Source organism: Savagea faecisuis, from assembly GCF_042675605.1.
Classification (GTDB): Bacteria; Bacillota; Bacilli; order Bacillales_A; family Planococcaceae; genus Savagea; species Savagea faecisuis.
In genome coordinates this window covers 1-57,671 of sequence record NZ_JBHTJF010000022.1, presented here as the reverse complement: position 1 = coordinate 57,671, position 57,671 = coordinate 1, and the positions used below count along the sequence as shown (strand labels likewise).

Here is a 57,671-nt window from a genome sequence, read left to right as displayed (position 1 = left end):
CTTCTGTATACAATGTTTTGTAATATTGAATCGCACCTTCTTGTACGAGTTGCATAATTCCTTTATGGAACTGTTTTGATTTCATAACGTTTTTCGCGGACACTTTCACGAATAACTCTGGCGTAAATTGTGGCAGTGGCGCAAATTCATAATTGCCTTTTCCACCGATAATCGTATCGCCGATCTGGAAGTTTCCTGTATCGTACAATCCGATAATATCACCAGGTAAAGCAGTATCGACCGTTTCACGATCATCCGCTAAAAACTGTGTCGTTTGTGCTAATTTAATATTTTTATTTAAGCGAGGTACGTGTACGCTCATCCCTCGTTCGAACTGTCCTGAAACGATGCGGACGAAAGCGATACGATCGCGGTGGCGCGGGTCCATATTCGCTTGAATTTTAAAGATGAACCCAGAGAAGTCATCGTCCATCGGATCTTTCATCTCTTCTGATTTTAATTCACGTGGCTGCGGTGGTGGCGCAAACTGTAAAAAGGTTTCTAAAAAGGTTTGCACGCCGAAGTTCGCAAGCGCACTTCCGAAAAATACAGGCGTTAACTCACCTTTTGCGACGCGTTCTGGATCAAATTCGTTACCCGCTTCATTTAATAGCATGACATCTTCCATCGCTTGTTCATAATAACTCGTATCCATGAACGCATCATGAACTTCCGGCTCACCGTCTTCATTTAAAGCGATGAAGCGTTCATTTTCTTCCGCACGTGCTCGTTCTATGCGGTTATTGTAGCGATCGATGACACCTGCAAATTCTTTCCCCATTCCAATCGGCCAATTCATCGCATACGATTCAATTTCTAACACTTCTTCTAAGTTTTCCATCAATTCAAGTGGCTCTAGTCCTTGGCGATCCATTTTGTTCATAAATGTGAAAATCGGAATACCGCGCATGCGACATACTTGGAACAATTTAATCGTTTGTGGCTCGATTCCTTTTGCTGAGTCGACCATCATCACGGCAGCATCGACTGCCATAAGTGTACGATACGTATCTTCCGAGAAATCTTCGTGACCTGGCGTATCTAAAATATTTACACGTTTACCGTCATAATCAAACTGCATGACGGAAGATGTGACGGAAATTCCACGTTGTTTTTCAATTTCCATCCAGTCACTCGTCGCAAATTTCCCAGTCTTTTTTCCTTTTACCGTTCCCGCATCGCGAATCGCTCCACCGAAATAAAGCAGTTTTTCTGTCATCGTCGTTTTCCCTGCATCAGGGTGAGAAATAATCGCAAATGTGCGTCTTGATTCAATATCTTTTTTATTCATCCATATACTCCTTCTATTTAAAAAACACCTTGAATGCACTTTTTGCCCTCAAGGTGACAAATCGTTTATTTTGTAAAATGTTTGTTCGCTTCGTCCAACGCAATAGCGGCATCGGAATGTGGTAATTTTTCATTGCCGACGACTTGGAAATCTTCATGTCCTTTACCCGCGAAAATGATAATGTCATTCGGATTCGCTTCTCGTACGATATGGCGCACCGCTTCTTCACGGTCTCCGATCGTCGCATAACGATCATGTGTCATCCCTTTTTCAAGTTCAGTTAAAATCGTCTCTTCCCCTTCAAAACGCGGATCGTCCGTCGTCAATACGACGTAGTCTGCAAGGGACGCCTTCTCCGCCATGACGGGACGTTTCGCACGGTCGCGATTGCCGCCAGTGCCGATTAAAAATAATAAACGTTGCGAAGCTTCTTTATAAGGTAAAATCGCTTCAATCGCTTTTTCAATCGCATCAGGTGAATGCGCGTAGTCGACGTATAATGTGATCGGTAAATCCGTCTCCACTTTTTCCATGCGCCCTTTAATCGCAGTCACACCTTGAATTTTTTCGATAATAGCTGGCCACTCATATCCTCGACTATGGACTGCGAGCATCGCCGCCACGACATTTAATACGTTGAAATCTCCAACGAGTTGCGTCTTCACTTCAAATGTCTCTTTCGGTGTCGTAAGTTCAAAAATCGTATGTGTCGGATCCATTTCAATAATGCGCGCTCGGTACATCGCGCCCTCCGTAAAGCCATATGACCAAACAGGATAAGGAGTCATTTGACGGTAGCGCTCAGACCAAGCATCATCCGCATTTAAAATAACATACTTTTCCTTCGTTACATCTTGCCCGAGTTGCGCAAATAATAAACCTTTTGCATATCCGTAATGTTCCATCGTTCCATGAAAATCGAGGTGATCATGCGATAAATTAGTGAAAATGGCCGTATCGAACACGACTCCTGCAAGTCGTCCTTCAATGAGTCCGTGAGAGGACACTTCCATCGTCGTCGTTTCGATGCCACGATTTTTCGCTAATTGCAGTAATTTTTGCGTTTCTAAAACATTGGGCGTCGTATTGTCAGTATCGATTAATTCATCTTCGACTTGAAAACCGATCGTCCCCATCGCTGCGCTTTTCTCACCGAGTTTTTGAAGCAGTTGATGAATGATATTCGCAATCGTCGTTTTGCCATTTGTACCTGTCACACCGATCATATGCATCGCTTTCGAGGGCATTTCATAAAAGAAAGGTGCGAGACGTTGCAACGTTTCTTTCGTATTTTTCACATAGATGACAGGAGCTTCCACGTCAATTTCTTTTTCCGCGATGATGAGGGAAGCTCCACTCTGTACCGCTTGTTTGGCATATTGATGGCCATCCACTGTAAAGCCATCGATACAAATGAACGCTGCGTCGGCAGCTACTTTTCTTGAATCGATTTCGAGCGCTTCGACCGATTGAGGCAGTTCACCAACGATTTTATCGTACTCGAATATATTTAGCATCGTCATCGTGTTCATCGTTATCTCTCCTCAGTTGATCATTTCTGTTTGAACGTATGCGCTTAGTAACTCAAATGTCGCACGTAATGAATCGACATTCGTTCGTTCATTCGCATGGCTCGATTCAATGCCTGGACCGAACAATGCGTGACGCACATCATGCCCTGCACGAATCGCCGCAGAAGCGTCCGACCCGTAATACGGATAAATGTCTAAACGGTACGGAATGTTTCCGTCGACACATAATTTTTTCAAAAAGCGAGTGAGTCCGTAGTGGTACGGTCCGCTAGAGTCTTTCGTACAAATCGAAACCGTATATTCATCCGAAGCTTGTCCGTCTCCTAATGCGCCCATATCGACCGCAATATATTCAACCGTTTCTTCTGGAATGTTTGAATTCCCACCGTAGCCGATTTCTTCATTGTTTGAAATGTAAATATGTGTCGTTTGAGGCAATGTGATTTTTCGTTCTGTCACTTGTTTAACGAGCGCAAGCAGTAACGAAACACTCGCCTTATCGTCGAGATGACGCGATTTTACGAAGCCGTTATCCGTCAGTTGAAAACGCGGATCGAATGAGACGAAATCGCCTACTTCGATACCGAGCTCTCGCGTTTCTTCCGCATTCGTCGTGCGCGCGTCGATCCGAACTTCGATATGTTGCTCATCGCGCGGCAACGTGCCAGAATTCCGGTAAACGTGAACGCTCGCTTCATGCATTAAAATTGTACCGGTATACGTTTTTGACTCTGTATGAATCGTACAATATTCCCCTTCTACGGCATTCCAATTGAATCCTCCTACCATCGCTAATTTCAAACGACCGTCACTTTTTATTTCTTTCACCATCGCGCCTAGTGTATCGACATGCGCCGTTAATAAACGGTGGCGCGTATCGTCTTGACCTCGTAATGTTGCGATGAGTGCTCCTTTGTTCGTACGTTTCGTTTCAACGCCAAATGTTTCGAATTGACGTTCAATCTCCTCCATGACCGCTTCCGTATATCCAGAAGGGCTCGGTATTTCGACTAAACGTTGTAATGTTTGAAGTGTCCACTGTTGATCAAATTGCATCGTCACATCAAACTCTCCTTTCTTCACTATCTTCTTATTATAAGCTCATTTTTTCGAGTCGTCACTTCTATTTTAAAACAGAACGGACGAGCGGAAGTTTTCCTTTATAAGGCGGGTACGCAATTTTCGGTGCGATTGTCGTACTTTTTCGCATCATCGATTTCGCATGTGTAAACGTCTCGATATTGGCATATCCGTGGTAACGTCCCATCCCGGATGGTCCGACACCTCCGAACGGTAAATGAATATTGCCGACATGCGACAATGTATCATTAATACAACCGCCTCCAAATTGTGTATACGTCGTAAAGTAACGAATCGCTCGTTCATCTTCACTAAACATGTACGCGGCGAGGGGTTTTTCACGCAAGCTAATAAGATGTACCGCCTCCTCTAACGTTTCATACGTTAAAATCGGCAAAATCGGACCGAACAATTCATCTCGCATGAGCGCATCACGTTGCGTGACATTCGTTACGATCGTCGGTGCGATGTATAAGTCCTCGCGGTCGACAGCTCCTCCTACAAATAATTCACCTTTCGTTTCACGGAGTAAAGAGACGAGTCGTTCCCAATGGTGCGGTTGCGCAATTCGCCCGTAGTCTTCACTTTTCTGTGGATCTTTCCCATAAAAGCGGACGAGCACTTTTTCCAGTGCCTTCGTCAGCGCCTCCGCTTTTGACTCATGAACGAGCACATAGTCGGGTGCGACACACGTTTGCCCGACATTCGTAAATTTCCCCCAAATGATGCGTTCTGCTGCGATATCGATTTTCGCTGTTTCGTCGACGATGACTGGGCTTTTTCCACCGAGTTCTAACGTGACCGGCACGAGTCGTTCTGCCGCGGCTTTCATGACAATTTTCCCTACTTTTTGACTGCCTGTGAAAAAGATTTTATCGAAGTCGGCATGAATGAGCGCATCCGTTTCTTTTACAGCCCCTTGGACGACGCGTACATATTGAAGCGGATAAATTGATTCGAGTAATTGCTCCACGACTTTCGCTGTTTCTGGCGCTTGTTCAGAAGGTTTCACAATCGTCGTATTCCCTCCTGCAATCGATCCAATGAGCGGTTCCATCACGAGTTGGAACGGATAGTTAAACGGGCCGATAATTAAAACGACACCGTACGGATCTCGAACAATCGAACTCGTCGCCTTTTGTAAATAAAGCGGCGTTTTCACCGTTTCAACTTCGAGCCATTCATCTAAATGTTTAATCGTGTAATCGATACTCGCCAAAACAAAACCAATTTCTGTCACATACGATTCAAAGGCCGACTTCCCTAAGTCTTTTTCGAGCGCTTCTAAAATGAGTTCTTCTCGTTGTTGAATCGCCTCTTTTAATTGGATTAACATCTTTTTCCGAAACTCGATCGGGTACGTTAATCCTCGCTCAAAATAGTGACGTTGTTCTGCAATATACGTTTGTACGTCCATCGTCATTCCCCTCTCTTTTCTTTCTCTTCAGTGTATCACTTCTATGCGTCATTCGTCGAAAGGAAACATTGACATTTTTGCACTTCTCGCCTATACTTTTTGAATGTTTTCTTTTCAAGAAAGGAGAAAAAATGGTGCGCTCATTTCAAACGAAACGACTTCTTCTATCTTCGATTCATCCGAGTGATGCGATTCATTTGCTTCCGATTTGGGCAGATCGAGATGTCGTTCAATTTATGAATATCGAACCGATGCATTCCATCGATGAAGCGACAAAGATGATTACGCTTCTTACCGAACTAACGCATGAACGAAAAGCAGCCCGCTACACGATTTTTAGAAAAGATATGCAAGTAGCGATCGGTTCCGCTGGTTTCAATGTGATCCAAGATGGCGAAGCGGAAATCGGATATGAGATTGGAAAAACTCATTGGGGTTTAGGCTTCGGAACAGAAGTGTTACACGCTTTGGAAGAAATGGCGTCGCTCTATTTTAACCTCCATTACTTATACGCATTCGTCGATTTAAAAAACGAACGGTCCATCCATCTTTTAACGAAACTCGGATATGAAAAACAATCGACCGAGCAAAACGGCTTGCAAAAATATACAAAAAAGATCGAAGCATGACGCTTCGATCTTTTTTAATCCCATTGTTCTCGTTGCATATCTTCTTGAATGAGCTGCAATTGAAAAGCATCGATGACGAACAGTTCATACGGATGCTGTTCTTGAAATCGTTCCGCCGCTCGTTTTGTAAATTTTGGAGAACCTTCATTCTCTTCATCATACACGAATAAAATCCCGTCCGAATTTTCGAATAAAAACTCATCTTTCTTTTGAAATTGCCACGGTCCTGCATACGGTCGATTCGTTAAATATGTGGAAAAGTCCGCCTTCAACACCATCTCTTCAAACTTCGCTTTATTCGTTTCATTCCAACGTTCTTCCTGTCCTTGAAACGGGAGGAGTACCGCATATTTTAAATGCGTATACTCTTCCTTCAACTCACGAACGACATCACACGTCCAAGCTTCGACACCGAGTTGGCCGCTCACGATGACCCATTCTAACCCTTCATCGAGTTGGGCTAACAACTGTTGACGCAATGCTTCTTTAATGATTGGAACCCCTGGATGCGTTTCGTTAAAAATTCCGAGTTCATGCGGACGATATCCGGTGACGACGAGTCGTTTAACCAAGTATGTCTTTCATCTCCGCAATTGCCGCTTTTGCTGTATTTGCAATCGTCATATCGTCCATCGGTGGGTTATGAAGCCCAGCGCGCACGTCGCGATACATTTGTTGAAGCGGGTTTGACATTTGTAAACTGCGTGCACCGACTAAACGCATCGCACGATCTACGACAGAAAGCGCACCGTTTGTCACCGTATATTTCGCAACGGCCATTTCAGTCGTCACATTTTCTTTACGTGCATCATCATCTAAAATATCTGCTACTCCGTACAATAAATGACGCATTTGCATCAGTTCAATATCCATTTGCCCGATATGTTGTTGGACATTCGGTAACTCGCAAATCGGTGTATTAATGCTATTCGGTTGATACGTCACAGCGAAACGAAGCGCTTCATCACGCGCCGCTTGTGCGATACCTAAGTAACATGCTGGAATGTGGAGTGACCACGGATTCAATGCATCGTTACGGCTTTTCGGATCGCGCTCTACGTAGTAAGCATCCGACACTTCGACGTTTTCTAACAATAAGTCATGGCTTTCTGAAGCACGCATACCGAGCATATCCCACGTTTCAATGACCGTTACACCTTCCGCCGCTTTCGGTACGAGGAATGTGCCGATCTGTTGCTCTTCTTCAACCCATGCAGAAACGAGGAAATATGTGAGGACAGGAGACATCGTCGTAAACGATTTACGTCCGTCAATTTTCCATCCATTATCCGTACGCACTGCTACTGTTCCAGGCTTTCCACCACGTGTCGGGCTTCCTGTCGCCGCCTCACTCAATGCGCGGTTAATGAGAGCACCGTTTCGAATTTCATCTGCTAAAAACTGCGTCATTTCATCGTTCCACAATTTTTTATCGAAAATCTCACCTGAAATTCCTTGATGCCAACCAATCGACAAAGCTGTTGCGCTATCCATCGCGCCGATCGTCTCTTGAAACGATACGAAATCACGCATCGTCATGTCATTCTCACCGAGTGCTTTCTCCATCGGAAGACGTGTATAGCCCATTTCCACTAATTGTGCTACGTTACGTTTCGGGAATGAAGAATTGCGGTCGTTTTCTGCACGATGTTCTTTAAATGCTTCTGTCTGTGCTTCTAAACGTTCCACCCACTCGCGTTGAAATTCATTCGTCATCATCATTTTCTTTGACATTTCGCCACCTCAATTCATATAATCGTTTCCTACAATACCATAATTATTGAAGCATCATGTAGTATTTTCATCATAAAATTCATCTTTCATTCTTAATTTTTTCACTAAAATGTAACAATGTAAGCTTTTCAACATTTTTCTTCTTTTGTTTTCATTTAGGTGTTTACTTTTAAATAAAGCTGTGTTAATATATAAATTGTGCTTCAGATGAAGCCATCCCAGAACTTTGATTCCGTAGCTCAGCTGGGAGAGCGCTACCTTGACAGGGTAGAGGTCGCTGGTTCGAGCCCAGTCGGAATCATACTTTAAAAAGAGCCTTAAACGTTGATATAATAGCGTTTAAGGTTTTTTTATTCGATATCAAAAAGGTAGTTTATAGATATTAAAAGGAAAATTTTATCATCGTGTGCATTTCGTGTGTAGATCAGCCGATAAATTTTGCGTTTCCCGATAAGTTTTTAATTGTTTTTATGAAATTTTTTATAATTAAGTTATAATTTAAATATAATTTTATTCATTCGAGTGACTTCTTTCCCCGCTGCCATTTGCAGGGCTGGATGAGCTCGCACAACACCCTTTCCCCGCTACCGTTTGCAGGGCTGGGGTGTTTTTTATAAAGAAAGAATCCTTAAATATGAGAATATTTTTAAAACATGAATGCCTATACTCATAAGAACAGTATAGGCATTCTTTAACTTTAGATTTTCACTTCTCTCATATTACATCGTTTTATTCTTGCCGGAAGTTTGAAACGTTCTATCTTGAACAAGACCCAAGTTCAGCTTAAACGAAACAACCAGTCCCCGGTAAAATACCGAAAGCTGGTTGCTTAATACTTTAAGGGGAATTCCCCTATGTTTTATTTTGTTTTTTTACCGAACAAAAAGTAAGCAGCCGGTCCGACGAATTTTCCGAATGTGACGACTGGTGTCCAAATTAATTTATTCCCAACTTTAAATTCTTTCTGCTTCGCAACATCTTGAACCGCGTATAACGTAATCGCTGTTTCCGCTGCTTTCACTACATTGTTCATCATCGTATTTTGTTTTTTATGTTTCGCCATTTTATATCCTCCTCTTTCTTCCTTATTCATCATTTCCACCATTCCTTCTATTTTAAACAATGAAAGTCCAAATAACTGAAAAAATCCACTTATTTTTAGTTAAATTAATGCGTAGCACTCCTTCATTTACTACTTATATGATATTTTTTAAAAAATTTACAGAACATTCATATTGTTATAGAATTTCAGATATTTTTATGATATGATTTTAAAATATTATTGTTTAGGGGGAATTACATGAAGAAACAGTGGTGGCTTGGCGTTATGTTCGGTGCACTTATGCTCGTACTTGCAGCATGTAGTGGCGGATCAGATAATGAAGAAAAGCCGAAAGAAGAAGGACAAGATTCAGAAGAAAGCGCAGAAGGCGGAGAACTCGTCATCGGGAACTTGCTCGACGTCAACACGTTAGACCCAGCCGGTTCAAACGACGTCCCTTCAGCAGCGGCGCAAGCGAGCATTTATGAAACACTCGTGTACCGCGATGAAGAAACATCTGAAATTACAGGTGGACTTGCGACAGAGTGGGAACAAGTCGATGAATTAACGTGGCGCTTTACAATTCGTGATGGAGTTACATTCCATGACGGAGAAAAATTAGATGCCGCAGCGATTAAAGCGAACTTAGACCGCGTGCGCGATCCTGAAGTCGCAGCATCAGCAGCATTTTTATTCGAAATGATCACAGAAGTAACAACACCGGAAGATATGGTCGTTGAAATGAAAACAGACGCACCATTCGCTCCATTATTATCGAACTTATCACACGGAGCTGCAGGTATCGTGAGCCCGAAAAGCATCGAGGAAGATTATGCCGCGATGAAAGAAGGCAAAATGGCAGGTTCTGTCGTTTCAAACAACCCAGTCGGTACAGGTCCATTCAAATTTAGTAAGTGGAAAACAGGAGACTACGTAAAATTAGAGCGTTATGACGAATACTGGGGAGAGAAAGCGAAAATTGACTCTGTTAAATTCGCCGTCATCCCAGAAGCAGCAACACGTGAAGCAGAACTTCAAAACGGCGGAATCGACATTAGCATTCCAATTCCACCGACAGACGTCGCTTCATTAAACAACAGTGATTACGCAAGCGTGTTAGAACAAACGTCGACACGTATTACGTACCTCGGATTCAACGTAGAAAAAGAACCGTTCGACAATGTGAAAGTACGTCAAGCAATCACATATATGCTCGATCAACAAGAAATTATTGACGGAGTGTACGAAGGTTTCGGCGTTCGTGCAACAGGTGGTTTATCACCAGACATTTTCGGTTTCGATAAAGATTTAACAGCGATTGACAAAGATGTCGATAAAGCGAAAGAATTAATGAAAGAAGCTGGACTTGAAGACGGCTTCAAAACGACGTTATGGACGTACACAGACCCACAAAACGTGGAAGTTGCAGTCCTTTTACAATCAACGTTAAAAGAAATTAACATCGATGTTGAAATCGAACAGATGGAATTCGGTGCATATTTAGAAAAAACAGCGAACGGCGAGCACGATATGTTCATGCTCGGATGGAGTAACCCGACAGGAGATGCGGACTACGGATTGTATTCACTCTTCCACTCTTCATACTTCGGAGATCCAGGAAACCGTTCATTCTACAAAAACGAAGAAGTCGATAAGTACTTAGATGAAGGTCGCGACAATGCGGACCCTGAAGTTCGTCTCGCTGCTTACAAAAAAGCACAAGAACTGATCCGTGAAGATGCTCCAGTCGTCTTCATCCAACACCCTCAGCACTTAGTCGGCATCAGCAATAAAGTAAAAGGTTTCGAAATTGACGGAACTGCACTTTACAACTTACGCAACGTCACAATCGAAAAATAATACAAAAATATCCAGCCCTTTTATAGAGCTGGATATTTTTTATGCGGATAATCGCTGTAATAATTGCGCGACTGTTCGACTTTGTTCCGCTTGTAATAAACGGTTCGCCAATTGTGCTGATGTCGATAATTGTTTGAAATGTTCAATCCAATTTAAACGCTCTGTGCGCTTCTGTTTCGCTTCGAAGACGAGATGTAAGTAAATCGGCTTCTCAATAAGTCGCGCCTCATACAACTCATCGGCAACTTCATGTACTTCTTCCCCTAAAGCATACGTGAAATCGTAACGCGCTATTACTTTTTGCCAGACGTTTTCATCTTTTTCCCCGCGATCATCATATTCTTCTGTCACTTTAAATGATTTTTCTCTCTCATCTCTCGCCTTAATTCGCTCTGTTTTCCTCAAACGATATGGCGAATTTGTCGGATATAGACCGTGAATTCTCACTACAATTCCCCCTTTTTCCCAATTCCTTTTCACTTTACATCGACTGAACAGAAACTTTCTTTAGTCGTTTAGACTTATTTTATCATTTTTATTTCTCTTTATTCATTATCTCAAAATAACAACCACGAACAGTTTTTGTTCGTGGTTGTTTTATTTGTCGCGATAACAATGTGGACATGGCTTATAAATCATCGGATAAAGTTCTACATAATCTTCATCGGTCATTTCCATGTTGTTTGGGTGTATAAAATTCACTTTACATTCTGGTTGAATCGCATCTTGACGATGGACAACTTTACGATTCCCTGTATTCACAATAAATGTAGCCACATGCATTCCCTCCCTTTCCTTATAGGTTAAAGCGAGAATAAGAAATTTGCAAATTTTTCACACTTTTTACTATTTCGATATAATCATAACCTTTTAATTGATGAAAAATGGTGTTGACAATTATTTTTTTCGTTGCTAAGGTTGTAGCTGTGATTGAAACTAAATAACAGTTCCTCGTTAGGTGAGGCTCCTGTATGAAGATATGCTACTGCCCAGAAACGTCCAAAGACGCCAACGGGTCAGCAGGAACGATCGAGTTAAGGTCGTTTTTAATGTAGCTGTAACTTTACTATGTCATACAGTGCTAAAGCTCTATGAAGGAGGCGTTTTAAATATTCCTATTTTTAATAAATGACGACGCATTCGCTCGTTTATTAACGTATGCTTTTTTTAGGACACCCTTCTTCGGACGAGGGGTGTCCTTTTTCGATTCAAAAATGATCAATGGAGGTGGTGGAATGGACATTCCGAGTTGTAGGTTTAGGTTCAGAGTATTCAAAGTATTCAGGTTTTTAACTAGGAGCAATATCCATTTTGCCCCCTTCATTGCGGTGGATATTGCGTAAGGAGGTTTACGCAATGGTGAAAAAACAATTTAAACTCGAAACGACAGGAAGCTTAATGGATCGCGCTTATTTAACGCTCCAAGAAAGCTTTACCGTCGAACAAGCGGTGCAATACGTCCGCGACAACGTAGAAAATAAAACGAATATTCATTACTTATATGTGACGGATCAAGACGGGATGTTAAAAGGTGTCATGTCATTACGTGAACTTTTAAGCGCGAGTGGCGAACTCCCATTGAATTCTGTTATGACGACGAATGTCAAATCGTTACCGACGGATCTCGACCAAGAGAAAGCAGCGAAAATTTTCCAAAAATGCGATTTCGTTTCAATGCCTGTCGTGAACGAGTTTCGTCAAGTTGTCGGTGTCGTTCACGTCGAAGATATTTTAGATGTTATGGAACAAGAAGCGACGGAAGACTTCCACAAAATGGCACCCGTCTCTTCTTTAGAAGTGAGCTTAAAAGATGCGAAAGTGACAACTTTATATCGCAAACGTATCGTTTGGCTCGTCGTACTCGTCTTTATGAACGTCTTTTCAGGTGCTGGAATCGCCCATTTCGAGGATGTTATCGAAGCAAATATTGCACTCGTCTTCTTCCTTCCTCTCCTCGTAGATAGTGGCGGTAACGCAGGTAGTCAGGCGTCGACACTCGTCATTCGTGCGATGGCAGTTGGACAAGTTCGCATGACCGATTGGTTGAAAATGTTCACGAAAGAAATTTCAGTTTCTATTTTACTCGGTGTGACGATGGCAGCAGCAGTTGCAGGCGTTGGTATGTTCCGCGGTGGACCTGAAATTGCATTAGTCATCGCATTAACGATGGTCGCAGTCGTCATCGTCGGCAGCTTAATCGGAATGAGCTTACCGTTCATCTTCCGCAAATTAAACTTAGACCCAGCAACAGCTAGTGCTCCACTCATCACGTCAATTGCAGATATCGTCGGAGTACTCATTTACTTCTCAATCGCAAGCACATTATTATCTCTATAAAAAAAGATTCGGACTTATCGTTTACCCTCTTATAAATAAGTCAGTGTACGAAGGGCTTTCATGCGCTTCGTACACTTTTTCTTCATTTTGACAGATTCTCTTTTGAATTATACAATATTTTGGGCGCAACTCGCGCTACAATTTGAGTCTCTATAGACTGATTTATAGGAGGTATGTCGACGATGTGGTTCATCTTTGCGGTTCTCACAGCATTCGCTTGGGGCGCAGCTAATTTATATTATAAGAAAGGTTCTGACCCTGGAGACCCGACGAGTCACTTAAAAATCGTCGTCATGATCGGTTTTGTCATGGGGATTCATGCCGTTTCTTATATGCTCATTAAAGGCATTACATTCGATGTATGGAATATGGTGTTATATTTCCCTGTATCGTTCATGTATATTTTATCGATGACATTAGGTTTTGTCGGCTTGCGTTATATCGAGCTATCGATCGCCGCTCCCGTTCAAAACTCGGCTGGGGCTATTACAGCGATTTTATTAATGATATTTTTCCCAACATCTATTTCAGCACTTGAAATTTTCGGTATCGTCATCGTAACAGCGGGGGTCATTATGCTCGCTCGTTACGAACAAACGCATGATCACGAAATTATGTTACAGAGCGGGGAAACATTTGACCCTAAATATAAACTCGGATTTTTAGCGATCACTTTCCCGATTTTATACGCTTTAATCGACGGAGTCGGCTCGTTTTTAGACGGTGTTTACTTAGATAAAAAACAATGGATGAGTGAAGATAATGCATTGCTCGCTTACGAATTCACCTTCCTCATTTGTGCGATTCTCGTCTATTTATATTTGAAGTTCATTAAAAAAGAAGACTTCAAAATCTTCAAGCAAAAAGACCGTGGAATTGCCGCTTTACTTGAAACAGCTGGACAATTTTTCTACGTGTTCGCGATGGCAGGTAATGCGATGATTGCAGCGCCACTCATCGCATCAAGCGGTATTTTCTCCGTCTTATTATCGCGTATTTTCTTAAAAGAAGTATTATCGAAAAAACAGTATGCGCTTATCGCTGCTGTGATGATCGGTATTATCGCACTCGGAATTGCCGAAGAATTATAATAGGAAAGCACTCACCCTACATACGGATGAGTGCTTCTTTTATTTCACATATTGCAAAATTTGTTTAAATTCAGCCGTTCCTGCTCGTTGCAACAACTCGTATAAAATCGTTTCCACCCCGACGATTTTCACTCCTTCATGACGCAACATGCTCATCGCACGCTCTTTATCTTCTGCATAGCGTGACGACACAGCATCTTCGACAACCGCGACATCATACCCTTCGCGTTTCAAAGAGAGCGCAGTTTGGTATACACAAATATGCGACTCAATGCCAGCAAGTACAAATTGTTTGCGGCCTAATTGTTCCACCGCTTGTCGAATCCCTTCATTCAACATCCCGTTAAACTCGATTTTTTCATACGTTGGTACACCTTCTAAATGCTGACGCAACTGCTCTTTCGTCGGACCGAGCCCTTTCGGATATTGCTCCATGCAAATGATCGGAATATCGAGTGTGCGCATTCCTTGAATGAGTTGCTCTTGCTTTTGTAACATACGCTCACTATTTTGAACGATGTCTGCCAATTTCCCTTGTACGTCGATCAACATAAATGCCGTTCGTTCTACTGTAAACATTTCTTCCCCTCCTGTAACTTTTTTATACGGTTTCCGTATATACTATTATAACGAAAGGTGTGAGGCAATTGGAAAACATATACGCTCATTTAACAGGAAAACTTTCCCCTTCCTATACGAAAGTGCTGAAAGTAAATGCAGTTCTTGAATTCATCGTAGAAATTCTTGTCGTCGGAATTTTATTAGGCGTGAGTTATTATTTTGATTGGTTCAACTGGATTAATATCGTTTTATACGTCATCGGCGCACTCATCATTCTCGATAATGTATGGGATTTTTTCTTTCAATCTAAATTTACCGTCGTCAATTGGGCATATGAAGTCGATGAACAATACGTTCAATTAAAACGCGGTCGTCTCTTCGAACATTATGAAATGATTCCGATGACGAAAGTACAATTCGTCGCGACGAATCAAGGACCTATTTTGCGCAAATACGGATTATACACATTGCGCATCGGCACGATGGGCTCAGAACATACAATTCCAGGTCTCCCCGAAGATGAAGCATTACGTTTACGAGAGGAAATTGCCCACTACGCTAAAGTGAAGGAAGTGGAAGTGTAATGGAAAATAGACGCTTTCATTTTTTATCAGTCATTCTTCAAATTGCTTCCTTTTTTAAAAGTTGGTTTTTCCCGCTCCTTCTTATTTTTGTTTTCAACTTTAACAATGATGCGTTATTGTGGACAATCGCTCGCTACGTGGCGCTATTTTTCATCGTTTGGAGCATCATTGAAGCGATATTAACGTGGCGGACGACGACGTATCGTTTTGAAGAAGAACAAGTCGTCTTAAAACATGGCATTTTTTCGAAAACGAGACAAACGATCGATTATGATCGGATTCAAAACATTCAACGAAAAACGTCCGCGCTTCATAAAATACTCGGTTTAACGACATTGACGCTCGAAACAGGCGCAACCGGTGACGATGCTTCCATTGAACTCGATGCGATTCGTCCTGAAGAAGCGACAGAAATCGAGCGCAAATTACACGCTAAACGAAAACAAGTTCCATTCGGTCCTCAACTACCTAGCGCACAGTGGGATATGCGATTAAGTGAGGCAAGCGAACCGGCTATCGAATTCACTTCGAAAGAACAGCGTACACTTCATTTCGAACCGACAGAGCGCGATACCGTTCGAGCGACATTCGCATCGCTCAGCTTTTTCGCCCTCATCCCAATTTTAGCGACATTATTTTTTAAAACGATCGACTTATTCAAATTAGAAGATCAAGCGAGTCGTTGGGTCGATTTATTCAGTGGGAATTGGTTACTCATTACTGCAGCTTCTATCGCTCTTTTACTTATTTCACTTGTATTCGGACTCATTATTACGTACTTCCGTTTCGGACGCTTTATGATTGAATCAGACGATGAACGCGTCTATATTCAACGAGGTATTTTCTCGGAACAATCGTTCACGATGAAAAAGAAAAATGTACAAGGGATTCAAATCGAACAAACATTTTTAAAACGATTGCTTAAACTTTCCCAAATTAAATTAATTAGTGTCGGTAAAATAGGAGACATCGAACAAGAAGCAAATTCCCTTTACCCTTTCTTGCCCGTAAAAAAATCAGCATCATTACTAGCTGATATTTTACCCCAATTTGCCATTCAACCGACATTAGAAAAATTACCGAAAAGCTCTCTTTGGATGAAACTGATCCGCTTGCCGATTTTTGCAATTATCGTGTTTATCATCATCCACTTTTGGGGTAAAAGCTACTGGTGGGGAGCGCTCGCGCTATTCCTTACGTACGCAGGACGCCTACTTGAATATATATTTACACGATACCAAATCGACGGTGAACATATCATATTAAAAACAGGTGCTTGGACGACCGAAACATTTATAACGAAACGAGACTTAATTATCGAAATTGAAGTGAAACGTTCCGCTTTTCAAAAAATGTTCGGACTTTGCACCGTCGTCATGACGAACCGTTCAAAACCGATTCACGTTCATACGATTCAAGATGTTCCGACAGACTTTGCGGAAACATTTATCCATTGGTATGCAAACCGTCAAGTAGAAACTCTTGAAAGTTGACATTGATGGTATTCTTTGGTATATTATTAGATGTGCTTCAATGCACAAGCCCTCGTTAGGTGAGGCTCCTGTATGAAGATAAGCTACTGCCCAGAAACGTCTAAAGACGCCAACGGGTCAGCAGGAACGATCGAGCTAAGGTCGTTTTTAATGTAGCTGGTTTTCGCCTATGTCATACAGTGCTAAAGCTCTACGAAGGAGGTTATGGAATCTGTTTTCTGATTCGCTTTTTTAGCGATTCAGTCACTATGTCATGTAACATCCTTCTTCGGAGGGATGTTTTTTGTTTTTTAGAAAGGAGGTTATGCAAGATGACGCATTACGAAATGATTTTCAAATTATTTTTCGCCCTCATACTCGGTTTCTTCATCGGACTCGATCGACAGCTCAAACATAAACCACTCGGCATGAAAACGTCGATGATTATTAGCGTCGCGAGCTGTCTCATTACGATTGTATCGATTCAATCCTTTTTGACTTATGCAACACCTACTTTCCGCAATATGGATCCGATGCGCCTCACTGCTCAAATTGTGAGTGGAGTCGGCTTTTTAGGTGCTGGTGTTATTTTGCGTCGCACGAATGATGTCATTTCAGGATTGACGAGTGCCGCACTCATTTGGTCTGCTTCCGGACTCGGAATTGCAGTAGGCGTTGGCCTTTACTTAGAAGCGACATTCGCTGTTATTTTATTCATTTTATCCGTAAACGTCTTACCGTTCATCGTGAAACGATTCGGCCCGAAACGATTGCGTGAACGTGAAATTGCGGTACAAATCATTATGAATCCTAATTCAAAGATGACTGAATTACTACAATCAATCGAAGGAAAAACGACGAGTTTAGCAGGCAATATGAGCAAAGATTTAACAGTCCGAAAAATGCGGATTCAAGATATCGAAAACGGTCAACAAAAAATTAATCTCGTGCTCTCCGCACCTGAAGATGAATATACGACCGAAATTTACTACATGTTTAAAAAAATCGATGACGTCATCGGTGTGAAAATCGAACGTTTATAGGAGGTATTCCAATGAATTTAACAATTAAAAACTGGGAGGAGTATACATATTACTTAACCATTTATTTAAAAGAAAGCCCTTCACAATTTCTCGTCGACTTTGAGCAATTGCCATTACACTATCAATTAAAGTACTTTAAAGAACTAACGAGAGAACGTCGCCAGCTTTTTTACGGAATTGTCTCGAGCGATCTCGTCTCTCAAATTTTCGGGAAACTATCGATTGAGCATCAAGCGATCATCGTCGAAGAACTCGATAAAGAATTACGTTCTAAAATGTTCAAACAACTGCGAACAGACGAATTCGTCACATTGCTTGAACAAGTGAGCCCAGAAGAGCGTGAATCCTTTTACACATTGCTTCCTGAGAAAAAACGAGCGCAATTGGAAGAGATTTTATCGTATGACGAAGACTCGGTCGGCTCTATCATGACGACGGAATTCGTCTCCATTTCAGAAAACGCAACAGCGGATGAAGCGTTACAACATATTCGTAACGTCGCGAAAGACGCGGAATCGATCTATTACCTTTTCGTCGTCAATGACGATAATAAATTGATGGGTGTCCTCTCTTTGCGCGAATTACTCGTCATTAAAGATGGTGCGACACCGCTTCATTCCGTCATGAAAAAACAAGTCATTGCCTTACATCCACACGTCCATCAACAACTCGCCGTCGAAGCGATTTTCGAACATGACTTACTATTGCTTCCTGTCGTGTCGATGACGAATGAACTGATCGGTATCATTACCGTCGATGACATTGTTGACGTTAACGAAGAAAGCAAAAAGCAGACGAAACCGCGCTTTTCTTTCACGCGCCTTTTCTCCGCTTTACTGTAATAAAAAAACGTCCGCTCCTTAAAAAGAGTCGGACGTTTTTATTAGAGGAAATGTTTGACGATTGGATATTGATACACTTCGTCGTTCATCGTTTTAATCGCGCCAATAATCGGTACTGCAATTTCTACAATTCCGAAGAAAATTAAAAATGGAATCCCGATAATGAACCAAGAGAAAAATGTTGAAACGGCGATACATATCCACATAATCGCGTTAAAAATCATCGCTTGTACGGCGAGTTTTTTCGTTAAAGCGTCGTCTTGTACGAAATAAATGATGAGCGGTCCTAAAAACGGTACGAACAGTGCACTTAAATGTAAAATGATTCTTGTTCCTTTATCTTGAGAAGTCATGTTGATCACCCTTTTCTCTTTTACTTTGTATCTTATATACGAATAGATTCTCAATTGGTTTCATTTTTCCTTTACTTCTTTTCAAACTTTTTCGTATACTACAAGTAGTTCGAATTTCGAAATAATAAGGAGGAAATAGATTATGGTTCAACAATTACCCTCACGTGACCAAGTTAAACTGGAAGAAACGTGGAATTTACAAGATTTATTCGCTTCGGAAAAAGAATACGAAGAAGCGATTGAACGTTTAACAAAATCGGTCCAAACATTTCACGATGAATACGTCGGAAAAATGAAGGATGCTTCTTCTGTCGTTACAATCGTTCAAGCGTATGAACAAGTGCTCATGCAATTCGTGCCAATCGGAGCATATGCGAGCCTCGCTTCAAGTGTCGATGAAACGAATACGGAAGCTCAAATGCGTGCCAGCAGCTTCAGCCAACTCGCTTCTCGTCTTGCGAGTCAATTATCATTCGTCGAAAGTGAACTTGCGGCATTAGAAGAAAGCGTTTTACAACAAGCGATTGAACAAGAGCCGACACTCGCTACGTATTTAAATGAAGTGATTGCCTTTATTCCTCATCAACTTCATCCCGAAGTCGAAAAAACATTAAAAGCATTCGGTTCAACATTTAGTTCACCGTACAGCTTATACAATACGACGAAACTCGTCGATATGACGTTCGAGCCGTTCCAAGTGAATGATGAATCTTTCCCTTTAAGCTACGTCTCTTTCGAAGGGGTATGGGATTCCCATCCGAACTTAGAAAAACGTCGAGAAGCGTTCCGCGCCTTTTCAAATAAATTACGCGACTACCAACATACGACAGCGAAAACATACGATATGCACATTCAACGTGAAAAAACAGAAGCATCGTTACGTAAATTCGATTCGGTCATCGACTACTTACTATTCGACCAACAAGTCGACCGCTCGATGTACAATCGTCAAATCGATGTCATTATGGAAGAATTAGCACCGCATATGCGAAAATATGCAAAATTATTGCAGCGTGTTCACGGCATTGAACAAATGACATTCGCTGACTTAAAAGTACCGCTCGACCCGAACTATGAGCCAACCGTTTCAATCGAACAGTCGAAACAGTACATTTTCGATGCGCTTTCGATTATGGGAGACGACTATCACACTATGTTAGAGCGCGCTTACGATGAACGTTGGATCGATTTCGTACAAAATATCGGAAAGTCGACGGGAGCATTTTGTTCAAGCCCGTACGGCAGTCACCCTTACATTTTAATTTCTTGGACAGGTAGTATGGAAGATGTTTTCGTCCTCGCACACGAACTCGGACATGCGGGACATTTTTACACGGCTCATCAACATCAAAGCTATTTCAACGCTCGCCCTTCTCTCTACTTTATCGAAGCACCGTCTACGATGAACGAAATGTTAATGGCGAATCATTTATTGAAAAATTCAACTGATCCGCAATTTAAACGTTGGGTCATCTCATCTATCGTATCGCGCACGTACTATCATAACTTCGTGACGCATTTATTAGAAGCGCATTACCAACGTAAAGTGTATGAACTCGTTGATACAGGTCACAATGTGAACGCGAGCTTGCTCAATAAATTGAAAAAAGAAACATTACAACAGTTTTGGGGAGACGATGTCGTCATCGATGACGATGCGGCGCTCACGTGGATGCGTCAACCTCACTACTACATGGGCTTATACCCGTACACATATAGCGCAGGATTAACGATTTCGACAGCTGTTTCACAACGTATTTTAAAAGAAGGCGAACCGGCTGTAGAAGATTGGTTAAACGTCTTGCGTGCTGGTGGAACGAAAACACCTGCACAACTCGCACAAATGGCAAAAGTCGACATTACGACAGATGCGCCACTTCGTGAAACGATTCAATTTATCGGTTCATTGATTGATGAACTGATCACATTAACAGACGAAATCGAACAAGCTTAATGAATGTGAGGAACGAATTTTTCGTTCCTCATTGTCGTTTTCAACAATTGTCTGTATACTTTGGTCAAACTAAAAAAGCAGGTGACTTTTATGAAACAATCGAAACGATTACAACAATTACCAGAACATTTCTTTTCCACACTCGTCGGCAAAGTGGCCGAACAAATTGAAGCAGGACATGACGTCATTTTACTCGGACGAGGCAATCCTGATCAACCGACTCCTCCCCATATCGTCGAAGCGTTAAAACGGGCAGTAGACGTTCCTGAAAATCACGGATACTCGCCTTTCCGAGCACTCCCTGAATTAAAGGAAGCCGTCGCTAAGTTTTACAAAAGAGAATACGACGTCACGCTCGATCCTGAAACAGAAGTAGCTGTTTTATACGGGACGAAAACAGGACTCGTTGAAATTCCGTTCGCTCTACTAAATGAAGGGGAAACGATTTTATTACCAGACCCAGGTTATCCTGACTACTTATCTGGGGTCCATCTCGTCAATGCGACATTAGAAACGATGCCACTCCTTGAAAAAAATCAATTTTTACCCGATTATGCTTCGCTTCCTGAACGAGTGAAAGAAGCGGCTAAAATGATGTATTTAAACTACCCGAGCAATCCGACAGCAGCTGTCGCACCGCTCTCGTTCTTTGAAGAGACTGTCGAATTTTCGAAAGCTCGCGACATTATGGTCGTCCACGATTTCGCTTACGGAGGTATCGGCTTCGACGGTAAAAAACCAGTGAGCTTTTTACAAGCGGACGGAGCGAAAGACGTCGGGATCGAAACATATTCGATGTCGAAAACATTTAATATGGCAGGATGGCGTGTCGGATTTGCGGTCGGCAATGCACAAATGATTGAAGCGATTCATACGCTACAAGACCATTTATTTATCGATATTTTCCCTGCCATTCAACATGCAGCTATCGAAGCGCTAGGTGAAGACCAATCTGCCGTAGACGAACTCGTCGCCATGTACGAATCGCGACGCAATGCATTCGTTCAAGCTTGTCAAGACATCGGTTGGAATGTTCACGCGCCAGAAGCGTCATTTTTCGCTTGGTTACCCGTTCCCGCTCCTCATACGAGCGAATCATTCGCAGACCTTTTATTAAAAGAAGCACATGTCGCTGTAGCACCAGGGCACGGCTTCGGAACATATGGTGAAGGATTTGTGCGCGTCGGACTTCTTGAAAGTGAAGAACGACTCGTCGAAGCTGTGCAACGCATCGCTAAACTTCAATTGTTTTAAACAAAAAACGAAGTCTCCTCGCGAGGAGGGACTTCGTTTTTTAGCGTAATTGATGAATCCGTTCAAACATGCGGTCCGCATACGTTTCATCCATATAGTTGTACTCATCCATAATTTTTCCTTGTCGGTTCACTAAAAAGAAACTGACACTATGAATCACTTGATCTGAATGGTCGGGTTTTTGAACGATCGTGCGGAAACTTTCTCTCGCAAACCGTTCGATTTCTTCCTGTGTATATCCTGTAATCGCATGCCAGTTCGATGGATCATCCGTGAACGCCTCGACATATTGTTTCAAAACAGCAGGCGTGTCGATCGTCGGATCTACCGTGAACGAAACGAACTCGATATCGAGTCCTTCTTCTTTCGCTCGTTTTTGCAATTTTACCATCTCAGCAGACATGGGGGGACAGACGGTCGTACAGTTCGTAAAGACGAAATCTGCCACCCATATCTTCCCTTCTAATTGCTCCATTCCGAACGGTTGATCGTGCTGATCGACGTACGTAAATGGTTGAATTTGATGCCCATCTTCCGGTGGCGCACAGCCAACGAGAATGAGCGATAAACTAATGACTACTCCCCACGCGAATTTGTTCACGCTTCTCCCTCCTCAAACTCAATCGTTACCGTCGTTCCTACTTTAGGAGAACTCGTAATTTCGAACGTTCCATTGTGGAGACGTACAATTTCTTTAACGATTGATAATCCAAGTCCAGTGCCTCCCGTCGTCCGTGTCCTTGCCTTATCCGTGCGGAAAAAGCGTTCGCCAATTCGATGTATATCTTCTTGTGAGATCGTCACGCCGCCATTCGTTACACGATACGTGACATGATGCTCATCTTCTTGTAATGACACTTTCAATACGCCATCTTCCGCCGAATATTTAATGGCGTTGTCTAACGTATTGTAAAACACTTGTTGCAAACGTTGCGCATCTCCAGACATAATGATATCTTCATCGATATTCGTCTGTAATGTCAATCCTTTTTGCGCAATATGAATCGAAAATAGTTCGAGCGTATCTAACAACAATTGCGCGAGCGCAATCGGCTGTTTCTCCAACGTATACATATCTTCTTGAAGATGATTTAACTCGACTAAATCCGTCATCAATTTATTTAAACGTTCGGTCTCTTTTTGAATCGTCACTAAATATTGTTTCGCTTCTTCAGGCGATTCATAAATATTGCTCTCCAATGCATGTGCGTATCCGCTAATGTACGTAAGCGGTGTTCGCACTTCATGCACGATATTCGACGTGAACTCTTTTTTTCGTTTCTCTTGTTCTTCTAACGACAAACTCATCGCGTTAAATGCGTTCGCGAGTTGACCTACTTCATCTTCACGATCAAGTTGCAAACGGCTCGAATAATTCCCTTTCGACACTTCTTTCGACAACACTTGAAGCTGTCTGAGCGGCTCGAACATCGATATCCAAACGCGATTGACGATTAAAAATAAAAGCAAGAAAAACAGCGTCCCGACAAATGCGAGTAGCGGAATACTTTGCTGGAAGACGACTTGAATCGTCGCTAATGGGATGTACATGTAAATAAATCCGACGAGTCCTTCTTCCATTTTAATCGGGAAAATCGCTCCTAATATTTCACGGTCCAATTCTTCGACATATCCATTTTTCACGACATACGTCCCTTTTTCTAACTGTTCGCGATCTTCATCGTCGATTAAATTTTCGTAGTTAATTTGATAAGGAAAATACGTCGATAACTGTTCTAAATCGTCTACCGCAATAACTTCATATTCTGAAATGACGTTGAACCATTGGATTTTCTCGATAATATCGTCACTTAAATCGCCGTAATGGTAATGAGAAGCTGTCCGTTGTCCTTGATAGACGAGCGATTCTTCAATGCTTTTCAAATAAAGTTCTGAGTATAAAAAGTGGATGAAGAAAAAGGAAAATAAAATCGTAAATGCGACGCTTACGACGAACATGAGCAATATTTTTTGACTTAAATTTAATTTTTTCATCATTAGCCTTCTAGCTTGTAGCCAATTCCCCAAACCGTTTCAATCATACTTCCAGCGCTCCCCATTTTTAAACGGAGCGTTTTAATATGCGTATCCACCGTTCGTTCGCTACTTTGATGATCTTCTCCCCATACGAGGTGAAGCAATTGCTCACGCGAATAGACGCGTCCTTTATTTTTCGCTAAAATGTTAAGCACACCGAACTCTTTCAAAGTAAGGGAAAGAGGCTCTCCATTTAATGTGACCGTGTGCGCATCGTTATCGATGACGATCGGCCCTACTTTTAACGTATCCGTCGTCGGCTTATCATTGTAAGAACGACGCAATACTGACTCGACACGCGCTAACAGTTCGCCTGGTAAAAACGGCTTGACGATATAGTCGTCTCCCCCTAATTTTAACCCTTGAATTTTATCCCATTCTTCTCCTTTTGCCGAAAGGAAGATGAGCGGAATGTCCGCGATGTTTTTCACTTCGCTTGCGAACGTGAAACCATCCATGTAAGGCATCATTACATCGACGATGAACAAATGGGGTGAAAATTTTTCAACGAGCGATAATGCATGTGCCCCATCCGTCGCTTCTACAACGGTATACCCTTCTTTTTCTAAAAAAGTGCGAATGAGTTTTCTCATTTGCGCTTCATCGTCTATAATCATAATTGTGTAACGTTTCAAATTAGACACCTCGTCTTTCAAATTTTGTTACGATATTACGATTTTCACAAAAAAATGTGAAGCTGGTGTGAAACAGACTTCACGAAGGAAACGTTTGTTCATGTTACTATCGTATCATGAAAATATTTAAAATCGGAGGAATTTGTTTGAGAAAATTAAGTTGGTTATTCGCGCTACTTACGATCGTTTTAGTCGCTTGTTCAAATGATTCAAAAGAGGTAGTGGAAGAAGACTTCATTCCTGAAATTATCGAAGTCGACTTGCAAACACCTGAGCGAGTCGAAGCAGGTGAAACAATCACATTACGCACTGTCGTCACACAAGGTGATGAAACTGTCGATGATGCGGACGAAGTTATTTATGAAATTTGGGAAGAGACGAATAAATTAGAAAGTGAAATGATCGAAGCTGTACCAGAAGGTGATGGAATTTACACGCTCGACTACACTTTCGGTGAAAAGAGCGTCATGAACGTACAAATTCACGTTACTGCTCGTGGTATGCACAATATGCCTGTCAAACAAGTGATTGTCGGTGAAGGGAAAGAGTACGAAGAAGTAGAAGAAACAGCGTACGCTGCTTACGTCCAAACCGATGATGTTGAAAGTGGAAAAGAAGAAACGCTCATCGTTCACATTACGGAAAAAGGAATCCCGAAAAACGAATTACCTGCGACGTTCATTTTACATTTTGATGATGCAGAACCTGTTGAGTTGGAAGTGACGAATGAAGAGCGCGGTGAATATCGTGCCAACTATACATTCCAACAAGCTGGTTTCGCTAAATTGGAAGTCGTCGTCCCGGTAGAAGATGCGACATTCCGAGCGATGCAGACGATCAATGTGCGCTAATGTATAAAACATTTATCTTTTTGCACATCGTTTCAGCCATTTTAGCGACTGGACCACTATTTATGATTTTCCCGCTTTTACGCTATGCGGAACGTGAGCGAATCGATCAAAGCGATGCGATTATCGTGCCGATTCAAAAAGCGGTCTGGGTCGTCATGCACGGCGGACATCTCGTCGTCACGACAGGCGTCCTTTTAATTTTATTTGGCCCTTACCCTTGGCATACGTCTTGGGTCGTCCTCACTGTGCTCGTCATGTTGCTCTGTTCGTTCTTTTTAGCGACCGCTTACTCGAGACAGTGGAAAGCGTTCGAACGAGAGCGCTGGACGAACAAACAGCTTTGGTCGAACGTGCGACGTGTCACGTGGATCTATATCGGAATTATGCTCACAATGCTTTGGCTCATGGTGACAAAACCTGTATTATGGTCATTTTAAAGGAGGGGTACGATGCGCACGACGATACAATATTCAACTGTTGCTCGTTCAATCGATAAATTGTCCGCAGCCCATACGACAGATATTCATGAACTCCAACTTTCTTTAACTTCTATTGAGAGCGCAGAACGTTCATTTTCCTTTACGTCCATTATCGATGTTTCTTACAAACCGTTCTCAGACGGGTCAGGATTTTTATACGTCCATACGGATGAAGGTGTATTTTCCTTTCACGTCATCGAAAGTCCAAATACGTTTATTCAAACATTCAAAAAAATTACGAAACGCAAATGAAGAAAGGAAGTTACGACATGAAATGGCATGAAAAATATGGGAAGATTGGCTTTTTCGTCGGATTGACGACGCTCGTCCTTCTCATACTCGGCGTGCGAACGATACTCGGAGTCGAACTCGGCTGGAAAAACTATTTAGCCTTCTCGATATTCGCTTTTACCGTCGGCGTCATTATGACATTGCTTTTATTTTATAAATGGATGATCGCTTTTTGGATTTTTTCCGCTGGGCTCTTCATCGGATTTTTAGAAATGTACCGCAACTTTTTATTTTCCAACGCTGAACATGCGGACTCTTTAGGTATGCTCGGTTTGTACAGCATTTCCGCCCTCGGTTGCGGTCTTGCCGTCATCGTTCAACTCATTCAAATTTTAATGAAACGAACGTAAAAAAAACGCATACACCCGGATACGAAGCCACCAAAAAAGTCTTTTTCACTTCGTTTTTTCTAAAAACTGTTGATTTCCGCTACAGGCGGACGCTTTCCACGGGCACGGCCTCAGCCTCGGGCCTACAGGACATAGATTAGGTCATGTAGTCAAAATTGTAACGCCCGGGGTCTTCGGCTCGTGCTATTCCCGTAGGAGTCGCCACCTTTCGCTCCAATCAACAGAATATACTTGGTCATAAGGAAAAGAAGCTAGTTGTTCGATTTTGAACAACTAGCTTCTTTTTATTTTAAAACAACAATTAGTCATTGTCGGTTATTCAGTAGCTGCATCCGATACGGATGTATGCATTTTTTGTTATCCTCTGTCACAAGCTGATTTTAATTTAATTTGTTTGCTTCGAAGTTGACCGCAAGCTGCGTCGATATCCGCTCCATTTTCGTAGCGGACACCGCTTTGAATTCCACGATTTTGAAGCATTTTATGGAATTTTTCAATCGCTTCTGTTTTGCTTCGTTTATATTGGCTATGCTCATCTACTGGATTGTACGGAATTAAGTTCACATACGCTAAATGACGCATCTTTTGCAATAAGTTCGCGAGTTGTATCGCTTCTTCTGGATGATCGTTGACATCGTCGATTAAAATGTATTCAAACGTAATACGACGGTTTTTCTTACTGATGAAATAATCTACCGCGTCCATCACTTCACGAATCGGGAACGCTTTATTAATTTTCATAATGCTCGTGCGCAATTCGTCATTCGGCGCATGAAGCGAAACCGCTAAGTTAATTTGAATATCTTCATCCGCAAACTCGCGAATTTTTGGCGCAAGTCCACTCGTCGATACTGTAATGTGACGCGCTCCAATCGAAAGGCCGTCTTGGTCGTTCACGACGCGTAAAAAGTCCATTAAATTCGTATAGTTATCGAACGGCTCTCCGATTCCCATGACGACGATATGGCTGACGCGCTCTTCTTTTCCAACTTCATCTAAATGATGTTGAACGTTCATAATTTGCTCGACGATTTCACCTGCGGTTAAGTCGCGGCTTTTGCGCAATAGTCCGCTCGCACAGAAGCTACAGCCGATATTACAACCGACTTGTGTCGTCACACATACCGAATAGCCGTAAGGGAATTTCATTAAAACTGTTTCAATTAAATTGCCATCGTCCAAACGGAATAAAAATTTAATCGTGCCATCTTGCGACACTTGTTTCACTTCTTGTTGAAGAGATGTAATATAAAAATGCTCTTCCAATAGAGCACGCATCGATTTACTTAAGTTTGTCATTTCTTCGAATGATTTCACACGTTTTACATAGAGCCAATCCCATAATTGTTTCGCACGGAATTTTTTCTCCCCACGTTCAAGTAACCAATCTGTTAACTGCTGTTGTGTCAAACCGTAAATGGCTTGTTTCATTATTTCTTCCTCTTTTCTTCTCTTTGCTGTTGAATGCGCTGTTCCATTTCTCGTTTCGCATTATTCCATCCGCGCACGAATGAAGCGACGTACGTCAAAGACAAAACGACGAATAAAACGGCAATCCACGTCATGCCGCTCGTATACGCAAAATAAGCGGAAACGAGAAGTAAAACGGTCATTACGATTTCCATCATACCGTTGCACCTTCTTTTAACATTCTGTTCAACAGTGTAACATGAATCACCAATCGGTGGAAACAATTGGACGAGAATTTACGCATGTTTTCTCAACAAATAAAACGTGTAGCCATATGAATAGGCTACACGTTTCGTTAGACGAGCGCTTCGTCCAAACGTTTGAAAAATTCATCCATCTGTTCATCCGTTCCGATCGAAATGCGTAAATAATTCGCAATGAGCGGATCTTTAAAATGACGGACGAGCACTTTTTTCGCTTTTAATTGCTCGTACAATCGCTCTGCATCGATCCCGTCTTTTTTCGCAAAGACGAAGTTCGCTCCAGACGGCAACACATCGAAACCTCTTTTTTCTAAAGCGGCTACTGTTTCTGTGCGCGTTGCGATGACCGCTTGTCGTTTCTCTTCGAAATAGTCCGTATCGCGAAACGCTTCTGTTGCGCCTGCTAATGCGAGTTGGTCGATCGTATACGAGTTGAATGAATCTTTTATACGCACGAGTCCTTCGATCAGTTCAGGTTGACCGATCGCAAGACCGACGCGAAGTCCCGCGAGCGCTCTCGATTTACTCGTCGTTTGAATGACGAGTAAATTTGGATATTGATCGATAAGTGATACCGCAGATTCCCCACCTACTGCAAAATCGATATACGCTTCGTCTACGATGACGACGACATCCGGGTTCGCTTCGAGCACGCGCTTCACTTGTTCAAGTGGCCAGTAAATGCTCGTCGGCGCGTTCGGATTCGGGAAGATAACCCCCGCTTCCGCATCGAAATAATGTTCCGCACGCAATGTAAAATCATCTTGTAACGGAATCGCATCAAACGGTATATTAAACAACTTTGAATAAACCGGGTAAAAACTGTATGAAATCGCTGGGAATTTCAATGTTTTTCCTTCTTCAAAAAAAGCATAAAAAGCAAAGGCAAGCACTTCATCTGAACCATTTCCGACGAAAACATTTTCCTTTTTCACACCGTTTACTTCTGCGATGGCTTCACGCAATTCATCGGCAGTCGGTGACGGATATTTTTGCATATCGCCTGTCGCTGTGTTCGTAATCGCTTTAATGACACGTGGACTCGGCTTATATGGATTTTCGTTCGTATTTAATTTTATAACATCTGGATCATTTAATTGTTCACCAGGTACGTACGGATTCGTCCGTTTGACGACTGGCGTCCAAAATTTACTCATCTCACTCTCTCCTTTTACGGTCTACGTTCGCGTAAGACGCGTTTAATATCATCGACGTCGATGTCGAGTTCCGCAATTAATACGAGCGTATGGTAAACGAGGTCGGCAATTTCATTCGTCACTTCTTCAAAGTCACGATTTTTTGCGCCGATGACTACTTCTGTCGACTCTTCGCCTACTTTTTTCAAAATTTTGTCGAGTCCTTCAGTAAATAAGTACGTCGTATATGACCCTTCTTTCGGGTTCGCTTTGCGATGCTTCACTTCATCCGCCACTTCATAAATGACGGTGCGTACCGATTCAAATTCGATGACGGGTTTGAAGAAACAAGAAGTCTCTCCTGTATGACAAGCAGGTCCCGCTGGTTCGACCGTCACTAAAATCGTATCTCCGTCACAATCTACTGAGAGTGATTTCACACTTTGCGTATTGCCAGATGTTGCGCCTTTATTCCAAAGTTCTTGACGGGAACGGCTATAAAACCATGTTTCTTTCGTTTCAATCGTCTTTTGTAACGCTTCTTCGTTCATATAAGCAAGCATCAAAACTGTTCCCGTACGTTCATCTTGTACGATGGCTGGAACGAGTCCATTTGCGTCATATTTAATGTCCATTTTATTCATCCTTCACTGTAAGCCCTGCTTCTTTTAAGGCCTTTTTAATATCTTGAATTTTCACTTCATCAAAGTGGAATACGGATGCGGCGAGTAAACCGTCCGCTTGACCATCTGTTGCCGCTTCGATAAAATGTTCTATCTTCCCTGCGCCACCACTTGCGACCGTCGGGATTGATACACGCTCTTTAATGGCGCGCATGAGCGGAATATCGTAACCGTCTTTCACACCGTCTTCAGCGATGCTGTTAATGACGAGTTCGCCTGCTCCGAGTGATTCCATCTTTTCTACCCATTCGAGCGCATCGATGCCTGTATTTTCACGTCCACCTTTTGCAAATACGCGCCATACACCGTCTTCATCACGGTCGATATCAACAGAAACGACTACTTTTTCGCTGCCGATCGCGTCTGCAATATCGCGTACGATGTTTGGGTTTTGAATCGTTATACTATTGATCGACACTTTATCAGCACCGAGTGCGATTAATTTTTTCACATCTTCTACTGTGCGAATTCCACCGCCGACGACGAATGGTACGGGAACTTCTTTCGCGATTTCTTCAATTAAATCGTAAAATAGTCCGCGTCCTGTCGTTGAAGCGGAAATATCGTAAAAGACGAGTTCATCTGCACCTTCCGCGACGTATTTTTTCGCTTGTGTAAGTGGGTCTGCTACTTCTTGAACGTCCATAAACTTGCGGCCTTTGACGACTTTACGATTATCGATATCTAAACATGGGATAATTTTTTTCATGCGTTTTGCTCCTCAATTAGTTTTTGTAATGAGAGTGCTCCTTCATATAACGCTTTTCCTATAATCGCTCCGTATAAACCCATCTCGCGCAAATCGCGAATATTTTGTTCCGTTGATACACCACCTGAAGCGATAATGTCGATCGATGTCATATCATCGATTTCTTTCAATTCTTCCATATTCGGCCCTTGCATCATGCCATCTTTCAAAATATCTGTATACACGACCGTCTTCACACCGATCGCTTCTAGTTCTTGAATGAGATCTGTCGCTTTCGTCGTGCTCGTTTCCGTCCATCCGTCCGTTGCGACATATCCGCCACGAGCATCGATCGATACAGCAATTTTATCACCATATTTTGCGACCGCTTCTTTTAAAAACTCAGGGTCTTCAATCGCCGCTGTTCCGATAATGACACGGGATACTCCATTTTCGATATGCTGCGTCACTTTGTCCATCGTGCGCACACCACCGCCAACTTGTACCGGAACATTCACTCCTTGTACGAGATCGCGAATTGCGTTCATATTCGGTGTATCTCCACTTTTCGCTCCGTCTAAATCGACGACGTGGATAAATTCGCCACCTTCACGCTCCCACTGTTGTGCCATCGCTGTCGGTGAGTCATGGTAAACTGTCTCCTGGTCATAGTCCCCTTGTGTGAGACGGACACATTTACCGCCTCGAATATCAATTGCTGGAAATAAAATCATCTTGTTCTTCCTCCCTATTCTAAAAGACCTTTCGTCGACGGTACGCCGTCTTGCAACGGATCAATTGCACTTCCTGCTGCGAGCGCTCGTCCGAATGCTTTAAAAATCGCTTCAATAATGTGGTGTGTGTTTTTTCCGTAATGTAAGTTAATGTGGAGTGTGACACGTGAATGGCTCGTAAACGCTACGAAAAACTCTTCCACTAATTCCGTATCAAATTCCCCAACTTTATCTTTCATTCCTTCTACATTAAAGACGAGGTACGGTCGGCCGCTAATATCTAATGTGACATTCGCTAACGTTTCATCCATCGGCATCGTAAATGTGCCGTATCGTGTAATGCCGACTTTATTGCCAATCGCTTCGTAAAAGCATTGCCCGAGTGCGATCCCGATATCTTCTACCGTATGGTGCTGGTCCACTTCCAAATCGCCATCACATAATACGTCCAAATCGAAACGGCCATGTTTCGCAAAAAGTGTTAACATGTGATCGATAAAGCCGACACCTGTTTGAATATTCGTTTTACCTGTCCCGTCGATCGCGAAGCGTAAATTAATGCTCGTCTCCTCTGTCGTACGGCTACGTGAAGCTGATCTCATTGAAAAAACTCCTTTCGAATTAAGACTGATTTCGCATGACCTGTCAATTGCTCCGCATTGGCGATCATTGCGACCGCATCTGCTTCACGCATGAAAGCTTCTTCTGTATAGTGAATGATGCTCGACTTTTTCATAAAGTCGTACACACCTAGTGGTGAAGCGAATCGTGCCGTTCCGCTCGTCGGTAACGTATGATTCGGTCCCGCAACGTAATCACCGAGCGCTTCTGGTCCATACGGTCCGAGGAAAATCGCACCTGCATGTTGAATCTGTTGCATCGAACTAACCGCATCTTCATTCATCAACTCTAAATGTTCAGGTGCGATGAAATTAATAATGTCATGCGCTTCTTCTATATTGTTAGCGATAATGATACGACCGAATTGCTCAATCGAAACATTCGCAATTTCGTAACGTTCTAATTGCTTCACTTGTTCCGCTACTTCTTTTTGCAATTCTTCCGCAAATGAATCACTCGTCGTCACGCAAATCGCATTCGCCATTTCATCGTGCTCCGCTTGTGACAATAAATCCGCTGCTGCAAAAGAGACATTCGTCGTGTCATCTGCGAAAACACAAATTTCACTCGGTCCTGCAATCATATCGATCGCGACATCACCGAACACCCATTTTTTCGCACGCGCTACGTATTGATTGCCCGGCCCTGTAATTTTGTCGACTTTCGGAATCGTTTCAGTTCCGTAAGCGAGCGCCGCAATCGCTTGTGCTCCTCCTACTTTAAAGATCGTATCCGCTCCTGCCAACTTCGCCGCTGCAATAATAGAAGGTGAAATGTTCCCTTCACGGTCTGGCGGTGTCACGATGTAAATTTCTTTCACACCTGCAATTTTTGCTGGCAACACGTTCATTAATACGGTAGAAGGATATACCGCTTTACCACCTGGTACGTAAATGCCGACCCGTTCAATCGGTGTCACTTTTTGGCCAAGTGTCACACCTGGTCGCACTTGTTCAAACCACGATTTTTCTTTTTGGAGGCGATGGTACTGTTCAATTTGTTCTTTCGCTGTCGTCAAAGCACCTAAAACATTCGGATCGACTTGGAACATAGCGCGCTCCCACTCTTTTTCTGAAAGCTCCAAAATATCTAGCTTCGCACCGTCAAACTGCTCGGTATAGCGGAACAATGCTGCATCTCCTTCTTTTCGAACGGTTTGAATAATGTTTAATACTGTATCATCAACCGACGACGTTAAAGCACTCGTTTCTAATGCGCGCCGGCGTTCTTCTTTAAACGCTTCAGCTGTTACGATCTTCATTCATTTTCGCCATCCCTTCTCGCAATTGCTTAATCATCTTTTGAACTTCTTCCGTCTTCGTTGCATACCCTGCTTTGTTCGCGATGACACGTGCGCTACTTTCAGCGATTTCTTCTAAGACGACGAGTCCGTTTTCACGCAATGTATTTCCTGTTTCAACGATATCAACGATGACGTGCGACATGCCGATTAACGGAGCTAATTCAATCGAACCATTCAATTTAATAATATCCGTTTGACGTCCTTTTGACTCAAAATATTGCTTCGCGATATTCGGGTATTTCGATGCGACGATAATTTTCGGACGCTTTTCCATCTCTTCTTCTGGAAATCCAGCTACCGCAATTTTACAACGACTAATTTCGAGATCTAACAGTTCATAAACATCTTTCGCATCTTCCATAATGACGTCTTTACCGACGATTCCGATATCTGCAGCTCCTGTTTCAACGTAAGTTGGGACATCGACTGCTTTCACTAAAATGAGACGCACTTTTTTCGAATCGTCCCAAATGACGAGCTTGCGCGTATCTTCCGTAAACTCTGAAAATTTAACCGACATTTCTTCCAATATCGCTAATGTTTGTTTCGCTACGCGGCCTTTCGCGAGCGCTAAAGTAATTTCTTTCACGTTACATCGCTCCTTGCTTATCGATAAAGTAAGCGATACAATCATCGATTTGTTCAAATCGTTCTGTCGTTCCATTAAATTGAAGTGTAATCTCTTCTCCTAATGTCACAGTATGTATCGTTTCAAGAATGGCATTTTTTCCGATCACCGCTTCAAAATTACGATTGCGTAATTCATTCGCAAGTTGTACCGCTTCTTTTAAATATGCTTGTTCTGTAATGATCGTAATTTCAATCGCTGTCGAATCTTCTTTCACTGCGGATACTGCTTCCATTAAACGATCCAAATCAAATGCGAATCCGACTGCTGGGAATGATGCGCCGAAACGCTCTCCTAATTGGTCGTAGCGTCCCCCCATTAAAACTGGCTTTCCGACACCGTCGACATAAGCTTGGAAAATGAGATGTGAGTAGTAATCCATACGATTAATTAACCCGAAATCAAAAACGACATGTTGTTCTACCCCGAACAATTGTAAGTAATCATTGACGTCCTTTAAATAATCGAGTGTCGCTTTCACCGCTTCGTTCGAGACGTACGGCTGTAATCGTTGCGCGATCGTTTCAAAGTTTCCGTAGTACGTTGGAATGTTGGCGATAATGTTCGCCGTCTCTTCGTCGAGGTTCAATGTTTGAATATATGTCGCAAGTTCCGCCATATTTTTCGCTCGCACGTACGATTCAATTTTTTCGACTTGCTCTTCTTGTAAAGCAAACGGTGCTAATAAATCTTTTAAAAATGTCGCAAAACCGATTTCGAACTGATGTTGTGTCACGTTTAAATCGTCGAGTGCATGCGAGGCTAAAGCGATCGTTTCAGCATCGATTAAAGGGCTGGATGGATTGAAACATTCGACACCCATCTGCATTTTTTCAATCGATTCACTCGCTTCAAACGATTGGCGAAACACTTCTTCTACATAATAGTAACGCTCGTAAGATGGGGAAATCGCAAGCTCCAATTGTTTCGCATATTTGTAAGCAATCGGCAATGTGACGTCCGGTCGCACGACGAGCAATTCTCCATCATAGTCTGTCACTTTAATCGTTTCTTTTAAATTCATTTCTGTTTTCACATTCGCATACAGTTCGTATCGTTCAAACGCATCGACTTTCAATTTTTCATAACCGTACGTTTCAAAACGGTTCGCAATCGTTTGTACGATACGCCCGTACTTCTTTTCATTTGGTAAGTTAAACAATTCACTCGCCCCTTTTACTTTATTGCTTTACTAGACTAAAGTTATATAGTACTATAAAGCTTACAGAAACAGTTGTCAATAGAATTGGAGGAAATTAAATGTTTGATTATCATATGCACACTTCTTTCTCTGCAGACAGTCGTGCCGACATGCAAGAAATGATTGAAACAGCGATTGCAAAAGGCTTAACAGAAATTTGTTTCACCGAACATATCGACTACGATTACCCGGACGACACGATTGTTTTCGACTTAGATTATGATGCGTATACAGAAACGATCGAGCGTTACAAAAAACAATTTCAAAACGATATTACGATTAAAAAAGGGGTCGAACTCGGGATTCAACCTCATTTATTCGAACGTTATGATGCATTGATGGCGAACACGTCTTTCGATTTTGTCATTTGTTCCATGCATACGGTCGAAAATAAATCACTCCATTACGGCGAAATCTTTGAAGGTCGTACGTTAGATGAAGCGTTCGCTGTTTACTATGATGAGTTTTACCATTGCTTACAACATTTCAAAGATTACAATGTGCTCGGCCACGTCGATCTCATTAAGCGCTATGCGAAAGAAACGACACCGAACTTATTCCACGACGAACTCGCCGCAATTTTTGATTTAATTATTCCTGAAGGAAAAGGAATTGAACTCAACACGTCAGGAACACGTTACGGATTATCGCACAACTTGGCGAGCCCCGATGTCCTTCAATTGTACAAAGATCGTGGCGGGGAAATAATTACGCTCGGTAGCGATGCACACCGTCCTTCTGAAATTGCGCATGAATTTCGTGAGTCACTCGATTTATTACAGTCGATTGGATTTAAATATGTGACAACTTTTGAAAATCGCAAGCCCTTGATGCATAAAATTACAAGTTTATAAGACGATATAACAAAACCTTCTCGCGCAACATCGAGAAGGTTTTGTCTTACATGTAATGGTTCGTTTAGTGAATACCGTGCGTCAACATCGCGTTCGCTACTTTTAAAAATCCAGCGACATTCGCGCCCATTACTAAGTTGCCTGGTTCACCGTACTGTTTAGCTGCATTCGTACAGCTATCATAAATGTTTTTCATAACGTTATGAAGTCGTTCGTCAACCTCTTCTGTCGTCCATGAAAGACGCATACTATTTTGCGACATCTCCATCGCAGAGACAGCTACTCCACCGGCGTTCGCTGCTTTCGCTGGTGCGAATAACACGCCCTTCTTTTGGAAATATTGAATCGCTTCGATAGAAGAAGGCATATTCGCTCCTTCTCCGACCGCTTTGACACCGTTTGCGACAAGGGCTTTTGCGCTTTCTTCATCCAGTTCGTTTTGAGTTGCACATGGAAGTGCGATATCGCATGGAAGCTCCCAAATTTTCGAGCAGTCCTCCACATACGTTGCCTCTGGATAATACTTTAAATATTCGTGAATTCGTTTTTTATCAACTTCTTTAATTTGTTTCACAACATCCAAGTCAATTCCTGTCTCGTCGTAAATGTAACCGCCTGAATCACTACATGCGATCACTGTCGCACCGAGCTCCATCGCTTTTTCCATCGCATATGTCGAAACGTTCCCCGATCCTGATACGATGACACGGCTATCTTGGAACGATAATTCATTTTCACGTAACATCTCATCGACGAAATACACTAATCCGTATCCTGTCGCTTCTGTACGCCCTAAACTACCGCCTGAATCAGGGTGCTTCCCTGTAAGGACCCCCGCTTCATAGCCACCGTTCAAACGGTTATAATGACCGAACATGTAGCCAATCTCACGTCGTCCTACTCCGATATCCCCCGCTGGTACGTCTTCATCAGGTCCGATATATTTATGTAGTTCCGTCATAAAACTTTGTGTAAAACGCATAATTTCACGGTCTGATTTTCCTTTCGGATCGAAATCAGCCCCCCCTTTACCAGCACCGATCGGCTGTCCAGTGAGTGCGTTTTTAAAAATTTGTTCGAACGCTAAAAATTTCATAATACTATTATTAACCGATGGGTGGAAACGTAATCCCCCTTTGTACGGTCCTAAATCGCTGTTAAATTGCACACGGAAACCACGGTTGACATGGACTTTACCTTGATCATCTTCCCAAGCTACACGAAACGAAATCGTACGGTCTGGCTCAGTAATACGTTCAAGGATCCCGTCTCTTATATACTCAGGATGTTGAGCGAATACCGGACGTAGCGAATCAAAGATCTCTCTCGTCGCTTGTAAAAACTCTGTCTCATTGCTATTGCGTTGTTTAACGAGTTCATACACTTCGTGGACGTAATCGTTCGCGCGCTTGCGTTGTTCCAGTTCTCTCGGCGTTAAATTTGTCATTGCGCTTCATCCCTTTCTTTTTATCTTCTTTTAAAGCGAATATTCTGACCTTTAAAAAGAAGTTGTCATTCTATTCTTTATATTATCATTGAAGAAAGCTCTGTACCAATATTTATTTAAAAATTTAGTGAATTTTAACATGATTTCTTGTCAAAACGTTCGCTTTTTCACACTTCTGTAAAACAATTCAGGTATACTGAACGAAGAACATACATTGATGAAAGGGGTTCTGTTCATGTCAACAAAACAAGTACGAGTCGCACTTTTCGATTTTGACCAAACATTTTACAAATACGAAACATTTTCTTTACTTCAAAATCATTTGAAGCATGACGAACAATTGAAAGATCGCTACAAACGCTTTTTTAACCCGACATTTCTTCCTTACATGCAATATAAAATCAAATTAATGCAACCGGAAAAAGCTCGACGTATCGCGATGCAAAATTATTCGAGCGCATTAGACGGTGTATCAGAAGAAGACGTCCGCTCCTTTTTCCGAAAATTAAAGCCGACGATTGAAGAAGGTGTTAATAAACAACTCGCAAATCTCGTTGAAGAGAATGCGAAAAATGGCATTCGTTCGATTCTCGTTTCAGGCGCATTCATCCCATTTTTAGAAGAGGTGACGGGCGATTATGCATTCGATGCTATTTTAGGTTCTGACATTCCATTCGTAGACGGAAAAGTTGATGGAAATGCGACGATCACACACGTGCAATCCGACTTAAAAGTAGACGCAATCCACGACATTTTACAAGGAGTCGACGTCGATTGGGAAAATAGCTTCGCCTTCAGCGACCGCTATTCCGATTTACCGATGCTCGAACTCGTCGGCAATCCAGCAGTCGTCAATGCGGAGCCTCGCTTGAAAAAACACGCTTTAGAACGCGGATGGATTTATATCGACGCATAAAAAAACATGTTTAAAGTTAGACTTAAGTCTTCTTTAAACATGCTTTTTCTTTTTTAAGATACGAATTTTAAACCGACGACGCCGATGACGATTAAAATGACACTCGCAATGCGTCCCATACTTTTCGATTCTCCGAAGAAAATCATATTGATGACGACTGCGCCCGCTGTCCCGATTCCAATCCATACGGCATAAGCGATACTCACTTGTAAGTAGTCGAATGCGAAATATAAAAATGCGAATGCTCCACCGAAGCCGAGCAAATAAATAAAACCGTTAAATACATTTTTCACTTCACTATATTTTTTCAAGCCGATGACCCCTAAAAATTCAAAGCCAGCAGCTAAAATGACTAAAATCCAACCGAGCGTTTCACCAGACATGCTCGGAAACCAATTCAATACGAAATCTAATGTTCCACCATTCATTTTATTTTACCCCTCGCAATGCTTTCTTTTCATCGATTGAATCGGCAACATTTAATCCGATGACACCAATAACGATGACGATCATAAAGACGACTTTCGCCACGCTTAACGGCTCATGGAAAAAGATAATATCCATCAAGGCGACTCCGACTGTCCCAACCGCTGCGAATACCGCATACACTGTACCAGTCGGTAACAATTCGCACGCTTTCGTTAAAAAGTGAAAATCGATAAAAATAAAAGTGACGATAAAAATCCAGTGCCACCAATCACTTGCGACGTTAAATCCATAAATCCAGACGAGTTCAAAAAAGCTCGTTAGCGCGACATATGTCCACGCTTTTCTTTTCGTTTGACTATCCATTGTATCCTTCCTTCTCCTCTTGCAATTCGAGCGCATGCTGCAACAATTCATAAACCGCTCGTTTTTGACGTCTCGCGCCTTCTTCCTTATGTTCGTCGTACAAATACACTTGCTCAGCCGCTGATTCAATCAATCCGATCATAAGCTTCGATACGTCTTCTTCGACGATTGTCGAACGAACAGATTTCAACACTTTCGCCTTCCATAACCAATTGCGCAAATACGCATAAATCGGCTCATAGACGGATTCCCATTTTTTCAAATGTTCCGTCGAAGCGAGGCCAGCGTAAATTAAAGCTTGCACTTCATGGTACGTTTCGTTCACTTCAAAAATCGCATCGATAATTTGTACGAGTTGCTCCGACATCGGTAAATCTTCATCGACAGACTGCTTCATCGTCGTTAACAATTTATCCGCCATCACTTCCGCAATCGCAGGCATTAACGCCATTTTAGACGGGAAATATAAATAAAACGTCCCTTGTGCGATTTCCGCCCCTTGCACGATGTGAGCGATCGTCGTTTTTTGAATGCCACGCTCTAAAAAAGAGTCCAATGCAGCACGGACAATTCGTTCTTTTTTATCCATTTAATTCACCCTCTCACGCTCTTGAATGAATAAGATTCATTATAAATGAATCTTATTCATTTTTCAATATGTGAACATTTTTCTTATTAATTTAAAAATATTTTTAACTTTTTTACCTTGTGAAGAATCGCACAATGTCAAGCTTTCATCCGTTTTTTCATAAAATTTAACGCCTTTTAAAAATATTTTTAATTTGTGACAAATTTTATTTTCATGTCAACCATGCACTTTACACTTGACAAATCGAAACTACGTGAAATAGTACACATATTTTATAGTTGCTATATGTGTAAAGACGTAATATATTGTTTATCAGACGGCGTCATGAACACGAAACATGAAAAAATTCCGTCGATCCCTTTAAACATTTTTCGTTTAAAGGAGTAATGGAATGGGGGATTCCAATGGGACAACAATTCAAAAACTCTTTAGAAATGCACGGACGTTTTCACGGAAAGATGGAAACAGTATCGAAAGTATCTCTTTCCAATCGTCACGATTTAAGTTTGGCGTATTCACCAGGGGTCGCTGAGCCGAGTATGGCGATTTTTGAAAATCCACAATCGGTATATGACTACACGATCAAAGGGAACTTAGTAGGGGTCGTAACAGATGGAACAGCAGTGCTCGGGCTCGGCGATATCGGTCCAGAAGCATCTATGCCTGTCATGGAGGGGAAAGCTTTACTATTAAAGCAGTTCGCTCATATCGATGCATTTCCAATTGCTTTAAATACAAAAAGTGTGGATGAAATTGTCGCAACTGTGAAAGCGATGGAACCAACATTTGGCGCAATTAACTTAGAAGATATTTCAGCTCCGCGTTGCTTCGAAATTGAAGATCGTTTAAAAGAAGAATGTAACATTCCGATTTTCCACGACGATCAACACGGGACGGCAATCGTCGTCGCAGCTGGCTTATTAAATGCTTTAAAACTCGTCGATAAAAAAGAGGAAGATGTGAAAATTGTCGTCAACGGAGCTGGTGCAGCAGGTGTTGCGATCGTCCGTTTATTGCTCGACTTAAACTTCCACAACATTATCGTCTGTGATTCACAAGGAATTATTTACGAGGGTCGCGAACATTCGATGAACCCGATTAAACATAAAATCGCGCGTCAAACGAACCGCAAATTGTTACAAGGAACACTTCAAGACGCGATGAAAGGTTCTGATATTTTCATCGGAGTATCGGTCGCAAACTTATTAACGAAACCGTTAATTGATTCAATGAACGAAGATCCGATTATTTTCGGTCTCGCAAATCCGAATCCAGAAATTTCACCTGATCTTGCGAAAGAATACGGCGTGCGTGTCATCGCGACAGGTCGCTCGGATCACCCGAACCAAGTGAATAACGTACTCGCTTTCCCTGGAATTTTCCGCGGGGCACTCGACGTACGTGCAACAGAAATTAACGATGCGATGAAACGTGCAGCAGTTTATGCGATTTCTTCTCTCATTCATGAAGATGATTTAACGGAAGAATATATCATTCCAGATCCATTCGATGCACGTGTCGTTCAAGCTGTTGCAGAAGCAGTCCGCAACGCTGCGATTGAAACAGGAGTGAGCAAACTTCAACAATGCCGCGTCATGTACGCAACGAAATAAACATCATTTGAAAACTGTACATCCTATATGAGAGCGTTGCAAAGCTTTCGTTTTCATAACTCAATACTCTTTCAAACAACAATAAGGCACTTTCTATTCGTTTTCGAATGGAAAGTGCCTTATTTCTTGTCAATACTCTTTTATAGTACGAAGAGAAAAGGATGTTAGAACGAATTTTCGCTCCAACATCCCTCGCATAGACTGCTCTTTTCTTATTCCCACTGATACGGTGTTTCTTGATAAACGTAGTAGTTCAACCAATTCGAAAAAATTAAATGCGTATGCGAGCGCCACGTATTGAGCGGCACTTGCGTCGGGTCATCATTCGGGAAGTAATGTTTCGGCATCGGTGCATCTGGACCTTTCGCTAAATCACGCTCATACTCGTCTTTCAATGTCGTCGCATCATACTCTAAATGCCCTGTCATCATTAAATGACGTTTATCTTTCGATGCGATTAAAAACGCCCCTGCTTCTTCACTCGTCGCTAACAATTTCAATTCAGGATGATTAAGAATATCGTCTTCCTTTACGTCTGTATAGCGTGAATGAGGTGCTTTAAAGACGTCGTTAAATCCGCGCACGATATCTTCCGTCGGATCGATTAACGTATGATCAAACACACCTGTACATTTCCCGGGTAATTCGTGTTTATCGATATCGTAAAAATGGTACAGTGCCGCTTGTGCTCCCCAGCAAATGTTAAACAAACTCGTCACATTTGTTTTTGACCATTCATAAATTTCCGTCAATTCTTCCCAATATTGAACATCTTCAAATTCCATCAATTCAATCGGAGCTCCCGTAATGATCATCCCGTCAAATTTACGGTCTTTAATTTCATCAAACACATTGTAAAACGTATCTAAATGCGTTTTGCTGACATTTTTCGATTCATACGTCGCGGTCGTTAAAAATGTCACATTCACTTGTAGTGGCGTATTCCCTAATAAGCGCAATAATTGAAGTTCTGTCTTTTCTTTTTCTGGCATTAAATTGAGTAGTAAAATATTTAACGGGCGAATATCTTGGGTGAATGCTCGTTCTTCATCCATCACGAAAATTTTCTCCTGTAATAACTTCTCACGAGCAGGCAATGCTTTCGGTATTGTAATTGGCATAATTTTCTCCTCCTTATGTAAAAAACTCCCTTACAATGTAAGAGAGTTTTCGTTCTCTTATCGGTCGGATTGCTCCGTAAGGAATTAGCACCTTGCATTCTGTAGGTTGCTGAAGCGTCAACGGGCCTCGTCCCTCGACTTCTCTTGATAAGACTTATTTGATTTGGTACTCATTATACCAGTTCCTAAACTGTTATCCTAGTGTTCGGCTCACTTTTGATCGACGTAAAATTTATCCAATGTGAACCCGCGACCGATAATTTCTGAAGCGTTCAAAAAGACGACAAAAGAACCTGGTTCGTTCAATTGAATGAGCTTTTTTAAATAGACCGCTTCCGATTGTTCAACAACAGATAAAATCATCGTTTTCTCTTCATTCGTGTAGCCTCCGATAGAATCAACCTTCGTAAAGCCCCGATCGATTTCAGACTGAATGATTTGTTCTACACGCTCTGGCTCTTCTGTAATGATGAGCGCTAATTTCGTTGGGGACGTCTGCAATTGCACGAAATCAATTACTTTACTCGTCACATAAATACTCATTAACGCATACAATGCCAATTCAAAGTCAAAGACGAATGCTGACGTAATGACGACTGCTCCGTCGACAATGAGTTGCGAAAAGCCACTGGAGATTCGCGTATAACGCTTTAAAATTTGCGCGATGAGCGCTGTACCTCCAGTCGATCCGTTTCCACGGTAGACGATTCCGAGACCTACTCCGAGTAAAATTCCTCCGTAAATCGCACTCAACAACGGATTGTCCATCTCCAAATGCCAACCATCCGTTAAATAGATGACGAAAGGTAAAAATACCGTACCGACAATCGTTTTAATACTGAAATCTCGACCGACTAAAACGATGGCTAAAATAAGGAGAGGAACGTTAATAATCCATTGGACGTATGCAGGATTGAATTGATACATTTCATATAAAATCGTACTAATTCCCGATACGCCACCTGCCGCAATGCGACCTGGCAATAGAAAAATGTTAAATGCTAGACCAACAAGGGTTGAACCGATTAAAATAAGAGCATAGTCTAACCACGGGTTGGATTGTAATTGTTTCAGTTTCACTGAATTCCCTCCTTATCTATCCTTTCTATTCTAACAAAATAATGTTTTTGAAACGATATGTTTTCATAATGTTTATCTGACCATTTTTTAGGGAAATACTTGACTAATGATACATTTAGAAGGAGATGGAAATTATGCGTAGTTTAGGTATTGTAAGAAAAGTAGACCATTTAGGGCGAATTGTCATCCCTAAAGAATTGCGAACTTCTTTACATTTAACGAAAGGTGTACCGATGGAAATTTTCGTAGAAGAAGATAAAGTCATTTTACGAAAATATGAAGTCGATGAAGCTTGCGTATTAACAGGGGAAATTACACCAGACAATTTCGAGCTTTCCAATGGTATGTACTTAAGTCCTCGCGGCGCTCAAATGTTAATGGATGAAATAAAAAATAAAATCTCAAAATGATGAAAAGCGACTCACCTCGTACAAGGTGAGTCGCTTTTATTTTATTCTGCGTCTTCTTCTAACTCTACTTCTAAACCTTCTTCATCGTCTTCTGTTTCCACAACAGGTAATACTTTTTCTGTCGTACGTGGATTTGCCTCGATATAGTCGTGTAAGTAACTTTCACGCAATTCGTGACGCATCCAACCCATGAACACTAAAATAATGACGAACGTAATGATCACAGCGTTGAAATTGCCTTTCGAATCTGTTTTGCCGAGTTTGTATAAGAAGAATAACAATACTAATGTCAATAAAATCGAGCCGAGTAAAAGACCTGTTAATAAAGCATCTTCACCCATGTAAAGCATCATTACTTCTTTTTCGAAACTCATTAGCAATGCAGTACCTGCTACGAGTTGTAAAGCTGTCGTCCAGAACATCGTTTGAATTCCGAGACGTTTTGACATTTTGTGTACTTCACGTTTTTCCGCTTCATCTTCTACTGTTTCGCCTTCTTTTAAGAGACGCTCAATCTTCTTCTCCGCACGGCGATTATAGAAGTATAAGTAAATCCCTGAAGTAGCGAAACTTGCCAAAATAAAGTGGAAGTAACGTTGCCAAATTTGTGGGTAGTATGTGAGTGAATGGAAGAACCCTTCAGAACCTGCCCACATCGTTGGATAAAGCATCGATACGACGTTTACGATAAAGATGAGTGGTACGAATAATAAAATTAAACTACCAGCAGCACCGATTAAAACGTGTAACGCTTTTGAACCGCCACGCATCTTTTCCCATGTGAATTTGTATAAATACAAAATGAGGAAAGCTGTGATAAGCAATGCGATCAATGAAAGCCATGCTTTACCGATTAAGTTCGTTGATGAATAGAAATACTGTGTGTAAATAACACTAATTAATAAAAGTGGTGCAATACCTAATACGACCGCGATACTTTTCATGATGGACGTATGGTCCGCTAATTGTTGCGCAATACGGTCAATTTTACGATCTTTTTTGCTCATCCCTTGAATTTCTTTACTGACAGCAAGTACTGATGAACCGATCGTAATGTTCACAAATAAAATGTGTAAAATGAAGCTGACGACAATCAACACTTCGAAAAATCCTACGTTCCCTGGTATCGCAAGTGTAATATCGTCCGGGATTAAATTTGTCATCGTTTGTAAAACCACTGGTCACATCCTCCTTCTCTCACTATTGTTCTTCTTTTTCGTCATCTTTCTCTTTGCTGCCTTGGGTTAAATCAGCATCTAAACCTTCGTTCGATACTTTGATTAAGTAAGCAGCGAGAGCATCACGCTCATCATCCGTTCCTACGAATGGAGGCATGAATGGACGTGTTTCGTGTAGAGTTGAGATGTATCCAGATAATGCCGCTTCGTCCCAGCCTTCAAGACGGTCTCCGAAGTTACGCTTCGTTCTCCATCCTTCTACTGTATGACACGCGATACATTGTCCTTTATACAATTCGCGTCCTGCTTCTAACTGGTTCTCTGCTGTCACTTCTTTAATTGGTGAGGCAGCTGAGTTTGCAAGATATCCTTCTTCGTTAAACTTATCAACTTTTGCAGCTTCTACACCGTTCGCGTATAAGTAGTCATAAATGATGTACGGTTTACGCACAGACTCACGAACCCCTTCGAATTCACCGATGAAGGCAATCGAAGTGAAGAAAATCGCAATCGTTAAAATAACAGGTACACGTTCAGGCTTGATTGCCATCCACAATGCGAAGATGAGGAAGAGCGCAAGTCCTAATATGTGAAGCATGTTAAAGATGTTTTCTGGCATACCTGTTGACCAAATAATTAAATCTTTCGCTTCATCTGGAATGCTGAGTAAGTACCAAATTCCCGTAATGAGAACTCCTGGTACAGTTAAAGCGTTCCAGAAACTGAATACTTTGAAGACGTCACGACGTACTTCTTTGTCTTTAATGAGCAAGCGGATCGGTAATGAAATGAGCGATACCGCAAGCAAGATGGCAATGAATGTTCGGAACGCAAGCGACGGAATGTACGTCGGGTTTAAGAAGGCGTTCCAGAATGATAATGTTTCTGTCCATTTTCCTGGTGTTAACTTCGCTGATAAAATACCTGTGATGATCATCGCTGTTAACCAACCGAAGATGGATAACGTTACCCCGATGCGGAAGTGAATTTTTCGCTTCGCACCTTTCCAAGTGTCCCATGTGTAGTAATAAATAATTAACAACACAACTTCTGTAATAAAGACGATCCATTCAGCAAACCATGCCCAGAAGAAAATACGTAATAACGAACCGATTGAGTCCGGTTGGATAACCGATGTAACGAGCCAAATTCCGACCCCTGTCATCGCTCCGACCGTGGTCGTTATAATGAGCACCCATTTACTAATTGTTTTCGCCACGTTAATGAGCTTTTCGTTGTTCGTCTTCAAGCCCTGGTACTCTAATGAAACCATTAATACCGTCATTCCAATCGCAACCCCGTGACTGACGATTACGTGAATGATCGCAATAACAGCAATTATCATACCGTTTCCTAACCAAGGAAATTCTATGACCGGATAGTTCATAAACTTCTCCCTCCAAATAAAATAATAAAATGAAGTAACTATATACCGCATCTATTATTATCATTTGAAATTATGGAATTCCTGTTAAGTCAATATGACGAACTAGCGAACGTTTCATCAAATTTATGCTAATTTAATATAAAAAAGCCCTGAAATAGATGTTTTTCTATCTCAAGACTTCGTTTTTATGAAAAAAACTTCAACATTCAATTCACTTTTGTTTCTTTTTGACATACTTTCTGCTATTTGTGAAGTTTAATTACCAGTCTAAATCATTTAAAAACTGTTCAATTTGTTCACGTGTTTTGCGTTCTTTACTGACGAAACGTCCTGCTTCTTTTCCTTCACTAAATGCTACGAAACTCGGGATGCCGAAAATATCAAGTTCTTGACAAATTTCGATAAAATCATCGCGATCGACAGATACGAAGTCAATTTCTTGATAGTCTACTTCTAAAGCAGGTAAAAATGGCTCGATCACCGTGCAATCTGGGCACCACCCTGCTGTAAACATGAACACTGTACGCTCCCCTTGTTTCAATTGTTCGAATTGTTCTTTTGATTGTAATTGTTCCATTGTTTATTTCCTCCTCTATCTGTGCAACATTGTCTTTCATTATAATAGATGTCCTACTGAGGTGCAATCTGCTCCCCTCACTTTCCTCCTTTACTATGCTAAAACCGAAATTGAACTATTCAGAATTCACTTTTACACTACTAAACACGAACAATTAACATTGTTTAATGATTAATCATTCACTTTTAAGGCTTTTTTATGTCTTTTTATATGTTTGTTTTGTTTTTTTATGTTTTATTCACGAATTTCGTATTGACTTTTCATTTTAAGGTTGATAAGATATATTCAACATTTCAATATGCTTAAAGATAATGATGGAGATCATGGTCATAAATGCTTTACTTTTAGAGAGCTAGTGGTTGGTGAAAACTAGTGTAAACTTTATGAATCGAGCGCTCCAGAATCAAATTATTGAACGCCCTTTGTGCTATTAGATAATTTCGCTCATACGCGTTATGTATGTAATGAAGGCATAGATTCGTCTATGCAGAAAAAGGGTGGCACCGCGTAAATACAGCTTTTCGCCCCTTGCAGTACGCAGGGAGTGGAGGGCTTTTTTATTTTCCATTTTCTTAGCTGTAGTGAACATTTACTCGTTCACGCATCATTTTATTGACTGACCCGTTTTTCGGGATAATTACTATTACAACATATGTATAAGGAGAGAATGTAACCATGACATTCAAAGTCGTCATCAGTGACCCATTAAGTGAAGAAGGTATTCAACCATTACGCGAGGCAGACAATATTGAGATCGATATCGCAACAGATTGCGATGAAGCACAATTAATCGAGCGTTTGCAAGATGCAGATGCACTTCTCGTACGAAGCCAAACACAAGTAACACGTGAATTAATCGACAAAGCACCGCAATTAAAAGTAATTGGACGTGCGGGTGTCGGCGTCGACAATATCGACTTAGACGCAGCGACAGAACGCGGAATCATCGTCGTGAACGCACCAGATGGCAACACGAACTCAGCTGCAGAGCACACAGTTGCGATGCTCATGTCACTCGCTCGTAACATCCCACAAGCTTTCCAATCTTTACAAGACGGAAAATGGGACCGCAAAACATATATCGGTGTTGAATTAAAACATAAAACGTTAGGTATTATCGGCCTCGGACGTATCGGTGCAGAAGTAGCACACCGTGCGAAAGGACAACGTATGAACGTCATCGCATACGACCCGTTCTTAACAGCTGAAACAGCACAAAAACTCGGTGTTGAACAAGGAACTGTTGATGAAGTTCTTGCAAAAGCAGACTTCATTACAATCCATACACCACTTCTCGATTCTACACGCAATATGATCAACGCAGACGCTTTCGCAAAAATGAAAGACGGCGTTCGTATCATCAACTGTGCGCGCGGTGGAATTATCGATGAAGATGCACTTTACGATGCAATTGTAGAAGGTAAAGTAGCGGGCGCTGCACTCGACGTTCTTTCAGTAGAACCATTCGTCGGTCATAAATTGCTCGACCTCCCACAAGTAATCGCAACACCTCACTTAGGAGCATCTACAGTAGAAGCACAAGAAAGTGTCGCAATCGACGTCAGCATGGACGTTATTAAATTCGCAACAGACGGTACAGTTCGCAACCCGGTGAACATGCCTTCTATTTCAAAACGTTTACTCGACAAAATTGAGCCGTTCTTCGTCTTAACAGAAAAATTAGGCGCTTTCGCTTCACATTTAGTAGACGGTGCATACCAAGAAGTGAACGTAACATATGCTGGTGAACTCGCTGAAGTTGACGTTCGTCCATTAACACGTAACTTAATGAAAGGTCTTCTCACATTGAACTTAGGCAACCACGTGAACGATGTGAACTCACGTTACCTTTCAAACCGTATCGGTATTAAAATCGACGAATTAAAAACGACAGCAACGAAAGGCTTCACAAACTTAATTACAGTGGAAGTTGTCACTGAAAAAGGTTCTGTAAAAGTTGCAGGTACTTTATTAAACGGTCTCGGACCACGTATCGTTAAAGTAGACGACTACCCAGTAGACGTCGTTCCTGAAGGTCACCTTTTACTCATCAATCATAAAGACCAACCAGGTGCAATTGGACGCGTCGGTATGCATTTAGCTGCTGAAAATGTCAATATTGCAACGATGCAAGTGGGACGTTCTGAACAAGGTGGTAAAGCGATCATGATTCTCACAGTAGATTATGAAGTGAAACCAGAAGAAGTCGAAGGTTTAGAACAATTTGACAACGTCTTTGAAGTGAAAGCGATCAACTTTTAAATAAAAAACGAGAACTGCTCATTTGAACAGTTCTCGTTTTAACATTATTCAATTTTTAAATGTTGTGCTGGGCGACTCTCATCCCACTCTAGCTCGATTTCAAATTCATATTTCGTACCGCGACGTTCGACTTTAATTTCAAATTCGACACGCTCTGTCGGTGTCAATTCGACTTGTTGTTCACCGAGGACGAGATTCATTTGCCCTTCTTCTTTTAATTTTGTGGCAATCGTCTCTAAAAAAGTAGCTGCTTCTGTCAATGACATTTTGCGTTCAAAATCGAGTAACACTTCTTTTGGTACACGTTTTCTTGCCATTTGTCATCACTCCTTCTTTATTTACCTATATTATACATTATTTCCTTTATCTTTTGTATAAATACATCGGTAAAGAGTCTGATTCGCCTGTAAACCCGAGACGTGCATAAAACGTAATCGCTTTCGGATAAGCGACGAGCACTTTCGTATAGTATGTTTCATATTTCGCTAAAATTTGTTGCATCATGCGGCGACCGATCCCTTGCCCCTGGTATTCCGGATCTGTCAACACGTAGTGGAAATATACCGTCATGACATCGTCTGATAAAGCGTTTGCGAGTCCGACGAGGCGATCTTTATCCCATGCCGTAATGACAGAATGCGAATTTAACATCGCGTGATAAAGACGCTCTGGATAGTTCGCTGATTCCCATTCAACGGATGCGAACAATTGTTGTAAATTTTCTTCAGTTAAACGTTTTGTTTGAAATGTGTATTGAATTGTCATACATACCCCTCCTCATTCCTTATGCTCCATATTATAATGGATGAGAGGAGTGGATGTCACGACATATTATGAAAGGGGTTTTATACCATTGAGTATTCAAACTTTAATTTTCGATTTAGATGACACGTTATTGTGGGATGAAAAAAGCATCCAAACAGCTTTTGACAAAACATGTGAATATGCGCATGAAGTGAACGACGCAATCGATCCCGTTGCTTTAGAGCGCGTTACACGTGAAGAAGCACGTAAGTTGTATCAATCGTATGTCACGTACGATCACACAGTCAAAATCGGCATTAACCCATTCGAAGGGCTTTGGGGAACATTCGATGACGAAGGTGAAATGTTCCAAAAGATGAAAGAAATTATGCCGACTTATCAGCGCGATGCTTGGACACAAGGATTAAAACGACTCGGCATTGAAGATGCGGCACTCGGTGAAAAACTCGCACTTCGTTTCCGTTCTGAGCGTGTGAAAGCACCATTTTTATATGAAGATACGTTTGCCGTTTTAGATGAATTGAAAAAAGATTATAAATTAGCGATGTTGACGAACGGTTCACCGTCATTACAACGTTTAAAATTAAAAATTACACCTGAATTAAACCATTATTTCGACGTCATTTTAATTTCAGGAGACTTCGGAATCGGAAAACCAGATGCGTCAATTTTCGAAGAGATTGTTAAACTTGTCGACACACCAGCAGAACAGTGCTTAATGATCGGGGATAACTTAATGACCGATATTCTCGGTTCTTCAAAAGTAAACATGCCTTCTGTTTGGATCAACCGTCACGATAAAGAGATGACAGCGGAAGTCGCACCGACTTATGAAGTGACTTCTTTAACTGAACTTGCAAAACTCGTCAAAACATTATAATCCAAAAAGCGCCTTCCGAATGGAAGGCGCTTTTTATTTAAAATGGGAATAATAGTGGAAGAGCGACCATCATGACGATAAACATAATGATTTGTAGTGGAACCCCAGCTTTTACGAAGTCCGTAAAACGATATCCTCCCGCCGTCATGACGAGTGCGTTCGTCGGACTCGCAACTGGAGTTGCAAATGACATATTCGCTCCGACCGCTACAGCGATTAAAAATGACGTCGGATTAGAATCCATCATGAGTGCCGCATTCATCGCAATCGGTGCGAACAGTACAGCCGTTGCAGTATTGCTAATAAATTGGCCGAATAACATCGTTAAAACGTAAATACCCGCTAAAACACCGAGCGTTCCAAATGATCCGAGCGAGTCGATAATCCCTTCCGATAGCAGTTCCATGCCACCGGTCTTTTCAAGCGCGATCGCCATCGGCAACATCGCACCGATTAAAACGACCGTCTCCCAGTTAATTTCTCGGTACGCATCGTCCATATTGCGAATGCAACCCGTTAAAATCATTAAAATCGCGCCGATCGATACCGCGACGACAGCTGGCACGATATCAAACACCATGAGTGCGACCATGAGCAATAAATTAAATGCGGCGATTGGTGCTTTCCCTGTCGCAGCCGCCACCCCTGCATGCTGTTCAGGACGACCGATGACGACGACATCTTTCGTCTCGCCTGCTAGTCGCTCAATCGACTCCCAATCTCCTTGAACGAGCAAAGCATCCCCGAACTTTAACTTCACTTTCGTCATCTCTTTTAAAACGAGCTTCCCTTGACGATTAATACCGAGAATGTTGACGTCATACTTTTCACGGAACCCAATTTCTCGAATCGTTTTGTTAAGCAGTGTTGACTTTGGGGTTAATAATACTTCCGCAATTCCCATCTGTTTCGAAATGAGCTCTTCTGCCTCTTTATCTACTTCTTGCACCGTCAAATGATATTTTTCCGCAAAGCGGCGAACATTGTCAATGTGTCCTTGTATGTATAACTCATCACGCTCTTCAAAAACAGTCGATGCATCCGCCATTTTTTGAAACGTAATCGGTAAAAAATGCATCCCTTCCGAAGAAGAACGTTTTATTTTCAAAATGCACAATTGAAACTCATGAGGCAACTTCAATTGTGAAAGACGCTTTCCAATAAGGTGACTTTCTTTCGGTACATCTACACGAATGAGCCGATTATTCAATTCATACTCTTGCATAATTTTAAACGGCGATAATTGGTAACTATTTTTAGATGCATCATTCCGTCGACCACTTTTCCCTAAGCGCTGACGGATGAAAAATAAATAAATGACGCCGACAATGACACCAATAATACCGATCGGTGTCATTTGGAAAAATCCGAGCTTCGGATAGCCATTATTCATCAATGTTTCACTGACGATTAAGTTGGCTGGAGAGGCAATCAATGTTAACAATCCTGAAAAGCTTGCAATATACGATAAAGGCAGTAAATACTTTGAAGGATTTTCATTAATTTTCATCGCGATTGCCACGACAATCGGCAACATGATCGCTACTGTTCCCGTATTGCTCATAAAAGCGCCGACGAAAGCGACGATGAGCATGAGCGCGATAAATAAACGCTTTTCATTTTCACCCGCGACACGAATTAATAAATCGCCCGCTAATTGAGCTAGCCCCGTCCGTACAATTCCTGCTCCGACGATAAATAAAGCAGCTAGCATAATGACAACACTATTTGAAAAGCCACTTAACGCTTCAGGCGCAGTTAAAACGCCCGTTAACACGAGCGCTAATATAGCGAGTAATGCGACGAGATCTGCTCTCACTTTATTCGTCATAAATAAAATAATCGTAACCGCTAAAACCGTAAAAGTTATCGTTAATTCCATACGTGTTCTCCTCTAATTACGGCCGTTGAACAGGCCCATTCACTGTCACATAAGGGCGTTCCGCATGCCATGTTACTGAAACAGGAGTGTTAAATGTCTCACTTAAACGTTCTGCCGTGAGCACTTCTTGTTTCTCTCCTTGCGCGATTATCTCTCCTTCTTTTAAGAGTACCGCATGTGTAATATGTGGCATCACTTCTTCAATATGATGCGTCACGTAAATGATATGACACCCTCGTTCAATGACGACTTCTAATGATTGTAAAAATTGTTCACGCGCTAAAATATCAAGTCCTGAACAAGGCTCATCTAAAATTAAAATGTCCGGATGACTCATGAGAGCACGCGCAATTAATACACGACGTTTTTCTCCTTCTGACAATTCATGAAATTTCTTCCCTGCGTATTGTGCGATTCGAAACTGTTCTAGTAACTGAAGAGCTTCCGCTTCATCCTCTTCTGTAATTTCTTCATAAATGCCAAAACTCGAATGCTTGCCACTTAAAACGACACGTTCGATCGTATCGTTGCGATAATAATCAGAAAAACGCTCTAATGCGTTGCTCACAAATCCAATCTTTTTACGTAAATCTGGAATATATGTTTTACCGAACGTTTCACCGATCACTTCTACTGTTCCATTCGACGGGAATTGATATGCAGCTAATATGTTGAGCAATGTCGTTTTTCCTGAACCGTTCAAACCGATCAATGCCCACTGCTGTCCACGCTGCATTTCAAATTGAATGTTTTTTAATATTGGACGTCCTTGTAATGTGACGTCCACGTCTTGAAATTTTGCAATCGTCTCCATGAGTGATCCATCCTTTCATTCAAAAAGCTTCGTCTTTGTTAAACCTCTGCTCCGCCTTCTTCAAAATCACGTGTGCGGTGGGCGATTCGTGAAGCGGCACAAGCTGCAACACTCGCCACTAAATCATCTAAAAATGTATGAATGCCATTTCCTTTTTTCGTATCGAGATCATTGATGATTCCAATTTTATTTTTGTCTAAATGTCCAAACGTCGTCACCGCGATTGAACCGTATGTAAATACTGCACCTAATGCGATCGTTTCATCTACACCGAACAACCCTTCGTCTGATTCGACAATTTGTTGTAATGGTGCTGATAACTCTCCTTTTTCAGCGAGCATATCTAATTCAATTCCGACTAAAATCGCATGTTGCATTTCACGCTTCTCAAGTACACGTTCGACTGAATTGACGCAATCTTGCAACGTTAAACTATGATTGTATGGAATTTGCATTTCATAAACGATTTTTGCGATATCTTGAATCGCCACTCCTCGTTTTTCTAACGCTTCTCGCGTCGCTTTCGTCACTTCTTTTGAATGTACTAGTTCTACTTTTGCCACAGTAATATCCTCCTTCATATTGTCGAGTTTTAAAAATACTCGACTTCCTCCAACTTCATACAAAATTATTCGTATTTCGAAAGAGTAATAATAACATTATATCGTTTCCCTTCAAAATCTCCAACTTCTCACACAAACTTTTAAACACGAATCTTTCAGCTCTCGGCATTTCACTGCTATAATAAGAATAATCAAGAATTTGTTTATTTCGAAAGATGAGAAAGGAGAATTCAATGATAAACGGACAAGTGAACGAGATGACAGTTCCCAGTGCAATTTTAGAACAGGAGGTGCCAATCCTCGTCTACATGCCTGACACGTACATGCCGATGCAGACGTATCAATTATTGATCGCTTCAGATGGAGCTGACTATTTTCGCTACGGACGCCTTGGGAAAGTCGTTCAACAGTTAATGGATGCAGAAGAAATCGAAGATACCATTGTCGTCGGCATTCCATATGAGGACAAATATATTCGTCGAGAATACTACCATCCTTACGGAGAACATCAAGAAAAATATGTACGTTTCGTCGGAGAGGAGTTAATTCCATTTTTAGAAGAGCATTTTTCTTTGGAAGATGACCGAGACGCACGCGCTTTAATTGGAGACAGTTTAGCAGCAACCGTATCGCTCACTATTTTACAGCGCTATCCTGAACTGTTCAGCAAAGCCGGACTTCACTCTCCACTCGTCAATGAAATTGTAATGGATATTGCCGAATCACTCGATTCTTCGTTAGAGACGACGATTTACCACGTCATCGGAACGGAAGAAACAGAAGTCCAAACGACGAGCGATGGTATTAAAGATTTTTTACAACCAAATCGCGAGTTAAATAAAGTGCTCGAAAAAACAGCGACGTATTATTTTTACGATGAATTTGAAGGAAACCATACGTGGAAATATTGGCAACAAGATATGGAACGTGCCATTTGCAAATTATTTCAAATGAGTTTATAGGAGGTTACATATGGCTAAAGTAATCATTGCCCAAACGAAAGAACAAAGAGACGATGCCTTTTACATTCGTAAAAAAGTATTTGTAGAAGAACAAAATGTTCCACTCCATATTGAGTTAGATGAATTCGATTTAGAATCGACACATTTCGTCTTATATGAAGGAGGCGAGCCGATCGGTGCAGGACGCATTCGTTTAATTGACGAAACGACAGGAAAAATCGAACGCATTAGCATTCTTCCTCAATATCGTGGCCGAAACTTCGGGAAATTAATTATGGAAGAAGTAGAAAAAGAAGCACGCTCTCATCGACTCCAAAAATTAAAATTAAATGCCCAAGTACATGCGATTCCTTTTTACGAAAAATTAGGATATGTCGCTACATCTCCTGAATTTTTAGATGCTGACATCGTCCATCGCGCAATGGAAAAAAACTTAATCGACTAATGTAAAAGACCTTTTCATGAAATTTCATCCATGAAAAGGTCTTTTGTTAAGCAATCGGCAATTTGTCGATAAATGTCGTCGCTAATCCTAAATAAATTAAAATACTAATGACGTCGTTCAACGTCGTAATGAACGGACCTGAAGCTACCGCTGGGTCAATGTTCAAACGGTGCATTAATAATGGAATGAATGAGCCAGATAGTGTCGCGACGAAAATCGACACCATGATCGCTGCTCCTACGAGAAGTGCGATAATGAACTCGCCTTTCCAAATCGTAATTAAGGCGATGACGAAAATCGCACAAATAATTCCTGTAATTAAACCTGTTCCCGCTTCACGAACGAGCAATTTCCAACGGCTTTCGTCTTCATTATCACGTGTCGCAATACCACGAACAGCAACTGCGAGTGCTTGTGTTCCACTATTTCCGGCAGTACCTGCAATGAGTGGGATAAACGCCGCTAAAATCGCTACTTTTTCAATCGTTCCTGTAAACATGTCAATTAAACTCGCTGTCAGCATTCCGAGCACGAGCAAAATGATTAACCACGGTGCACGTTTTTTCGCTGCTGAAAATGAGTTTTTGTCCGTCGTATCAATGTCGACAACCCCTGCTAATTTAGAGTAGTCGTCGCTCGCTTCTTCGTCTAAAACGTCGATAATATCATCGACTGTGACGATTCCGAGCAAATGTTGTTGAAAATCGACGACCGGCATCGCAAGTAAGTTATAGTCTTGAATGCGACGCGCAACATCTTCTTGGTCATCTGATACGAGCACACTCATGACACGCTCATTCATAATGTCGCGAATTAATGTATCTTCGTCCGCAATAATTAAATCACGCAGTGAAACGACCCCTGTTAAACGGTTGTTTTCATTGACGATAAATACATAATAAATCGTCTCTGCACTAGGCGCTTCTGTCTTTAAAATCGTCATCGCTGAGCGCACTGTCGAACTTTCAGGAATCGTGACGAATTCTGTCGTCATAATTGATCCCGCTGTATGTTCTTCGTAATGGAGAAGCGCTCGAATTTGTTCCGCTTCTTCCTTATGCATTAATGTTAAATAACTAATAACTTGCGTGCGATCTAATTCTTTTAAAACGTCTACCGCGTTGTCGACGAACATGTAAGAAATCATTTCAGCCGCATACGTCGTATCCATCTCTTCTAAATAATCGCGATACTCATGTTCTTGAATTTCACTCGTCTCAAATATTTCAGCGAGTTCTTTCGGTGATAAATATAAATAAATTTGTTGGCGTATTTCTGGTGTTGTCTTTTCATAAAACACCGCTCGGTCATACGCGTGCAACGCTAAAAACTGCTCACGGAATTCGTGTATCTGTTCTTCTTTTAACAGTCGCGTTAACCGTCCGAGATCGAGCTCTACTTCTTCAATGATCGTCATCCGCTACCGCTCCTTCAATCCAAATATCTATCTCTTATTTTCCCTATCTTTAGTGAGTCAACAACCCGCCACTTAACGACTTTGCGGTCTGTTTGAAGTGGGGGCTTGCGTCTACCAAATTACAGCAGTGCCTCTACCCTCATAGAGTGCAATTACGCTTGTTCCTACCCAGTAGTGCGAACGGTTGTTAAGACCTCCTACCTTCGTGTGGTGGAACACAAGGACGGTTGACTTCGCCCCTACCGCAAGAGCTATACTCCTGCGGTAACTACACCAATATGTTCAATTCCTTTACGGTGTAGATTCATTGCGCCAACACGGTCATCATTTG

At 41.7% G+C, this 57,671-nt stretch carries 61 protein-coding genes, 1 tRNA gene, 3 riboswitches and 1 other annotated feature (1 of these 66 running past the window's edge); of the genes, 23 read left to right on the top strand and 39 right to left on the bottom strand.

Annotation, left to right across the window (positions count from 1 at the left end; translation table 11 throughout):
- The 4 genes from ACFQ0V_RS05050 to ACFQ0V_RS05035 form a co-directional block, all read right to left on the bottom strand.
- Positions 1-1,291, bottom strand: the 5' portion of a protein-coding gene (locus tag ACFQ0V_RS05050) for a peptide chain release factor 3 (RefSeq protein ID WP_381010491.1). The gene continues 275 nt to the left of window position 1, outside the view; 1,291 of the gene's 1,566 nt are visible here — the first part of the coding sequence; its start codon is at positions 1,289-1,291; the stop codon falls past the left edge of the window.
- 65 nt (positions 1,292-1,356) lie between these two features.
- Positions 1,357-2,823, bottom strand: coding sequence for a UDP-N-acetylmuramoyl-L-alanyl-D-glutamate--2,6-diaminopimelate ligase (locus ACFQ0V_RS05045; RefSeq protein WP_381010488.1), 1,467 nt, complete (start codon positions 2,821-2,823; stop codon positions 1,357-1,359).
- A gap of 12 nt (positions 2,824-2,835) precedes the next feature.
- The gene (locus tag ACFQ0V_RS05040; protein ID WP_381011847.1) at positions 2,836-3,879 is read right to left on the bottom strand and encodes a M42 family metallopeptidase; all 1,044 of its coding nucleotides are present in this window, start codon (positions 3,877-3,879) and stop codon (positions 2,836-2,838) included.
- A 67-nt stretch (positions 3,880-3,946) separates the two neighbouring features.
- Complete coding sequence (locus tag ACFQ0V_RS05035) at positions 3,947-5,320, bottom strand: aldehyde dehydrogenase (RefSeq protein ID WP_381010485.1); 1,374 nt, start codon at positions 5,318-5,320, stop codon at positions 3,947-3,949.
- Between the two features lie 134 nt (positions 5,321-5,454).
- Between ACFQ0V_RS05035 and ACFQ0V_RS05030 the strand changes: the two genes are divergently transcribed.
- Complete coding sequence (locus tag ACFQ0V_RS05030) at positions 5,455-5,949, top strand: GNAT family N-acetyltransferase (protein WP_381010484.1); 495 nt, start codon at positions 5,455-5,457, stop codon at positions 5,947-5,949.
- 14 nt (positions 5,950-5,963) lie between these two features.
- On the opposite strand, the gene ACFQ0V_RS05025 is transcribed toward ACFQ0V_RS05030, so the two are convergent.
- Both ACFQ0V_RS05025 and ACFQ0V_RS05020 read right to left on the bottom strand, forming a co-directional pair.
- Complete coding sequence (locus tag ACFQ0V_RS05025) at positions 5,964-6,521, bottom strand: SLOG family protein (RefSeq protein WP_381010482.1); 558 nt, start codon at positions 6,519-6,521, stop codon at positions 5,964-5,966.
- Positions 6,514-7,683 carry an acyl-CoA dehydrogenase family protein gene (locus ACFQ0V_RS05020; protein WP_381010479.1) on the bottom strand — a complete coding sequence of 390 codons (1,170 nt, stop codon included), beginning with the start codon at positions 7,681-7,683 and terminating at the stop codon, positions 6,514-6,516. Before ACFQ0V_RS05020 ends, ACFQ0V_RS05025 begins: the two co-directional genes overlap by 8 nt.
- A 228-nt stretch (positions 7,684-7,911) precedes the next feature.
- Here ACFQ0V_RS05020 and ACFQ0V_RS05015 point away from each other — a divergent pair.
- Positions 7,912-7,984: transfer RNA gene (locus ACFQ0V_RS05015), tRNA-Val, on the top strand.
- A gap of 558 nt (positions 7,985-8,542) precedes the next feature.
- Here the strand turns inward: ACFQ0V_RS05015 and ACFQ0V_RS05010 are convergent.
- Positions 8,543-8,746 (bottom strand): PLD nuclease N-terminal domain-containing protein, encoded by a 204-nt coding sequence (locus ACFQ0V_RS05010; protein ID WP_381010476.1) that lies wholly within the window; start codon positions 8,744-8,746, stop codon positions 8,543-8,545.
- 237 nt (positions 8,747-8,983) lie between these two features.
- Between ACFQ0V_RS05010 and ACFQ0V_RS05005 the strand changes: the two genes are divergently transcribed.
- Entirely contained in the window at positions 8,984-10,585 is a 1,602-nt protein-coding gene (locus ACFQ0V_RS05005; protein ID WP_381010474.1) for a glutathione ABC transporter substrate-binding protein, read from the top strand.
- A 39-nt stretch (positions 10,586-10,624) separates the two neighbouring features.
- On the opposite strand, the gene ACFQ0V_RS05000 is transcribed toward ACFQ0V_RS05005, so the two are convergent.
- Positions 10,625-11,032 (bottom strand): hypothetical protein, encoded by a 408-nt coding sequence (locus tag ACFQ0V_RS05000; protein ID WP_381010471.1) that lies wholly within the window; start codon positions 11,030-11,032, stop codon positions 10,625-10,627.
- A 150-nt stretch (positions 11,033-11,182) separates the two neighbouring features.
- Positions 11,183-11,362, bottom strand: a complete 180-nt coding sequence (locus tag ACFQ0V_RS04995; RefSeq protein ID WP_381010468.1) for a hypothetical protein — start codon at positions 11,360-11,362, stop codon at positions 11,183-11,185.
- Between the two features lie 166 nt (positions 11,363-11,528).
- Positions 11,529-11,692: riboswitch (M-box (ykoK) riboswitch) on the top strand.
- 249 nt (positions 11,693-11,941) lie between these two features.
- Here ACFQ0V_RS04995 and mgtE (ACFQ0V_RS04990) point away from each other — a divergent pair.
- Together mgtE (ACFQ0V_RS04990) and ACFQ0V_RS04985 are read left to right on the top strand one after the other, a co-directional pair.
- Positions 11,942-12,922, top strand: a complete 981-nt coding sequence (mgtE, locus tag ACFQ0V_RS04990) for a magnesium transporter (RefSeq protein WP_381010465.1) — start codon at positions 11,942-11,944, stop codon at positions 12,920-12,922.
- Between the two features lie 173 nt (positions 12,923-13,095).
- Positions 13,096-14,013, top strand: a complete 918-nt coding sequence (locus ACFQ0V_RS04985) for an EamA family transporter (RefSeq protein ID WP_381010462.1) — start codon at positions 13,096-13,098, stop codon at positions 14,011-14,013.
- 39 nt (positions 14,014-14,052) lie between these two features.
- On the opposite strand, the gene ACFQ0V_RS04980 is transcribed toward ACFQ0V_RS04985, so the two are convergent.
- Complete coding sequence (locus ACFQ0V_RS04980) at positions 14,053-14,592, bottom strand: isochorismatase family protein (protein ID WP_381010459.1); 540 nt, start codon at positions 14,590-14,592, stop codon at positions 14,053-14,055.
- 68 nt (positions 14,593-14,660) lie between these two features.
- Between ACFQ0V_RS04980 and ACFQ0V_RS04975 the strand changes: the two genes are divergently transcribed.
- The 4 genes from ACFQ0V_RS04975 (at position 14,661) to ACFQ0V_RS04960 (ending at position 18,515) form a co-directional block, all read left to right on the top strand.
- The gene (locus ACFQ0V_RS04975) at positions 14,661-15,158 is read left to right on the top strand and encodes a PH domain-containing protein (RefSeq protein ID WP_381010456.1); all 498 of its coding nucleotides are present in this window, start codon (positions 14,661-14,663) and stop codon (positions 15,156-15,158) included.
- Entirely contained in the window at positions 15,158-16,651 is a 1,494-nt protein-coding gene (locus ACFQ0V_RS04970) for a PH domain-containing protein (RefSeq protein WP_381010454.1), read from the top strand. Before ACFQ0V_RS04975 ends, ACFQ0V_RS04970 begins: the two co-directional genes overlap by 1 nt.
- A 44-nt stretch (positions 16,652-16,695) precedes the next feature.
- A riboswitch (M-box (ykoK) riboswitch) is annotated at positions 16,696-16,859 on the top strand.
- Between the two features lie 103 nt (positions 16,860-16,962).
- On the top strand, positions 16,963-17,673 hold the full coding sequence (locus ACFQ0V_RS04965; protein WP_194561227.1) for an MgtC/SapB family protein: 711 nt from the start codon (positions 16,963-16,965) through the stop codon (positions 17,671-17,673).
- Positions 17,674-17,684: 11 nt separating this feature from the next.
- Positions 17,685-18,515: a CBS domain-containing protein gene (locus ACFQ0V_RS04960; RefSeq protein ID WP_381010451.1), complete on the top strand. Its 831-nt coding sequence runs from the start codon at positions 17,685-17,687 to the stop codon at positions 18,513-18,515.
- Positions 18,516-18,556: 41 nt separating this feature from the next.
- Here the strand turns inward: ACFQ0V_RS04960 and ACFQ0V_RS04955 are convergent, their stop codons facing one another.
- Positions 18,557-18,868: a DUF4870 domain-containing protein gene (locus tag ACFQ0V_RS04955; protein WP_194561225.1), complete on the bottom strand. Its 312-nt coding sequence runs from the start codon at positions 18,866-18,868 to the stop codon at positions 18,557-18,559.
- 142 nt (positions 18,869-19,010) lie between these two features.
- Here ACFQ0V_RS04955 and pepF point away from each other — a divergent pair, with 142 nt between their 5' ends.
- Together pepF and ACFQ0V_RS04945 are read left to right on the top strand one after the other, a co-directional pair.
- Positions 19,011-20,822, top strand: a complete 1,812-nt coding sequence (pepF, locus tag ACFQ0V_RS04950; protein ID WP_381010448.1) for an oligoendopeptidase F — start codon at positions 19,011-19,013, stop codon at positions 20,820-20,822.
- A 90-nt stretch (positions 20,823-20,912) separates the two neighbouring features.
- Positions 20,913-22,076: a pyridoxal phosphate-dependent aminotransferase gene (locus tag ACFQ0V_RS04945; RefSeq protein WP_381010446.1), complete on the top strand. Its 1,164-nt coding sequence runs from the start codon at positions 20,913-20,915 to the stop codon at positions 22,074-22,076.
- A 40-nt stretch (positions 22,077-22,116) separates the two neighbouring features.
- Here ACFQ0V_RS04945 and ACFQ0V_RS04940 read toward each other — a convergent pair whose 3' ends face one another.
- From ACFQ0V_RS04940 to ACFQ0V_RS04930, 3 genes are read right to left on the bottom strand one after another with little or no spacing between them, the layout of a single operon-like run.
- Positions 22,117-22,677, bottom strand: coding sequence for an SCO family protein (locus ACFQ0V_RS04940; RefSeq protein ID WP_381010443.1), 561 nt, complete (start codon positions 22,675-22,677; stop codon positions 22,117-22,119).
- Complete coding sequence (locus ACFQ0V_RS04935) at positions 22,674-24,071, bottom strand: sensor histidine kinase (protein ID WP_381010440.1); 1,398 nt, start codon at positions 24,069-24,071, stop codon at positions 22,674-22,676. The genes ACFQ0V_RS04940 and ACFQ0V_RS04935 overlap by 4 nt, the downstream gene beginning before the upstream one ends.
- Positions 24,072-24,073: 2 nt before the next feature.
- Entirely contained in the window at positions 24,074-24,748 is a 675-nt protein-coding gene (locus ACFQ0V_RS04930; protein WP_235960987.1) for a response regulator transcription factor, read from the bottom strand.
- 146 nt (positions 24,749-24,894) lie between these two features.
- Between ACFQ0V_RS04930 and ACFQ0V_RS04925 the strand changes: the two genes are divergently transcribed.
- The 4 genes from ACFQ0V_RS04925 to ACFQ0V_RS04910 are packed head-to-tail and all read left to right on the top strand — an operon-like array spanning position 24,895 to position 26,719.
- Positions 24,895-25,599 (top strand): FixH family protein, encoded by a 705-nt coding sequence (locus ACFQ0V_RS04925; protein ID WP_381010436.1) that lies wholly within the window; start codon positions 24,895-24,897, stop codon positions 25,597-25,599.
- Positions 25,599-26,036: a DUF2269 family protein gene (locus ACFQ0V_RS04920; RefSeq protein WP_381010433.1), complete on the top strand. Its 438-nt coding sequence runs from the start codon at positions 25,599-25,601 to the stop codon at positions 26,034-26,036. Before ACFQ0V_RS04925 ends, ACFQ0V_RS04920 begins: the two co-directional genes overlap by 1 nt.
- Before the next feature lie 12 nt (positions 26,037-26,048).
- Entirely contained in the window at positions 26,049-26,330 is a 282-nt protein-coding gene (locus ACFQ0V_RS04915; protein ID WP_381010431.1) for a hypothetical protein, read from the top strand.
- Positions 26,331-26,347: 17 nt separating this feature from the next.
- The gene (locus ACFQ0V_RS04910; RefSeq protein WP_194561217.1) at positions 26,348-26,719 is read left to right on the top strand and encodes a hypothetical protein; all 372 of its coding nucleotides are present in this window, start codon (positions 26,348-26,350) and stop codon (positions 26,717-26,719) included.
- A 357-nt stretch (positions 26,720-27,076) separates the two neighbouring features.
- On the opposite strand, the gene rlmN is transcribed toward ACFQ0V_RS04910, so the two are convergent.
- From rlmN to ACFQ0V_RS04860, 10 genes are all read right to left on the bottom strand, one after another.
- Entirely contained in the window at positions 27,077-28,153 is a 1,077-nt protein-coding gene (rlmN, locus tag ACFQ0V_RS04905) for a 23S rRNA (adenine(2503)-C(2))-methyltransferase RlmN (protein ID WP_381011844.1), read from the bottom strand.
- Positions 28,150-28,347 (bottom strand): hypothetical protein, encoded by a 198-nt coding sequence (locus tag ACFQ0V_RS04900; RefSeq protein WP_381010429.1) that lies wholly within the window; start codon positions 28,345-28,347, stop codon positions 28,150-28,152. The genes rlmN and ACFQ0V_RS04900 overlap by 4 nt, the downstream gene beginning before the upstream one ends.
- A 137-nt stretch (positions 28,348-28,484) precedes the next feature.
- Positions 28,485-29,549 carry a histidinol-phosphate transaminase gene (hisC, locus tag ACFQ0V_RS04895; protein ID WP_381010427.1) on the bottom strand — a complete coding sequence of 355 codons (1,065 nt, stop codon included), beginning with the start codon at positions 29,547-29,549 and terminating at the stop codon, positions 28,485-28,487.
- A 14-nt stretch (positions 29,550-29,563) separates the two neighbouring features.
- A complete protein-coding gene (hisIE, locus tag ACFQ0V_RS04890; protein WP_194563541.1) occupies positions 29,564-30,172 on the bottom strand; it encodes a bifunctional phosphoribosyl-AMP cyclohydrolase/phosphoribosyl-ATP diphosphatase HisIE in 609 nt (202 codons plus the stop codon).
- Positions 30,165-30,920 (bottom strand): imidazole glycerol phosphate synthase subunit HisF, encoded by a 756-nt coding sequence (gene hisF / locus ACFQ0V_RS04885; RefSeq protein WP_381010425.1) that lies wholly within the window; start codon positions 30,918-30,920, stop codon positions 30,165-30,167. Before hisF ends, hisIE begins: the two co-directional genes overlap by 8 nt.
- Entirely contained in the window at positions 30,917-31,633 is a 717-nt protein-coding gene (hisA, locus tag ACFQ0V_RS04880; RefSeq protein ID WP_381010422.1) for a 1-(5-phosphoribosyl)-5-[(5-phosphoribosylamino)methylideneamino]imidazole-4-carboxamide isomerase, read from the bottom strand. Before hisA ends, hisF begins: the two co-directional genes overlap by 4 nt.
- A gap of 14 nt (positions 31,634-31,647) precedes the next feature.
- Positions 31,648-32,235, bottom strand: a complete 588-nt coding sequence (gene hisB, locus ACFQ0V_RS04875; RefSeq protein WP_381010419.1) for an imidazoleglycerol-phosphate dehydratase HisB — start codon at positions 32,233-32,235, stop codon at positions 31,648-31,650.
- Positions 32,232-33,515: a histidinol dehydrogenase gene (gene hisD / locus ACFQ0V_RS04870; RefSeq protein ID WP_381010416.1), complete on the bottom strand. Its 1,284-nt coding sequence runs from the start codon at positions 33,513-33,515 to the stop codon at positions 32,232-32,234. The genes hisB and hisD overlap by 4 nt, the downstream gene beginning before the upstream one ends.
- Positions 33,496-34,146 carry an ATP phosphoribosyltransferase gene (gene hisG, locus ACFQ0V_RS04865; protein ID WP_381010413.1) on the bottom strand — a complete coding sequence of 217 codons (651 nt, stop codon included), beginning with the start codon at positions 34,144-34,146 and terminating at the stop codon, positions 33,496-33,498. Before hisG ends, hisD begins: the two co-directional genes overlap by 20 nt.
- A 1-nt stretch (position 34,147) precedes the next feature.
- Entirely contained in the window at positions 34,148-35,347 is a 1,200-nt protein-coding gene (locus ACFQ0V_RS04860; protein ID WP_381010411.1) for an ATP phosphoribosyltransferase regulatory subunit, read from the bottom strand.
- Positions 35,348-35,445: 98 nt separating this feature from the next.
- On the opposite strand from ACFQ0V_RS04860, the gene ACFQ0V_RS04855 reads away from it, so the two are divergent.
- Positions 35,446-36,240, top strand: coding sequence for a histidinol-phosphatase HisJ family protein (locus ACFQ0V_RS04855; protein ID WP_381010408.1), 795 nt, complete (start codon positions 35,446-35,448; stop codon positions 36,238-36,240).
- A 64-nt stretch (positions 36,241-36,304) separates the two neighbouring features.
- On the opposite strand, the gene gdhA is transcribed toward ACFQ0V_RS04855, so the two are convergent.
- Positions 36,305-37,687, bottom strand: coding sequence for an NADP-specific glutamate dehydrogenase (gene gdhA, locus ACFQ0V_RS04850; protein ID WP_381010405.1), 1,383 nt, complete (start codon positions 37,685-37,687; stop codon positions 36,305-36,307).
- Between the two features lie 235 nt (positions 37,688-37,922).
- On the opposite strand from gdhA, the gene ACFQ0V_RS04845 reads away from it, so the two are divergent.
- Positions 37,923-38,603, top strand: coding sequence for an HAD family hydrolase (locus ACFQ0V_RS04845; protein ID WP_381010402.1), 681 nt, complete (start codon positions 37,923-37,925; stop codon positions 38,601-38,603).
- Positions 38,604-38,656: 53 nt separating this feature from the next.
- On the opposite strand, the gene ACFQ0V_RS04840 is transcribed toward ACFQ0V_RS04845, so the two are convergent.
- From ACFQ0V_RS04840 to ACFQ0V_RS04830, 3 genes are read right to left on the bottom strand one after another with little or no spacing between them, the layout of a single operon-like run.
- Positions 38,657-38,986, bottom strand: a complete 330-nt coding sequence (locus tag ACFQ0V_RS04840; RefSeq protein WP_194563553.1) for a DMT family transporter — start codon at positions 38,984-38,986, stop codon at positions 38,657-38,659.
- 46 nt (positions 38,987-39,032) lie between these two features.
- Positions 39,033-39,395 (bottom strand): DMT family transporter, encoded by a 363-nt coding sequence (locus tag ACFQ0V_RS04835; RefSeq protein ID WP_381010400.1) that lies wholly within the window; start codon positions 39,393-39,395, stop codon positions 39,033-39,035.
- Positions 39,388-39,984 carry a TetR family transcriptional regulator gene (locus tag ACFQ0V_RS04830; protein ID WP_381010399.1) on the bottom strand — a complete coding sequence of 199 codons (597 nt, stop codon included), beginning with the start codon at positions 39,982-39,984 and terminating at the stop codon, positions 39,388-39,390. The genes ACFQ0V_RS04835 and ACFQ0V_RS04830 overlap by 8 nt, the downstream gene beginning before the upstream one ends.
- 404 nt (positions 39,985-40,388) lie before the next feature.
- Here ACFQ0V_RS04830 and ACFQ0V_RS04825 point away from each other — a divergent pair, with 404 nt between their 5' ends.
- Positions 40,389-41,597 (top strand): NAD(P)-dependent malic enzyme, encoded by a 1,209-nt coding sequence (locus ACFQ0V_RS04825; protein ID WP_381010397.1) that lies wholly within the window; start codon positions 40,389-40,391, stop codon positions 41,595-41,597.
- Between the two features lie 212 nt (positions 41,598-41,809).
- Here the strand turns inward: ACFQ0V_RS04825 and metA are convergent, their stop codons facing one another.
- On the bottom strand, positions 41,810-42,718 hold the full coding sequence (gene metA / locus ACFQ0V_RS04820; RefSeq protein ID WP_381010394.1) for a homoserine O-acetyltransferase MetA: 909 nt from the start codon (positions 42,716-42,718) through the stop codon (positions 41,810-41,812).
- Positions 42,719-42,772: 54 nt separating this feature from the next.
- Positions 42,773-42,872: riboswitch (SAM riboswitch) on the bottom strand.
- Positions 42,873-42,928: 56 nt separating this feature from the next.
- Entirely contained in the window at positions 42,929-43,792 is an 864-nt protein-coding gene (locus ACFQ0V_RS04815) for a YitT family protein (RefSeq protein ID WP_381011841.1), read from the bottom strand.
- Between the two features lie 140 nt (positions 43,793-43,932).
- Between ACFQ0V_RS04815 and ACFQ0V_RS04810 the strand changes: the two genes are divergently transcribed.
- Positions 43,933-44,208, top strand: coding sequence for an AbrB/MazE/SpoVT family DNA-binding domain-containing protein (locus tag ACFQ0V_RS04810; RefSeq protein WP_381010391.1), 276 nt, complete (start codon positions 43,933-43,935; stop codon positions 44,206-44,208).
- A 41-nt stretch (positions 44,209-44,249) separates the two neighbouring features.
- On the opposite strand, the gene ACFQ0V_RS04805 is transcribed toward ACFQ0V_RS04810, so the two are convergent.
- From ACFQ0V_RS04805 to ACFQ0V_RS04795, 3 genes are all read right to left on the bottom strand, one after another.
- On the bottom strand, positions 44,250-45,386 hold the full coding sequence (locus ACFQ0V_RS04805) for a cytochrome ubiquinol oxidase subunit I (protein ID WP_381010388.1): 1,137 nt from the start codon (positions 45,384-45,386) through the stop codon (positions 44,250-44,252).
- 22 nt (positions 45,387-45,408) lie between these two features.
- Entirely contained in the window at positions 45,409-46,773 is a 1,365-nt protein-coding gene (locus ACFQ0V_RS04800) for a c-type cytochrome (RefSeq protein WP_381010387.1), read from the bottom strand.
- A gap of 259 nt (positions 46,774-47,032) precedes the next feature.
- The gene (locus ACFQ0V_RS04795; protein ID WP_381010384.1) at positions 47,033-47,350 is read right to left on the bottom strand and encodes a thioredoxin family protein; all 318 of its coding nucleotides are present in this window, start codon (positions 47,348-47,350) and stop codon (positions 47,033-47,035) included.
- A 302-nt stretch (positions 47,351-47,652) separates the two neighbouring features.
- Positions 47,653-47,882, top strand: a binding site (T-box leader).
- 143 nt (positions 47,883-48,025) lie between these two features.
- Between ACFQ0V_RS04795 and serA the strand changes: the two genes are divergently transcribed.
- A complete protein-coding gene (serA, locus tag ACFQ0V_RS04790; RefSeq protein ID WP_381010381.1) occupies positions 48,026-49,612 on the top strand; it encodes a phosphoglycerate dehydrogenase in 1,587 nt (528 codons plus the stop codon).
- Positions 49,613-49,656: 44 nt separating this feature from the next.
- Here serA and ACFQ0V_RS04785 read toward each other — a convergent pair whose 3' ends face one another.
- Together ACFQ0V_RS04785 and ACFQ0V_RS04780 are read right to left on the bottom strand one after the other, a co-directional pair.
- Entirely contained in the window at positions 49,657-49,929 is a 273-nt protein-coding gene (locus ACFQ0V_RS04785; protein WP_381010379.1) for an amphi-Trp domain-containing protein, read from the bottom strand.
- Between the two features lie 46 nt (positions 49,930-49,975).
- On the bottom strand, positions 49,976-50,377 hold the full coding sequence (locus ACFQ0V_RS04780) for a GNAT family N-acetyltransferase (RefSeq protein WP_381010376.1): 402 nt from the start codon (positions 50,375-50,377) through the stop codon (positions 49,976-49,978).
- 88 nt (positions 50,378-50,465) lie between these two features.
- On the opposite strand from ACFQ0V_RS04780, the gene ACFQ0V_RS04775 reads away from it, so the two are divergent.
- The gene (locus ACFQ0V_RS04775) at positions 50,466-51,257 is read left to right on the top strand and encodes an HAD family hydrolase (RefSeq protein WP_381010373.1); all 792 of its coding nucleotides are present in this window, start codon (positions 50,466-50,468) and stop codon (positions 51,255-51,257) included.
- Between the two features lie 37 nt (positions 51,258-51,294).
- Here the strand turns inward: ACFQ0V_RS04775 and ACFQ0V_RS04770 are convergent, their stop codons facing one another.
- From ACFQ0V_RS04770 to ACFQ0V_RS04760, 3 genes are read right to left on the bottom strand one after another with little or no spacing between them, the layout of a single operon-like run.
- Positions 51,295-53,139 (bottom strand): SLC13 family permease, encoded by a 1,845-nt coding sequence (locus ACFQ0V_RS04770; protein ID WP_381010370.1) that lies wholly within the window; start codon positions 53,137-53,139, stop codon positions 51,295-51,297.
- Positions 53,140-53,155: 16 nt separating this feature from the next.
- Positions 53,156-53,953: an ABC transporter ATP-binding protein gene (locus ACFQ0V_RS04765; protein WP_381010368.1), complete on the bottom strand. Its 798-nt coding sequence runs from the start codon at positions 53,951-53,953 to the stop codon at positions 53,156-53,158.
- 38 nt (positions 53,954-53,991) lie between these two features.
- Positions 53,992-54,516 (bottom strand): phosphatidylglycerophosphatase A family protein, encoded by a 525-nt coding sequence (locus ACFQ0V_RS04760; protein WP_381010365.1) that lies wholly within the window; start codon positions 54,514-54,516, stop codon positions 53,992-53,994.
- 233 nt (positions 54,517-54,749) lie between these two features.
- Here ACFQ0V_RS04760 and ACFQ0V_RS04755 point away from each other — a divergent pair, with 233 nt between their 5' ends.
- Complete coding sequence (locus ACFQ0V_RS04755) at positions 54,750-55,478, top strand: alpha/beta hydrolase (protein WP_381010363.1); 729 nt, start codon at positions 54,750-54,752, stop codon at positions 55,476-55,478.
- A 10-nt stretch (positions 55,479-55,488) separates the two neighbouring features.
- Complete coding sequence (locus ACFQ0V_RS04750; RefSeq protein WP_381010360.1) at positions 55,489-55,923, top strand: GNAT family N-acetyltransferase; 435 nt, start codon at positions 55,489-55,491, stop codon at positions 55,921-55,923.
- Between the two features lie 46 nt (positions 55,924-55,969).
- Here the strand turns inward: ACFQ0V_RS04750 and mgtE (ACFQ0V_RS04745) are convergent, their stop codons facing one another.
- Positions 55,970-57,340 (bottom strand): magnesium transporter, encoded by a 1,371-nt coding sequence (gene mgtE, locus ACFQ0V_RS04745; RefSeq protein ID WP_381010358.1) that lies wholly within the window; start codon positions 57,338-57,340, stop codon positions 55,970-55,972.
- Positions 57,341-57,671: the final 331 nt, after the last annotated feature.

Coding starts and splice junctions, on each gene's coding strand:
- ACFQ0V_RS05045 (WP_381010488.1), bottom strand. CDS start 2,823: ATGAACACGATGACGATGCTAAATATATTCGAGTACGATAAAATCGTT.
- ACFQ0V_RS05040 (WP_381011847.1), bottom strand. CDS start 3,879: ATGCAATTTGATCAACAGTGGACACTTCAAACATTACAACGTTTAGTC.
- ACFQ0V_RS05035 (WP_381010485.1), bottom strand. CDS start 5,320: ATGGACGTACAAACGTATATTGCAGAACAACGTCACTATTTTGAGCGA.
- ACFQ0V_RS05020 (WP_381010479.1), bottom strand. CDS start 7,683: ATGTCAAAGAAAATGATGATGACGAATGAATTTCAACGCGAGTGGGTG.
- ACFQ0V_RS05010 (WP_381010476.1), bottom strand. CDS start 8,746: ATGGCGAAACATAAAAAACAAAATACGATGATGAACAATGTAGTGAAA.
- ACFQ0V_RS05005 (WP_381010474.1), top strand. CDS start 8,984: ATGAAGAAACAGTGGTGGCTTGGCGTTATGTTCGGTGCACTTATGCTC.
- mgtE (WP_381010465.1), top strand. CDS start 11,942: ATGGTGAAAAAACAATTTAAACTCGAAACGACAGGAAGCTTAATGGAT.
- ACFQ0V_RS04985 (WP_381010462.1), top strand. CDS start 13,096: ATGTCGACGATGTGGTTCATCTTTGCGGTTCTCACAGCATTCGCTTGG.
- ACFQ0V_RS04980 (WP_381010459.1), bottom strand. CDS start 14,592: ATGTTTACAGTAGAACGAACGGCATTTATGTTGATCGACGTACAAGGG.
- ACFQ0V_RS04970 (WP_381010454.1), top strand. CDS start 15,158: ATGGAAAATAGACGCTTTCATTTTTTATCAGTCATTCTTCAAATTGCT.
- ACFQ0V_RS04965 (WP_194561227.1), top strand. CDS start 16,963: ATGACGCATTACGAAATGATTTTCAAATTATTTTTCGCCCTCATACTC.
- ACFQ0V_RS04960 (WP_381010451.1), top strand. CDS start 17,685: ATGAATTTAACAATTAAAAACTGGGAGGAGTATACATATTACTTAACC.
- ACFQ0V_RS04955 (WP_194561225.1), bottom strand. CDS start 18,868: ATGACTTCTCAAGATAAAGGAACAAGAATCATTTTACATTTAAGTGCA.
- pepF (WP_381010448.1), top strand. CDS start 19,011: ATGGTTCAACAATTACCCTCACGTGACCAAGTTAAACTGGAAGAAACG.
- ACFQ0V_RS04945 (WP_381010446.1), top strand. CDS start 20,913: ATGAAACAATCGAAACGATTACAACAATTACCAGAACATTTCTTTTCC.
- ACFQ0V_RS04935 (WP_381010440.1), bottom strand. CDS start 24,071: ATGAAAAAATTAAATTTAAGTCAAAAAATATTGCTCATGTTCGTCGTA.
- ACFQ0V_RS04920 (WP_381010433.1), top strand. CDS start 25,599: ATGTATAAAACATTTATCTTTTTGCACATCGTTTCAGCCATTTTAGCG.
- ACFQ0V_RS04915 (WP_381010431.1), top strand. CDS start 26,049: ATGCGCACGACGATACAATATTCAACTGTTGCTCGTTCAATCGATAAA.
- ACFQ0V_RS04910 (WP_194561217.1), top strand. CDS start 26,348: ATGAAATGGCATGAAAAATATGGGAAGATTGGCTTTTTCGTCGGATTG.
- ACFQ0V_RS04900 (WP_381010429.1), bottom strand. CDS start 28,347: ATGATGGAAATCGTAATGACCGTTTTACTTCTCGTTTCCGCTTATTTT.
- hisC (WP_381010427.1), bottom strand. CDS start 29,549: ATGAGTAAATTTTGGACGCCAGTCGTCAAACGGACGAATCCGTACGTA.
- hisIE (WP_194563541.1), bottom strand. CDS start 30,172: ATGAATAAAATGGACATTAAATATGACGCAAATGGACTCGTTCCAGCC.
- hisF (WP_381010425.1), bottom strand. CDS start 30,920: ATGAAAAAAATTATCCCATGTTTAGATATCGATAATCGTAAAGTCGTC.
- hisA (WP_381010422.1), bottom strand. CDS start 31,633: ATGATTTTATTTCCAGCAATTGATATTCGAGGCGGTAAATGTGTCCGT.
- hisB (WP_381010419.1), bottom strand. CDS start 32,235: ATGAGATCAGCTTCACGTAGCCGTACGACAGAGGAGACGAGCATTAAT.
- hisD (WP_381010416.1), bottom strand. CDS start 33,515: ATGAAGATCGTAACAGCTGAAGCGTTTAAAGAAGAACGCCGGCGCGCA.
- ACFQ0V_RS04855 (WP_381010408.1), top strand. CDS start 35,446: ATGTTTGATTATCATATGCACACTTCTTTCTCTGCAGACAGTCGTGCC.
- gdhA (WP_381010405.1), bottom strand. CDS start 37,687: ATGACAAATTTAACGCCGAGAGAACTGGAACAACGCAAGCGCGCGAAC.
- ACFQ0V_RS04845 (WP_381010402.1), top strand. CDS start 37,923: ATGTCAACAAAACAAGTACGAGTCGCACTTTTCGATTTTGACCAAACA.
- ACFQ0V_RS04840 (WP_194563553.1), bottom strand. CDS start 38,986: ATGTCTGGTGAAACGCTCGGTTGGATTTTAGTCATTTTAGCTGCTGGC.
- ACFQ0V_RS04835 (WP_381010400.1), bottom strand. CDS start 39,395: ATGGATAGTCAAACGAAAAGAAAAGCGTGGACATATGTCGCGCTAACG.
- ACFQ0V_RS04830 (WP_381010399.1), bottom strand. CDS start 39,984: ATGGATAAAAAAGAACGAATTGTCCGTGCTGCATTGGACTCTTTTTTA.
- ACFQ0V_RS04825 (WP_381010397.1), top strand. CDS start 40,389: ATGGGACAACAATTCAAAAACTCTTTAGAAATGCACGGACGTTTTCAC.
- metA (WP_381010394.1), bottom strand. CDS start 42,718: ATGCCAATTACAATACCGAAAGCATTGCCTGCTCGTGAGAAGTTATTA.
- ACFQ0V_RS04810 (WP_381010391.1), top strand. CDS start 43,933: ATGCGTAGTTTAGGTATTGTAAGAAAAGTAGACCATTTAGGGCGAATT.
- ACFQ0V_RS04800 (WP_381010387.1), bottom strand. CDS start 46,773: ATGAACTATCCGGTCATAGAATTTCCTTGGTTAGGAAACGGTATGATA.
- ACFQ0V_RS04795 (WP_381010384.1), bottom strand. CDS start 47,350: ATGGAACAATTACAATCAAAAGAACAATTCGAACAATTGAAACAAGGG.
- serA (WP_381010381.1), top strand. CDS start 48,026: ATGACATTCAAAGTCGTCATCAGTGACCCATTAAGTGAAGAAGGTATT.
- ACFQ0V_RS04785 (WP_381010379.1), bottom strand. CDS start 49,929: ATGGCAAGAAAACGTGTACCAAAAGAAGTGTTACTCGATTTTGAACGC.
- ACFQ0V_RS04780 (WP_381010376.1), bottom strand. CDS start 50,377: ATGACAATTCAATACACATTTCAAACAAAACGTTTAACTGAAGAAAAT.
- ACFQ0V_RS04770 (WP_381010370.1), bottom strand. CDS start 53,139: ATGGAATTAACGATAACTTTTACGGTTTTAGCGGTTACGATTATTTTA.
- ACFQ0V_RS04765 (WP_381010368.1), bottom strand. CDS start 53,953: ATGGAGACGATTGCAAAATTTCAAGACGTGGACGTCACATTACAAGGA.
- ACFQ0V_RS04755 (WP_381010363.1), top strand. CDS start 54,750: ATGATAAACGGACAAGTGAACGAGATGACAGTTCCCAGTGCAATTTTA.
- ACFQ0V_RS04750 (WP_381010360.1), top strand. CDS start 55,489: ATGGCTAAAGTAATCATTGCCCAAACGAAAGAACAAAGAGACGATGCC.
- mgtE (WP_381010358.1), bottom strand. CDS start 57,340: ATGACGATCATTGAAGAAGTAGAGCTCGATCTCGGACGGTTAACGCGA.